This is a genomic window from Micromonospora sp. CPCC 205546 (assembly GCF_036902715.1).
Taxonomy (GTDB): Bacteria; Actinomycetota; Actinomycetes; order Mycobacteriales; family Micromonosporaceae; genus Micromonospora.
Genome location: NZ_JBAKHL010000054.1, coordinates 1 through 44,684 on the forward strand (window position 1 = coordinate 1; position 44,684 = coordinate 44,684).

Below are 44,684 nucleotides of genomic sequence, written 5' to 3' on the forward strand. Positions count from 1 at the left end.
GGGGTGTGCAGCGGGCGGGTGGAACGGCGAGCGCCCCGCACGAGGTGCCGTGCGGGGCGCTCGGGTGGGCGGTCGCCCGGGGTCAGCGAGGGGCGTCGGGGTTGTCGCCGGGGTTGATGTGCTGGGTGCGGTCGGTCTCGTCGGCGGCGGGACGCGGGATCGCCTGGGTGTGACCGGCCGGCTCGGCGGACTGGCGCGGGATGGCCTGGGTGGGGTCGGCCGAGGGCGGCGGACCGAACGGCGGGGCGCTCTGCGGCTGGCCGAACTGCGGCGCGGGGGCTGCCGGGGGCGCCGACTGCGGCTGGCCGAACGGGGGCGCGGACTGCGGGGCCGCGCTGAACGGCGCGCCCGGCGGCGGGCCGCCGGCGAACGGCGCGGACTGCTGACCGTACGGGGCGCCGTAGGGACCCGGCGCCTGCCAGCCACCCTGACCGGGCACCTGCTGGCCCGGGACCTGCTGGCCGGGCACCTGCTGCCCCGGGGCGGGGTAGCCGCCCTGCTGCTGGGGCCACCCGGGCTGCGGCTGGCCGTACACGCCGGGCTGGGGCTTCGGCTTGGACACGTGGTAGAGGGTGCGCCAGACCTTGAACACGACGTACGCGGCGACCGCGAACAGCGCCAGCCAGGCCACGCGGCTGAGCAGGCCCAGGAAGGCGTCGAGGATCTCGCCCTCGGCCAGCCGGTCGACCGTCCAGACGAGGAACGTCAGCCCGCCGAACAGCGCACTGACGGCGTACTCGCCCAGGGCGACCTGGGTGATCAGCTTCGCCTTCGGCACCGGGGGTTTCACGTGCGTGGCGAGCAGCACGGCCAGCAGCGGCAGGAACACCGCCTCCACGCCGATGAAGGCGAAGAAGGCGCTGCCCGCCCGACCGCCGAACGTGCTGTACTCGGTCGGCGTGGCCAGGCGGATCAGGCCGACGAAGAGGAACACGGCGTTCGCGCCGAGCAGCACGAACGCGGCGAGTTCACGCAACGGCTTGGTCAGCTGGCTGGCCTGCGTCGCGTCGGTGGACGCGGGCTCGGCGGGGCTGGTCACGGGATCCCCCTCGGGGCGAATGCGGACGGTTGCCGACGTGAGCCTAGTCTCCCGGCCGACAGGCGGCCCGGAGGCGGCCCGTACGCGAGGATGGTCGGCATGCGCATCGTGGTTCTGACGGGCGGCATCGGAGGCGCTCGTTTCCTGGTCGGCGTACGCGCGTACGCCCGGGAGGTCGGCGCCGAGGTGACCGCCGTGGTCAACGTCGGTGACGATCTGCTCCTGCACGGGCTCAAGGTCTGCCCCGACCTCGACAGCGTGATGTACACGCTCGGTGGCGGCGCCGACCCGGAGCGGGGTTGGGGACGCGTCGGCGAGAGCTGGACGGTCAAGCAGGAACTGGCCGCCTACGGCGCGGAGCCGACCTGGTTCGGGCTCGGCGACAAGGACATCGCCACCCATCTCGTACGGACCACGATGGTGAACGCCGGCTATCCGCTGCACGCGGTCACCGAGGCCCTCGCCGACCGCTGGCAGCCCGGCGTACGCGTGCTGCCGGCGACCGACGACCGGCTGGAGACCCACGTGGTGGTGGAGCTCGACGGCGGCCAGCGGGCGATCCACTTCCAGGAGTGGTGGGTACGCCACCGCGGCGACGTCCCGACCCACCGGTTCGTCTTCGTCGGCGCGGAGAGCGCCCGACCGGCCCCCGGCGTGCTGGAGGCGATCGCCGGGGCCGACGTGGTGCTGATCGCGCCGAGCAACCCGGTGGTGAGCGTCGCCCCGGTCCTGGCCGTGTCCGGGCTGCGCGAGGCGGTCGCCGCCGGCCCCGCCCCGGTGGTCGGCGTGTCGCCGATCATCGGCGGCGCGCCGGTACGCGGCATGGCCGACCGCTGTCTGGCGGTGCTGGGGGTGGAGTGCAGCGCGGCCGGCGTGGGCCGGCTATACGGCGGCCGGTCGGCCGGCGGGCTGCTCGACGGCTGGCTGGTCGCCGAGGAGGACTCGGGCACCGTGGTGCCGGAGGTGACGGTCCGCGCGGCGCCGCTGCGGATGACCGACGAGGCGGCGACGACGGCCATGGTCCGCGCCGCGCTGGAGCTGACGTGAGGCTGGAGATCCTGCCGGTGCCGGGCATCGGCCACGTGTCCGAGGGCGACGACCTGGCGGCCCTGATCGCCGGCGCCGCGCCCTGGCTGCGCGACGGCGACGTGCTGGTGGTCACCAGCAAGATCGTCTCGAAGGCGGAGGGACGTCTCGTCGACGTCCCGGCGGACGGGCCGGAGCGGCTCGCCGCGCGCGACGACGTGCTGGCCGCCGAGACGGCCCGGGTCGTGGCGACCCGGGGCGCGACCCGGATCGTGCAGACCCACCACGGCTTCGTGATGGCCTCGGCCGGCATCGACGCCTCGAACGTCGACAAGACCCGGCTGGTGCTGCTTCCCGAGGACCCGGACGCCTCGGCCCGGGCGCTGCGCGCCGCCCTGCGCGAGCGCCACGGCGTGGACATCGCGGTGATCGTCAGCGACACGATGGGCCGGCCGTGGCGCAACGGGCTCACCGACGTGGCGCTCGGTGTCGCCGGGATGGACGCGATCCGCGACCACCGGGGCGAGGTCGACCCGTACGGCAACGAGCTCCAGCTCACCCAGATGGCGGTGGTGGACGAGCTGGCCGGCGCGGGCGAGCTGATCAAGGGCAAGTGCGACCAGGTGCCGGTCGCGGTGGTGCGCGGCTACCTCACCGCGCCCCGCCCCGACGACGGCGTCGGCGCGTCGACGCTGGTCCGCGACGCGTCGATGGACCTCTTCTCGCTGGGCACCGCCGAGGCGAGGGCCGCCGGGCTGGCCGCCGCCGCCACCCTGCCGGACGCCCCCAACCCGACCCCGCCCGACCCCGAGGCCGTACGCCGGGCGATCGGCACGGTCGCGGACGTGGTCGCGGCCGGCACGGTCTTCAGCCTGGTCGCCGACGAGGAGGCCCGCGCCGGGCTGACCGCCCGGGTGCCCGGCTGGCCGGCGCAGGCGACGACGCTGGTGCTCGGCTCGCCGGCCACCCCGGCGGGCCCGGTCGACCTGGTCCGCTTCGGCGCCGACCTGCAACGCCTCCGCACCGCCCTGGCGGCCGAGGGCGTCGCCTCCCTGCTGCTTCCCCCGCCCCCCGGCACCACCGCCAGCGCCGCCCTGGCCCTGTGAACGACGCCGCCCCCGGCCGCGTGACCGCGCCGCCCCGGCCCTGTGCGCGACGCCGCCCCGGCCGAGGCCGTGCCGGCGCCCGGGCGGGGCTCAGGAGTTGAGCATCGCCCGGCCCAACGGGGTCAGGGTGTGCAGGACGGTGTTGCGGTCGCGCTGGCTGACCAGCAGACCGGCGTTGCGCAGCACGGTGGTGTGCTGGCTCGCGGCGGCGGCCGAGATGTTGAGCCGGCGGGCCACCTCGCCGGTGGTGCAGCCGTCGTCGCTGGCCGCCAGCACGGCGGCCCGGGTCCGGCCGAGCAGCGCGGCCAGCGCCTCCCGCCCGGGATCCGACGCACCGGGACCGCCGCCCTCGCCGGGGGCCGGCAGCAGGCCGCCGAGCCGGTCCACCGGATAGACGAGGACCGGGGGCAGCGCCGGATCGAGCAGGGCGACCGGCGTGGCCGCGCAGAAGAACGACGGCACCAGCAGCAGGCCGCGCCCGCCCAGGTGCAGCTCGCGGCTGTGCGGGTAGTCGCGGATCTCCAGCATGCCGGAATCCCAGCGCATGGCGGGCCGCATGCTGGCCAGCAGCCCCTCCACCCCGCCGTCGAGCAGGGCGCGGGCCCGGCGGGCCCGGTCGGCCTCCACCGCCGCCTGGATCCGCGTCCAGTACGGGTCGATCGCCAGGCCCCGGTAGCGCTCCATCGCGCCGGTCAGACCGCGCAGCGTGTCCGGCTCCCCCCGGGCCAGCGCCCCGGCGCCGACAGGCAGGGCACTGCCGGCGGCGAGCAGCGCCAGGTCGCGCTGCAGCAGGGCGGCCGGGGTGCTGCGTACCGCCTCCATGCCGGCGTCGAACCCCGACACGCTCTCGTACGGGGTGAGGAAGTCGGGGAAGTAGCCGCGCGGCGGGTTGAGCGTCAGCAGGAGGCGCAGCCCCGCCGAGTCGCTGCCCTCGCGCAGCCCGCGCGTGACGCTGCGCCGCCAGCCCGCCAGCAGCGGATCCCGGCCACGGCCGGGCAGCAGGTGCAGGCTGAGAACCAGCTCCCACACCGGATCCGCCGCCGGAGCCACCCGGGTCCGGAGGATGTCCTCGGCGGAAAAGTAGATCTTCAGCATGGACGGCTCCCGCGTCGCCGGGCAGAGGGGATGCCTGGCAACCGTTTGCACTGTACCTGGCCGGCACTTATCTCCGTCTTTAAGCGTGGGCTGAAAGACCTCGACGTTCCCCGGGGCCGTTGGGCATGCTTCCACTGCTCGCACACGGGGGCGGGCGCGTCACCCGACACGCCCAGAGCCAGGCGTCCGGGGGACGGGAAAGGCCCGGCGGCCGGGCGGCACCACGAGGGTCTGCGGCCTTGCTCCGCGGAGGTGTCGTCCGGTCGTCGGTCCACCGCCGGTCAGTCCACCCAGAGCGCCACCCGATGGTCCTCGTCGGTGACGTAGAAGCTCTGCCCGTCGCCCTCGGCCACCCCCTCCACGTGGTGGAACGGCGCCAGGTCGGCCACCAGTTCGCCGGGGACCAGGTGCCCCTCGCCGGGCAGGCGGAACCGGACGTGCCGGGAGGTGACGTCGCCGCCGGCCGGGTGGTCGTCGAGCAGCACCGAGCCCTTGCCCAGCGCGTCGATGGACCCGACGATCGCCGCGTAGCCGCCGTCGTCCGTGGGCGTGACCGCCCGGAAGCCGGCCAGCGCGCCGGGCGGCGTCACCCCCGTCAGGACGTACGCCCCCGTCGCCCGCGGCCAGCTCGGCGCGGGATCGAACATGTCCGGCACACCGGTCAGCTCGACCAGGATCGGCTCACCGTCGACGGTCACCGGGAACCGCAGCCCGAGCAGCACACCGCCGGTCGGCGTGAAGGCCGCCGCCTCGACGTTCAGCGGCAGGTCGTCGGGGACGAGCCGGCTGACCCAGCCCTTCGACCGGGCGGTGCCCCGGGCGACGGTCTCCCCGATGAACCGGGTCCGGACCCGCGCACCCGGCGGAAGCGGGGTGAACGCCGCCTTGAGCAGGGCGTCGTTGACCGCCCGGTGCAGCCGGAACCGGTTGCGGACCACCTGCAGCGGCAGCGTGCCGACCGCCGCGTCGTCCTCGCGGAAGCGGGCCACGAAGGCGCGTCGCGGGCGCAGCGGTCCCGCCTTCGAGCCGAAGTGGGAGCCGAAGACGTACACCCAGCCGTCGTGGTGGGCGAGCGCCTCGCCGTCCTCCGTGCGGCCGTTCTCCGCCCCGGCGTCGGCCGCCACGTGGTGGGCGACCCAGCGGCCGTCGACCAGCTCCAGCAGCAGGGCCAGGCAGTGCTCCACCGGCCCCTCGTCCAGCACGGTCCAGAAGCCGCGGCGGGCACCGTACGCCCGCAGCAGCGGCACGGAGCGCACCGGCAGCAGGTCGCTGGCCTCGTTGCCGGCCACGACGAACTCCAACAGTCGCAGGGTCACCGGGCCAGGGTACGAAGCGTCGGCTCGTACAGTGTCGGCATGGCCGACTCCCCCACCGCCGCCTCCCGACCGTCGCCGGACGCGCCGCCCGCCGGGGCGCACACGGCCCCGCGCGCCGAGGCGGATCAGGCGCGGCACGCCGAGGCGCACGCGGCGCTGCACGCCGACGCCGTCGCGACGCTGAGCCGCTGGGAGCCGACCGGCCCGGCCGCCGCCGAGGCGCGCGACCGCACCCTGGCGCTGCTGGCCGCCGGGCCGGTGGCGATGAGCCGGGCGCACCGACCCGGGCACGTGACGGCGAGCGCGCTGGTGCTCGACGCCACCGGGTCCCGGGTGCTGCTCTGCCTGCACGGCAAGTTCCGGCGGTGGGTGCAGCTCGGCGGGCACTGCGAGCCGGCGGACCGGACCCTCGCCGAGGCCGCCCTGCGGGAGGCGGGCGAGGAGTCCGGCATTCCCGGCCTGCGCATCGACCCCGTACCGATCGACGTCGACATCCACCCGGTGAGCTGCCAGGGCGGCTCGCTGCACCACGACGTGCGCTTCGCCGTGCTCGCCCCGCCCGACGCGGTGGAACGGGTCAGCGAGGAGTCCGAGGCGCTGGGCTGGTTCCCGCCGGACCGGCTGCCGGAGCCGCTGGCCGGCGGGACGGCGCACCTGGTCGCCCCGGCCCTGGCGGCGCTCAGACGAGCCCCTCTTCGCCCCGTTCCTTGAGTTCGTCGACGACCTTCTTGACGTCCTGCGCCCGGTCGCGGGGGCAGACCAGCAACGCGTCCGGGGTGTCGACGATGACCAGGTCGTGCACGCCGACGGTGGCCACCAGCCGCCCGGAGTGAGGCACCACCACCAGTCCGGTGCTGTCGCGCAGCAGCACCGGCGGCTTGGCGTCGACGCCGAGCACCACGTTGCCGTCCGCGTCGGCGGGCAGCACCTCACCGAGGGTGTGGAAGTCGCCGACGTCGTTCCAGCCGAAGTCGCCCGGCACGGTGGCCACCCGGCCGGCGGTCGCCGCGCCCTCCATCACCGCGTAGTCGACGGAGATCTTCGGCAGCGTCGGCCAGACGGTGCCGAGCACGTCGTCCTGCTCCTCGGTGCCCCACGCCTCGGCGATCGCGACGATCCCGGCGTGCAGGTCGGGCTGCTGACGGGCCAGCTCGGCGAGGAACACGTCGACCCGCCAGACGAACATGCTGGCGTTCCAGAGGTGCCGCCCCGAGCGCAGGTACGCCTCGGCCACCTCCGCGCTCGGCTTCTCCTTGAACTCGGCCACCGGCCGCAGCGGGCCCCCGTCGACCGGGTCGCCGGTCTGGAGGTAGCCATAGCCGGTCTCGGCGCGCGTCGGGGTGATGCCGACCGTCATCAGCAGGCCCCGCTCGGCGCCGCGTACCGCCTCCCGGACGACCTCCCGCCAGCGCTGCGCGTCACCGATCAGGTGGTCGGCGGCGAAGGAGCCCATCACCGCCTCCGGGTCCCGGCGCGCGATCACCGCCGCGGCCAGGGCGATCGCCGCGCAGGAGTCCCGGGGCGACGGTTCGACCAGGATGTTCTCCTCCGGCACCCCGGCGAGCTGGCGCGCGACCGCCGCCACGTGCGCGGTCCCGGTGACCACCAGGGTGCGCTCGGCGGTGGTCAACGGGCCCAGCCGGTCCACCGTCGCCTGGAGCAGCGAGGCGGCGGAGCCAGTCAGCGGGTGGAGGAACTTGGGGTGGCCGGCGCGGGACAGCGGCCACAACCTCGTGCCGCTGCCTCCCGCCGGAATGACGGCGTAGATCACCCGCACATCATGCCCGATTCGCCTGAACGGGGACGCATTCTCGCGTCGCCGGTCGTGGCGGTCAGGAACGGGCCCGGCTCCACGCGGCGATGTGCACCTCGGCGCTCGACTCCCAGGTGAACTCCTTGGCCCGGTCGAAACCGGCCTTGGCCAGGGACAACCGCCGCTGCTCGTCGTCGAGCAGCGCGGCCAGGTCGGTGGCGATCTGCTCGGGCGCCTCGCTGGTGTACGCGACGGCGTCGCCACCCACCTCCGGCAGGGACAGCCGGGGCGTGGTGAGCACCGGGGCGGCGCACGCCATCGCCTCCAGGATCGGCAGGCCGAACCCCTCCCCGTAGGACGGGTAGGCGGCCACCAGGGCCCCGCCGAGGAAGCCGGGCAGGTCCGCGTAGCGCAGGTAGCCCGGACGCAGCAGCCGCAGGTGCGACGGGACCTCCGCCACCGCGCGGTCGATGTCGTCGTCGTGCCCCTGGCCGCCGGCGATCACCAGGGCCGGCGGGTCCTCCCGCTCCGCCACGGCTCGGGCCCAGCCACGGATCAGGTTCGGCACGTTCTTGCGCGGCTCCTTGGCGCCCAGGAAGGCCACGTAGTTGGTGCCGCCGAGCCCCAGCCGGGCCCGGACCCGGGCCTTCTCCTCGTCGCTGGGCGCGTGGAAGGCGGCGTGGTCGACGCCGTGGTAGGCGACGTCGATGCGGGTGGGGTCGGCGTCGAGCAGCCGGATCAGCTCGTCCCGGGTGGCCTTGCTGGGCACGATCACCCGGCTGGCGCGGCGCAGGGACGTCTTGATCGCGCTGCGGAAGAAGGTGCGCCGCGACTTGTCGTAGTGCTCCGGCTCGGTGAAGAACGTCGCGTCGTGCACGGTCACCGTGACCGGGCAGCCGGCGCGCAACGGGCAGGTGTAGAACGGCGAGTGCAGCACCTGCGCGCCGACCTGTTGGGCGAGCAGCGGCAGGCCGGTCTGCTCCCAGGCGAGCCGGGCGGGGCGGTGCGCGACGGCGGCCGGGGCCGGGATGATCTCCGCGCCGGGCAGCATCCGGGTGTAGCGCTCCAGGTCGGTGCGGAGGCAGACGACGGCCAGCTCCACCCCCGACCCGCACACCTTGCCGAGGGCGCCGAGCAGGCCGTCGACGTATCGACCGACGCCGCCACGGTCGACGGGGACACTCGTGGCGTCGATGAGCACGCGGGGCGGGCGGCCGGCGGTCACGGGGCAACTCCTTGCACTGACGGATCTGTGGGGAACAACACTCCGGCAAGCCTACGCCGGAGCCCGGCGCCGACGCTGACTGCGACCCGACGGTACGCCGACTTGTCGCCGTCATCGAGTACGGCCACCGGGGGCGTATCGTTCGCGCCGATGGCCGAGAACATTGCCCGGGTCTTCGCCGACGCGATCGCGACCGACCCGACCCGACCGCTGCTGACCTGGTACGACGACGCCACGGGCGAACGCACCGAACTCTCCGGCGCCACGCTGGCGAACTGGGTGGCCAAGACGGCGAACCTGCTCGTCGACGAGGTGGGCGCGGGCCCCGGCGACGTCGCCGGGGTGTTGCTGCCCCCGCACTGGCAGACCGCGGCGGTGCTGCTCGGCTGCTGGTCGGCCGGGTTGACCGTCGCCGACACCCCGGGCGACGTGGACGTGCTCTTCACCGCCGCGACGCGGCTCGACGAGGCGGAATCCTGGTCCGCGGGAGAGCGGTACGTCCTCGCCCTGCACCCGTTCGCCCTGCCGATGCGCCAGGTGCCGCCGGGCTTCGCCGACTACGTCGCCGAGGTACGCGCCCACGGCGACCATTTCAGCCCGTACGCCCCCGGTGGCCCGGGCGAGGCGGCGCTGCTGGGCCGCGCGACCGCCCGCGCGACGGAGCTGGGCATCGACCGCGGCGACCGGGTGCTGATCGACACGGGGGCGTATCCCGACCCGGTCGACTGGCTGCTCGCCCCCCTGACGGCCGCCGCCACCACGGTCCTCTGCGCCAACGCCGACCCGTCCACCCTGCCCACCCGCGCCACCACGGAACGGGTAACCCACCCCCTCCCCTGACCGCCCCCATCCCCACCCCACCCCTCTGCGGAGGGGCGCGGCGGGCGGGGGTGGGGTCAGGGGCGGGGGGTGCGGGTCTGGGCGAGGGTGGCGAAGGCCGTGAGGGACTCCGGGTTGGCCAGGGCGCCCCGGGCCGCCGCCGAGTCCACCGGGGTGCCGGTGAGGATCTTCTTGACCGGCACCTCCAGCTTCTTGGCCGACAGGGTGCGCGGGACCGCCCGCACCTGGTGGATCTCGTCCGGCACGTGCCGGGGCGACAGAGCGGTACGCAGCTCGCGGCAGACCTTCTTCCGCATCGCGTCGTCCAGCTCCAGCCCCTCGGCGAGCACCACGAAGAGCAGCAGCTCACCGGCGCCGCCCTCGTCGTCCTCCAGGTGCACCACCACCGAGTCGACGACCTCGTCGAGCCCCTCGACCACCGAATAGAACTCGGCGGTGCCGAGCCGTACGCCGCCCCGGTTCAGGGTGGCGTCGGAGCGGCCCGTGATCACGCAGCCGCCCCGGTCGTTGATGGTGATCCAGTCACCGTGCCGCCAGACGCCCGGGTAGAGGTCGAAGTACGCCTCCCGGTAGCGGGTGCCGTCCGCGTCGTTCCAGAAGCCCACCGGCATGCTCGGCATCGGCTCGGTGATCACCAGCTCGCCCAGCTCGCCGACGACCGGGGTGCCGTCGGCCGACCGGGCCTCCACCTTGGCGCCGAGCGCCCGGCAGGCGATCTCCCCGGCGTACACGGGCAGCAGCGGCACACCGCCGACGAAGCCGGTGCAGACGTCCGTGCCGCCGGAGAGCGACTGGAGCTGGAGGTCGTCGCCGACCGTCTCGTACACCCAGGTGAAGCCCTCGGCGGGCAGCGGCGCGCCGGTCGAGCCGACCCCGCGCAGCGCGGAGAGGTCGGCGACCTCCTTCGGCACCAGCCCCGCCTTGCGGCAGGCCAGCAGGAACGGCGCGGACGTGCCGAAGTACGTGGTGCCGGTCTCCCCGGCCAGCCGCCACAGCGCGCCCAGGTCGGGGTGGCCCGGGTTGCCGTCGAAGAGCACGATCGTCGCGCCCACGGCCGGCCCGGAGACCAGGAAGTTCCACATCATCCAGCCGGTGGTGGTGAACCAGAAGAACCGGTCCGCCGGGCCCAGGTCGTGGTGCAGGGCCAGCATCTTCAGGTGCTCCAGCAGGATGCCGCCGTGGCCGTGCACGATCGGCTTCGGCAGGCCGGTGGTGCCGGAGGAGTAGAGCACGTAGAGCGGGTGGTCGAAGGCGACCGGGGTGAACGTCAGCGGCTCGTCGGTCTCGGCGGCCAGCTCCGACCAGGCGAGCGCGCCCTCGAACGGGGCCGTCGTCCGGTCCGGAGCGCCGCCCGACGGCGCGGAGCCCGGATCCCCGGCCGGGTCGAGGTAGGCGATGCCGACGGTGTGTTCCAGCGACGGCAGGGCGGCCCGGATCGCGGCCACCTCGGCCCGCCGGTCGACGGGCTTCTCGCCGTAGCGGTAGCCGTCCACCGCCACCAGCACCTTCGGCTCGATCTGCTGCCAGCGGTCGGTGACGCTGCGGGTGCCGAACTCCGGCGCGCAGGACGAGAAGACCGCGCCCAGGCTGCTCGTGGCGAGCAGCAGCACGTACGTCTCGGGGATGTTGGGCGCGTAGGCGGCGACCCGGTCGCCGGCGGTGACGCCGAGCCGGCGCAGCCCGGCGGCCACCCGGCGGACCTGCTCGCGCAGTTCGGCGGCGGTGAGGGTGACCGGCGCCCGGGTCTGGCCGTGCGCGACGACGACCGGGTCGTCGTCGGCGCGGCCCGGCATCCGCAGCACGTTCTCGGCGTAGTTGAGGGTGGCGCCGGGGAACCACCTGGCGCCGGGCATCCCCCGGTCGGTCAGCGTGGCGGTCGGCGGGGTGTGCGCGACCACCTCGAAGTGGTCCCAGACCGACCGCCAGAACGCCTCCAGGTCCGAGACCGACCAGCGCCACAGCTCGTCGTAGTCGGCGAAGTCCAGCCCCCGGTGCTCACGCAGCCAGCGCAGGTAGCTCCCGATCCGGGACCGCTCGCGTACGTCCGCCGGCGGCGTCCACAGCACGTCACCCACTGCTCCACCCTCCCCTGGCCCCGCACGACACTGTGAAATGGGCCGTGGCGCCATCTTGCCCTACCTCAGAGCGCCATTCTCCGCACCCGACCTCCGTCGGCGCACGTGCGGAGCCCACATGCCCCGCCGCCGCCCTGTGTGGGCCGCGCGGGGAGGCCACCCCGCCCCCGGGGCGCCCTCGTGACGGCTCAGCCGGCGCGGTGGGCCTGGATGGCGCGGCGGCGGGCCAGCCGGTGGGCGCGGCGGATCTCCGCCTCCCGGAACCGGCGCTCGTCCTCCGGGCTCTCCGGCAGCACCGGCCGGACCGTCCGGGGCGCGCCGCCGAGGTCGACGCCCACGAACACGAGGTACGCGGTGGCCACCCGCACCGGCTCGTCCTCGGCCGAGTCCCAGCGCTCGGCCACCACCCGGACCCCGACCTCCATCGAGGTCTGCCCCGTCCAGTTCACCTGGGCGTGCGCGTGCAGCAGGTCCCCGACCCGCACCGCCTCGGTGAAGACGATCTCGTCGATGGCCGCGGTGACCGCCGTGCCGCCGCTGTGCCGGGCCGCCGCGGCGCCCGCCACGTCGTCGATGAACTTCATCAGCACCCCGCCGTGCACGGTGCCGTAGAGGTTGACGTCGACCGCGGTCATGATCCGGCTCAGGGTGACCCGGGAGTAGGAGGTCGGTTTGCCGGCCGGCGCGGTGGAGGGGTGCTCGGTCATGTCGGAAACGGTACGGTGCGCGGATGCGACATCTCTGGAGCTTCCTCGCGGGGTTGGTGGTGGCGCCCGTCACGTGGGTGCTGGTCACCCTCGGGCAGGACGGGTCGGCGGACACCGTCGGCCGTTGGGTCGAGATCGGCACCTCGAACTCGGCCAATCTCATCGAGCCCGCCGTCTACCTCGCCGTCGGCGGGGTCCTGCTCGGTCTGCTCGGCACGCTGCGCACCTCGCCGCTGGGCTGCCTCGTGGCCGGGCTGCTGCTCGTCGCCCCGTACGTGGGGATGTTCGTCGCGCCCTTCGAGGTGCGGGACCGCATCCCCGACGGCTGGAAGGTCTTCGGGGACCCCCTGCCGCTGCACGTGCCGGTCGAGAACGGCACGCTCTTCCTGATCGGCCTGCTGCTGGTCGTGGCCACGTTCAGCGGCCAGCGCTGGCGGCGGTGGCCCCGGCCGGTCACCGAGCCGACGCCGGCGCCCGCCGAGGGGCCGGAGCGCAACGACTTCACGCTTACCGACTGGCCGCCGGCCGAGCCGGCCGATCGGGACACCGCCCCGCCGAGCCTCGGCTACCCGGACGAGACGCCGACGGAGCCGCTGCCGCGCCGCACCGGCGGGGGTTCGCCGTGGTCGGCGCCGCCGCGCGCCACCAACCGCCCGGAAGACGAGACGACGACCGAGATCCGGTGACGCCCCGGCCGCACGCGCGCCGGCCTGCGGGCGGCGGGGGACCGGGATCCGGTGGGGATGCGGGCGGGCCGGACGACCGACCCGCCCGCCGACCGGTCAGCCCTTCAGGAGCTGACGGGCCATCACGATGCGCTGCACCTGGTTGGTGCCCTCGTAGATCTGGGTGATCTTGGCGTCCCGCATCATCCGCTCGACCGGGTAGTCGCGGGTGTAGCCGTAGCCGCCGAGCAGCTGCACCGCGTCGGTGGTGATCTCCATGGCCGCGTCCGAGGCGAAGCACTTGGCCGCCGCGCCGAAGTAGGTCAGGTCGGCGTCGCCGCGCTCGGACTTGCCGGCCGCCGCGTACGTCAGCTGCCGGGCCGCCTCCAGCTTCATGCCCATGTCGGCGAGCATGAACTGCACGCCCTGGAACTCGGCGACCGCCTTGCCGAACTGCCTGCGCTCCTGGACGTACCCCTTGGCGTAGTCGAGCGCGCCCTGGGCGATGCCGAGGGCCTGCGCGGCGATGGTGACCCGCGTGTGGTCCAGGGTCCTCATCGCGGTGCCGAAGCCGGTGCCCTCCGCGCCGATGAGGCGGTCGGCGGGGATCCGGACGTTGTCCAGGTAGACCTCGCGCGTCGGTGAGCCCTTGACGCCGAGCTTCTTCTCCGGCGCGCCGAAGCTCACCCCGGCGTCGGACTTCTCGACCACGAAGGCGGAGATGCCCCGGGACCGGGCCGACGGGTCGGTCACCGCGAAGACCGTGTAGAACTCCGAGATCCCGGCGTTGGTGATCCAGCGCTTCACGCCGTTGAGCACCCAGTGATCGCCGTCACGCACCGCGCGGGTGGTCATCGACGCCGCGTCGCTGCCCGCCTCCGGCTCGGAGAGGCAGTACGAGAACATCGCGTCACCCGCCGCCACCGGGGTCAGGTAACGCCGCTTCAGCTCCTCGGAGCCGGCCAGCAGCAGCGGCATGGTGCCGAGCTTGTTGACCGCCGGGATCAGCGAGGACGAGGCACAGGCCCGCGCCACCTCCTCGATCACGATGGCCGTGGCCAGGGCGTCCGCGCCCGCTCCGCCGTATTCGACGGGGATGTGCGGGGCGTGGAAGTCGGCGGCCCGCAGGGCGTCGTAGGACGCCTTCGGGAACTCGCCGGTCTCGTCGGCCTCGGCGGCGTGCGGCGCCACCTTCGCCGCACAGACCTCACGGACCGCCTCCCGGATCGCCTCGTGTTCCTCGGGCAACCGGTAGACGTCGAACGACTGCTCTGCGGCCATGTCGGCCCCTCCCCTTCACCGCTATCATGCGCAGTCTGTAGCGTCTCCTGACCGCCGACGGCGCAGACTGAAGGATAGCGACAGAGTTCAGGTCATGTTACCGCCGCGTAGCCTCGGACGTGGTGGAGCGCCGACGCCGCCCGGCGACGATGGAAACAGGCAGACGTTAAGGTCCCTCCGGTGCCCGCCCAGGCGCCGCAGCAGAACGCGACGCAACGACGCGACGCCAGCGCGAGCGGAGAAGACAGGCGTGACGATCCCGTACCCGAACACCCAGCCGATGCCCGCCATCGCCGCGGTGACGCCCCCCTCCGGCGCGCAACGACCGCGGGTGACCTTCCTGGGCACCGGCTATCTCGGTGCGACCTACGCCATCTGCTACGCGGAACTCGGCTACGAGGTTCTCGGCTTCGACGTCGACGCCGACAAGATCGCGATGCTCAACGCGGGCGAGGTGCCGATCCACGAGCCCGGCCTCGACGAGCTGCTCAAGCGCAACCTGACGGCCGGGCGGCTGCGGTTCAGCACGGACATCGCCGAGGTCGCCGAGTTCGGTGACGTGCACTTCATCTGCGTCGGCACCCCGCAGCGCGCCGACGGCATGGGCGCCGACCTGTCGTACGTCGAGGCCTCGGTCACCAGCCTGGCCCAGCACCTGACCCGCAAGGCGCTGATCGTCGGCAAGTCGACCGTGCCCGTCGGCACCGCCGAGTGGGTGGAGCAGCTCGTCAGCAAGCACACCCCGGCCGACCTCGGTGTCGAGGTGGCCTGGAGCCCGGAGTTCCTCCAGGAGGGCTTCGCCGTCGACGACGTGCTGCGGCCCAACCGGATCGTCGTGGGCGTCAAGAGCGAGTGGGCCAACGGCATGCTCTACGCCGCCCACAAGGGCGTCTTCGACCTGGCCGCCACGGAGGACCGCGAGGTGCCCCTCGTGGTCACCGACTTCGCCACCGCCGAGCTGGTCAAGGTCGCCGCGAACGCCTTCCTCGCCACCAAGATCTCGTTCATCAACGCGATGGCCGAGGTCTGCGAGGCCTCCGGCGGCGACGTCACCCACCTGGCCCGTGCCATCGGCTTCGACCCGCGCATCGGCAACCGGTTCCTGCAGGCCGGGCTCGGCTTCGGCGGTGCCTGCCTGCCCAAGGACATCCGCGCGTTCCAGGCCCGCGCCCAGGAGCTGGGCGCCGGCGAGGCGCTGCGCTTCCTGCACGAGGTCGACCTGATCAACCTGCGCCGCCGGACCCGGGTGGTCCAGCTCGCCGCCGAGCTGCTCGGCCGCCGCTCCGGGCCCGCCGGGCCCGACCTCTCCGGCACGCGCGTGGCCGTGCTCGGCGCGACCTTCAAGCCCAACACCGACGACGTACGCGACGCGCCGGCGCTCTCCGTCGCCTCGCTGCTGCGCAAGGCCGGCGCCGACGTGCACGTCTACGACCCGCAGGGCATGGAGCGGGCACGCGCGGTGGCGCCCGAACTGGTCTACGAGCCCGGCATCAACGAGGCCGTGACCGGCGCCGACCTGGTCTGCGTGCTCACCGAGTGGGCCGACTTCCGCAACGCCGACCCGGTCGCCCTCGGCGAGCTGGCCGCCGGCCGCAAGGTGGTCGACGGCCGCAACTGCCTCGATTCGGCACTGTGGACGCAGGCCGGCTGGGAGTACCGCGGCATGGGTCGCCCCTGACGATCGACGACCGACGGCCGGTCGCGGAGCACGCTCCGCGACCGGCCGTTCGCCGTCCGCGCGGACGATCTTTGCCCCGGACCCGCCGACAACTGTCGAAATCCGCGCCCACATTGGGCATGCTGCCAAAGTGGTAGTCCACAGTGCGGGTGGAGGGGTGTCGTGGCGACCTTTGAGTGCTCCTCGTGCGGCCGGGAGATCAAACCGGCCGCCAGCTGCCCGCACTGCGGCACGCACCAGCCACAGTGGGTCGAGCACCTGGCGGAGATCGAGCGGTCCATCGCGGAGATGAAGGCACGCGAGGCCGCCATCGCCAGCGAGCAACGCCAGATCGCCGCCAAGATGCAGGCCGCGCTCTTCCAGCGCGACATCCTCGCCCACGCGGGTGAGGAACGTCTCAAGCAGGCCACCCGCCCCCGCCGCGTGCTGCGCCGCAGACCGGACCGCCGGCCGCCCACGGCCGCCACCGGCGCCCCGCCCCGGGTGCCCCGGCAGGGCGCCACGGCCGGTCCCGACGACCCACCCCCGCCGTCGAACGCCACCTGGCTCGACGCCGACGACCCGGAGCATCCGCCGGAGGCGTCCTCCCGCGAGGTGCAGAACATCCCCCTGGGGCTCGGCGCGCTCCTGCTCGGCGTCGCCGCCGTGGTCTTCGCCGCCGTGGCCACCAGCTCGATGGACGCGCTGGCCCGGCTGGGCGTCCTGCTGCTGGCGACCGTGCTGATGCTGCTCGCCCCGCCGGTGCTGGCCCGGCGCGGGCTCACCTCGACCGCCGAGACCATCTCCGCGGTCGGCCTGCTCCTGGTGCCGCTCGCCGGCTACGCGCTGTGGGCGGTGGACCGGATCGGCAACGGCGGCGCCTCGGGCGCGGTCTTCGGCGCGGTCGTCTTCGCCGTCACCGCCGGCGTCTCCTTCGGCTACGCGGGCTGGACGGGGCTGCGCGCGCCCCGGTTCGCCACCGTACTGGCCGCCCAGCCGGTGCTGCCGCTGCTGGCCTACGACCGGATCACCGGCCCCGGCGGCTGGGCGCTGGTGCTGACCGCGGTGGCCCTGCTCGACCTCTGGCTGGCGCGCTCCCCCGTCACCGTGGAGCGACCGGTCCGCCGCGACCTGCCCGAGCCCTCCGCGCCCGCCGCGGCCCCCGCCGCACCCCGGCAGCGCCGCGCCGACGGCCGACCGGAGGGGGCGCCCGAGGAGGCCGGCGAGGTGCTCGACGGCAGTCCACCGGGGCAGGACCGGCTCCCGGCCGCCCGCCCGGTGCCCTGGCTGCGCGAGCTGACCTGGGTGCTGCACGGGGTGGCGGTCGCCCTCGCCCTCGCGTACGCCGTCTCCGCCCTGCTGCGCGCGGGCACCGTGCCGGCCGCGACCGGGGCCGGCACGGTGCTGCTGCTGGCCGCCGCGGTGGGGCTGGCCGGGACACTGGTGCTACGTCGGCCGCCGCTGCCCGACCTCGGCGCCGGGATCTTCACCCTCGCCGTGATCGGCGCGCTGAGCCGGATCGCCTCGGTGGCCTTCCCCGGGCGGGCGCTGCTGCTGATCTCGGCGGTCATCGCGGTCACCGGGCTGGCCGTGCGGGCGGTGCCGGAGGCGGCCCGACGCGGCCCCCAGCTCGCCTCGGCGGTGGCGCTCACCGTCAGCGGGGTGGTGGTGGCCGGGGGTGCCCTGCGCGCCGGCGTCGCCCCCGTCCGGGCCGCGCTGCCGGCCTGGGCCGCCGACCTGGACCGCTACCCGGCCGAGCTGTCGGCGGCCGTGGGCCCGGCCGCCTGGCAGCTCGCCGCGAGCGCCTTCCTGCTGACCGTCGCCGCGGTGCTGGCCCTGCCGCACGAGATCCGCCGGGAGTTCGCCGTGGTCGGCGCGGCGCTGACGGCGCTCGCCGTACCCGCGTCGTTCGGTCTCGGGTGGGCGGTGGCGCCCTGGCCGCTGGTGCTGACGGCCGTCGGCATCGGGGTGGTCGGGCTCTCCGCCCGCACCGAACGCGCGGCGCTGGCGCACGCGGCGACCGCCGCCGGCGTCGGCCTGTTCGGCGCTGGCGCGGGACTCGCCCGGCCGGCGCTGACCGCCGCAGTCCTGCTCACCCTGTTCGCGGCCGGGGTCCTGGTGGCCGTGGCGCCCCGGATGCGACTCGCCCCGGCGGCGGCCGACACCGTCTCGGCCTGGGCGGCCGGGGGCGCGGCGTTCGCGCTACCGGGAGCGGTCGCCGCCTTCGTGGCGGCGACCGTGCCGGTCGACCCGACGCCCACCCCCGCCAGCCTGCGCGAGGTCACCGTCCCGGTGCTCGCGGCCAGTTTCCTGGCGGTCTGCGTCACCCTCGGTCATGCCGCCGTCGTGCAGGTCTCCCAGCGACGCATCCCGACGCCCCTGGCGGTCGGCACGGCCCTCGGCGCGGTCACGGTCACCGCCGCCGCGTTCGGCGCACCGGGTGCCACCGCCGCCGACGCCTGGGTCGGTGGCCTGATCCTCGTCGCCGCCGCCATGGTGGTGTTCGCCGGCCCCATCGACGCCGGCCGACGCTCGGACCTCACCCTGGACGGCTCCGACCTGGCCGCCGCGGCGGTGACCGCCGCCCTGATCGCCACCCTGGCCCGGATCGCGGCCGTCCTCGCCCCCGGCGGGCAGCTCGCCGTCGCCGCCGGACTGGTGCTGGTGGTGGCGGTGGCCGCCCGGGCGATGCCGCAGGAGTGGCGACGCGGCCCGATCCTCGGCATCGCCGTCGGCGGCGTACTGATCGGGCTGTTGGCGGGCTGGAGCGCGCTGCGGGGCGGACTGGGCGTGCTCGCCACCCCGGGGCCGATCTGGGACGGGGACCTGACCGGTTGGCCGGCCGGCCCCACCGGCGGGTCGACCTGGCAGGCCCCGGTCGCGCTGGCCCTGCTCGGCATCGCCGCCGCGGTCCTGCTCCCGCCCCCGTGGAAGTACGACGTGTCGGGCGCGGCCGCCGTGCTCGCCACGATCGGCGCGCCGGCCGCGTTCGACCTGCCGTGGTGGTCGCCCGTCCTGGTCGGTGGCATGGTCGCCACCGTCTTCGGGGCCGCCGCCGTGGCCGCGGTCGACCCCCGCGCCGGCCTGTCCCGGGCGGTCGTGGCCGGAGTCGTCGCCCTGCACGCCGCCGGGGCGGGACTGGTCCGGCCGTGGACCACCGCGCTGGCGCTGGGCAGCATCGCGCTGATCGGCGTCGTCGTGGCGGCCCTGGCCCGGTCGCTGGCCGCACCGCTGGTGGAGGACATCGAGACCGAGGGGATGCCCCCGCATCTCGCCCAGATCGGAGGCGCCGCGGCCGGGGCCGCCCTGCTCGCCTTCCCGGGCGCCGTCGCGGCGCTGGCGGCCGAGTTCGGGCGCGCACCGGAGGTGGTGCTCACGGCCGCGTTGGCCGCGTCGAGCCTGGGCCTGGCGGCGGTGGCCGCCGTCCGACGGCGGATCCCGCAGTACCTTCCCTGGGCGAGCGCGGCGGTGGCCGGGGGTGCCACGGTGAGCGCCCTGGCCGCTGTCCCCACCCACCAGCCCGTCGGGGTCTACGCCGCCGCGGCGGCCCTGCTCGGGGTGCTGGCCGAGCTGGTCCGGGGCGCCACCGAGCCGCCGGTCGGCGCGGCCCAGCCGGTACGACGCTGGGCGGTCCTGCTCGACGGCGCACTTCGGCGGCTGCCGGACGACGGGACACAGCGCCGCTGGCGGGTCAGTCCCGCCGCCGGTGCGCTGGCCGCCGCCGCGCTGCCCACGGTCCTGGCACTGGCCTCGATCGCGCCCGCCCTGGTCGTCGCCCTGGTGGACCCGCACCGCAGCCTCGGCCGGGTCTGGCAGGGCCCACCGCCGGAGCTGCTCGCCCCGCCACCCGAGGCGATCGACCCGACCCACGTGCTGACCGCGCTGCTGCTCACCGCGACCGCCGCGCTGGCCGCCACCGGCTTCAGCGGCGGGCGCCGCAGCCGGGCGGTCCCGGTGGTGCTGCCCGGCGCCGCCGTCACCCTGCTGATCACCCCGGCGTCGCTCGGCAACGGCTGGCCGGCGAGCACCCTGGCCGCGCTGTCCGTGTTCACCATCTCGATGCTGGGCCTGGCGCTCACCCCACCCCCGCCCCTGGTCGAGCGGGCCCGGTCGCTGCGCCTGACCCGGGTGCTCGTCTTCGCCATCGGGCTGGCCGCCGGAAGCGCGGGCCTGGTCGGTGGCCTGGCGACGCGGGAGCTGACCCTGTTCACCCTCGGTGGGGCGGTCGGCGTCGGCACCGTGGCCGCGATCTTCGGCACCACCCAGCGGGCACGCATCCTCGGCTGGCTGTTCGCCTCGCTGACGGCGCAGCTCTTCGTGCTCACCGCCGGTCTGGTGGCCGGTCTCGCGGCCGTCTGGTCCGCGTTCGGCGTGCTGGCGGTCGGCGCGGCCCTGCAGGTGTTCGCCGCCACCCTGCCCCGGCTGCGTCGCCCCGAGGCCCAGCGGGAGGCGGCCACCGTCGAGTGGAGCGGGCACGCCGCCGCCCTGATCGCCCTGGCGCTGGCCTTCGACTCGCCCCGGCACATCGCGGCACTGCTGGCCGCCTGGGGCGCGGTCCTCGGCGTGGCGGCCACCCGACCGGGCCGCCGGCCGGTGGAGCGGCGCATCCTGTTCTGGGCGGTGGTGGTCTGCGAGATCACCGCCTGGTGGATCCTGATGCGGGTCGCCGACGTGGCGCTGCCGGAGGCGTACACGCTGCCCTTCGCGGCGCTGGCCCTGCTCGTCGGCGTGCTGGAGCTGCGGCACCGGCCCGACCTGAGCAGTTGGGTCGCCTACGGGCCCGCCCTGGTCGCCGCGTTCGTACCGACCCTGGCAATCGTGCTGGCCACCGATTCCAGCACGCTGCGCCAGGTGCTGCTGTTGCTCGGTGCCGTGGCCGTACTCGTCTTCGGGTCGATGAGTCAGCAACAGGCGCCGGTGATCGTCGGCGCGGCCGTCACCGCGGTCGCGGCGGTGCACGCGTTGTTCAGCCTGGGACCGTGGCTGGCCCTGATCCCCGTCGGCATCCTGCTGCTGGCGCTGGGCGCGAGCAACGAGCGTCGACGCCGGGCCCAGGAACGCCTCCAGACGGCCCTGCGCGGCATGCGCTGAGCGCGGCGGGAACCGCCCGCCGCCGCTGGCACGCAAGGCGTCGGCGGCGCGTCGCCTGTCGGTGGAGATCTTCCCCGACAGGCGGCGACGGCCGGTCGGGGCGGCGCTGCTCCCGCCGCGGGACACGTCCCTTCCTGCCCCGCAGCCGGCCCGCCACGCAGCCGCCCTGCCATGCACCCGTCCTGCCGCGCAGGACCGGGCCGACATAGCGGTCGGGCCGCCGCAAGGCGGGCCGACACGGCGGTCGGGTAGGCGCAGGCGGCCGGGGTGGGCCGCGCCGGAGGTCAGGCGAGGGAGGCGCGCAGGGCGGCGTCCTTCTCGGCGACCAACTGCTCCAGGTCGGCCTGGTAGGCCGACATACGGTCGAGCAGGGTGCGGTCGGCGGCGGCCAGGATGCGAACGGCGAGCAGGCCGGCGTTGCGGGCGTTGCCGATCGACACGGTGGCCACCGGCACGCCGGCCGGCATCTGCACGATCGAGAGCAGCGAATCCATCCCGTCGAGGTGCTTCAGCGGCACCGGGACGCCGATCACGGGCAGCGGGGTGACCGAGGCGACCATTCCCGGCAGCGCGGCGGCACCGCCCGCCCCGGCAATGATGACCTTGAGGCCCCGGTCGGCCGCGGCGCGTCCGTAGTCGATCATCTTGATCGGCGTACGGTGCGCCGAGACGACCTCGACCTCGTACGGCACCTCGAACTCGTCCAGCGCCTCGGCGGCGGCCTTCATCGTCGGCCAGTCCGAGTCGCTGCCCATGATCAGCCCGACGACGCTCACTGCGTTCTGCCTTTCGTTCGCGACTGCGGGGCTCGCAAGCTCACTCCACGCGCTCACTGGTGCCCCTCGTGCAGCCAGCGGGCGGCCCGCGCGGCCCGTGACCGTACGTCGTCCAGATCGTCACCGAGCACCGTGACGTGCCCGATCTTGCGGCCGGGCCGCACCTGCTTGCCGTAGAGGTGCACCTTGGCACCCGGCTCGGCCGCGAAGAGGTGGTGCAGCCGCTCGTCGATCGACATCCCGCCCGACTCGCCGCCGAGCACGTTCGCCATCACCACGACGGGAGCGGTCAGCGAGGTGTCCCCCATCGGGTAGTCGAGCACCGCCCGCAGGTGCTGCTCGAACTGCGACGTGCGGGCGCCCTCGATGGTCCAGTGCCCGGAGTTGTGCGGCCGCATCGCCAACTCGTTCACCACGAGCCGGCTGCCGGCGGGCGCGTTTCCGTCGGCGACCTCGAACAGCTCCACGGCGAGCAGGCCGACCACGCCGAGCGCGGTGGCCAGGTCGATGGCGAGCTGCTGGGCGGCGACCGCCAGCTCCTCCGGCAGGCCCGGCGCGGGGGCGAGCACCTCGACGCAGATGCCGTCGCGCTGCACGGTCTCCACCACCGGGTACGCGGCGACCTGCCCGAACGGCGAGCGCGCCACCTGCACGGCGAGTTCCCGGCGCAACGGCACCCGCTCCTCGACGATCAGCCGGGTGCCGCCGGCCAGCAGGGTCGTCGCCAGCTCGTCGGCCCGCGCGGCGTCGTCGACCAGCCAGACGCCCCGGCCGTCGTACCCGCCGCGGGCCGCCTTGAGGACCACCGGCCAGCCGGTCTCCTCGCCGAACGCCACCAGGTCGGCGGGCTCGGCGACGGGTCGCCACACCGGGTTCGGTGCGCCCAGCTCGCCGAGCCGCTCCCGCATGACCCGCTTGTCCTGGGCGTGCAGCAGCGCGTCGGCCGGTGGGAAGAGCTTCACGCCCTCGGCGGCCAGCGTGCGGATGTGCTCGGTGGGGACGTGCTCGTGGTCGAAGGTGACCACGTCGCAGGCCTTGGCGAAGGTGCGCAGCGCGGCGAGGTCGGTGTGGTCGCCGTACTGGACGTCGGCGGCGACCAGCGCGGCGCCGTCGTCGGGGGCCAGCGCGAGCACGCGCAGCGACTGGCCGAGGGCGATCGCGGACTGGTGGGTCATCCGGGCCAGCTGGCCACCGCCCACCATGCCGACAACGGGCAGACCGGTACGGGAATCCATAGCGGCGCCAGCCTATCCGGGCGGCCGGACGCCACCGCCGCCGGATGCCCGAACGGACACCGCCGCGACCGCGCGCCTCAGCGCCGGGCGAGCTGGGCGACCAGGTCGTCCACCGCCGTCACCGGCCGCTCGCAGACGAAACCCCGGCAGGCGTACGCGGTGGGCCGCCCGTCGACCATCGGCCGGTCGGCGAGCAACGGCACCCCGGGCTGGCCGGCGCGACCGGCGACGATCACCGCGCCGGGCGGGGCGTGCCGGTGTGCCGCCGTGACCAGGGGGTCCCCGGCCGGGTCGTCGGTGACGACCGCGATCTCGTACGGCCCGGAGAGCAGCGCTTCCCCGACGGTGGCCGCGTAGCCGGTGAAGCGGGCGTGTCGGCCGACGATGGGCGCCACGGTCGACAGGGCCGCCTCGGCGGCCTCCCGGTAGCGGGTCTCGCCGGTCAGCGCCGCGTACGCGACCAGCGCCGCGACGATCGCCGAGCGCCCGGACGGGGTGGCGTTGTCGGTCGGGTCCGCCGGCCGGCTCACCAGCCGCTCGGCGTCGTCGGCGGTGTCGTAGAAGGCGCCACCGGGCGCGGCGAACCGCGCCAACGCGACGTCGAGCAGTTCACCGGCCAGGGTCAGCCAGCGGCCCTCCCCGGTCATCTGGTGCAGGGCGCAGAACGCCTCGGCCACGCAGCCGTGGTCCTCCAGCACGGCCGCCGGCTCGCCGACGACCCCGCCACGCGAGACGCGGCGCAGCCGCCCGGCCACGATGTGCCGGTCGGCCAGCACCTCGCCGATCCGGACCGCCGCGGCGGCGGTGACGGGGTCCCCGGTGAGCGCGGCGTGCTCGACCAGCGCGGTGACCGCGAGCCCGTTCCAGGAGGCGACCACCTTGTCGTCGCGGGCCGGTTGGGGCCGGGTGTCGCGGACCTCGCGCAGCCGGGCCCGGATCCGCTCCCATCGGGCGGCCACCTCTCCGGCGACGTCGTCCACGTCCCGGGCCAGCCGCAGGACGCTCGTGCCGTGCTCGAACGTGCCCTCGTCGGTGACCGCGAACAGGTCGGCGGCGAAGCGGCCGTCGTCCTCCCCCAGCGCCTCGACGAGCTGGGCCGGCGTCCAGGAGTAGGTGAGCCCCTCGACGCCATCGGTGTCGGCGTCGAGGGCGGAGGCCAGGCCGCCCTCGGGGGTGCCCAGGTCGTCGATCATGAAGGCGGCGGTCTCGGCGGCGACGCGGGCGGCCAGGGGATCGCCGGTCAGCCGCCAGAGCTGGGTGTACGTCCGCAGCAGCAGCGCGTTGTCGTAGAGCATCTTCTCGAAGTGCGGCACGGTCCAGTGCCCGTCGACGGAGTAGCGGGCGAAGCCGCCGGCGAGCTGGTCGTAGATGCCGCCCCGGGCCATCGCCTCGCAGGTGTGCCGGGCGATCTCCAGGCTGCGCGGCGAGCCGGTGCGCTGGTGGTGCCGGAGCAGGAACAGCAGGTTCATGTGCGGCGGGAACTTCGGCGCGCCGCCGAACCCCCCGTTCGTGGCGTCGTACTCCCTGGCGAGCTGGTCGGCCGCGGCGTCGAGCAGCGCGGCGTCCAGCGGCGCGGTGGGCCCGCCCACGGCCTGCGCGCCGCCGATCGCCTCGACCACGGCGGCGCCCTGCTGCACGACGGCGTCGCGCTGGTCCCGCCAGGCGGCGGCGACCGACTGGAGCAGCCGGACGAAGTTCGGCCGGGGGAAGTAGGTGCCGCAGAAGAACGGGGTGCCGTCGGGCGTCGCGAAGACGGTCATCGGCCACCCGCCCTGCCCGGTCATCGCCTGGGTGGCGGTCATGTAGACGGCGTCGACGTCGGGGCGTTCCTCGCGGTCCACCTTGACGCAGACGAAGTCGTCGTTCATCAGGGCGCCGACCTGCTCGTGCTCGAACGACTCGTGGGCCATGACGTGGCACCAGTGGCAGGCGGCGTAGCCGACCGAGATGAGCACCGGCACGTCCCGCCGCTTCGCCTCGGCGAACGCCTCGTCGCACCACGGCCACCAGTCGACCGGGTTGTCGGCGTGCTGGAGCAGGTACGGGCTCGTGGCGTCAGCGAGTCGGTTCACCCGACGACCATAACCACCCGGTGACGCGCCCGCCCGCGCACCGGCACGGAAGGGACTCCCCCCAAGACACCTTGATGCATTTCAATCTATGTATGTCTTGCCCACGAGGAGGCCCGTCCATGCGCAGACTTCCACTCCTGTCCGCCCTCGCGGCCGGCACGCTCGCCACGGCGCTGCTCGCCCCCGCCCCCGCCCTCGCGGCGGCCGAGCCGTCCGCCCGGGTCTCGGCGACCACCGGTGTCGGCACCCACAACGCGTACGAGAAGGGCACCTACCCCTACCTCGCCCAGGCGCTCGACGCCCGGCCGGGGCTGGTCGAGCTCGACGTCTGGCCGGACGTCATCGCCCGGCAGTGGCGGGTCAGCCACTCCAACCCGTTCGGCAACGACAACAACTGCGTCGCCGCCACCAGCGCCGCCCAGCTCTACACCGGCACCCGCAACAAGAACCTCGAACACTGCCTGGACGACATCCGGCTCTGGCTGACCGCCCACCCCGACGCCGGGCCGCTGATCCTCAAGCTGGAGCTGAAGACGGGCTTCAGCAGTCGTACGGGCCAGGGGCCGGCACAGCTCGACGCGCTCCTCGCGGCCCGGCTCGGCGACCGCGTCTTCACCCCCGCGCACCTGCGCGGGTCGCACCCCACGCTGGACGCCGCGGCCCGCGCCGACGCCTGGCCGACGCGTCGGCAGCTCGCCGGGAAGGTGATCGTCGAGCTGATCCCCGGCACCGTCGAGGAGGGCAACCCGACCGACACTCTGTGGACCGACGTCGAGTACGCCCGCCACCTCACCGCGCTGGCCGCCGCCGGCACCCTCGCCCGCGCCCAGGCGTTCCCCGCCGTGCACCGGGCCCAGGCCGGCGATCCCCGCTCCCGGTACGCCGACCCCGCCCTGCGTCCCTGGTTCGTGGTCTTCGACGGCGACGCGACGGCGTACGTCACCGGCGGCATCGACACCGCCTGGTACGCCACCCACCACTACCTGCTGGTGATGACCGACGCGCAGAACGTGCCGCCCGCGGTCGGCACCGACCCGGACGCCGCGCACGCCAGGGTGGCCGAGCTGGCCGCCCGCCACGCCAGCATCGCCTCCGCCGACTGGGCCGCCCTCCCGACCGTCGTGGGCACCGTCCTTCCGCGCGCCTGACCCCACCCGTCCGCCCCCGCCTCGTCGGTCGAGGGTTCGCGTCGGTGCGGCGCTCCCGCCTGACGCGAATCCCTCGACCGAGGCGGGGGCGGACGGGTCAGGAGGCGCCGTCGGCGCGCAGCGGGAAGACGTTGGGGCGGGCCCCGTCGAGCAGGGTGCCCAGCACCGCGCCGATCTTGTCGGCGGGCATCGGCTTGAAGAAGTGGTAGCCCTGGGCGGAGGTGCAGCCCAGCTCGGCCAGGGCGAGGCGCTGCTCGGCGGTCTCCACGCCCTCGGCGACCACCCGCAGCCCCAGCTCCTGGGCGAGGCCGACGGTGGTGCGCACGATCGCCGCCGCCTCCGGCGAGTCGGCCATCCGGATCACGAAGGAACGGTCCACCTTGAGTTCGTCCACCGCGATCCGGGTGAGGAACGTCAGCGAGGAGAAGCCCGTGCCGAAGTCGTCGACGGCGAGCTGCACGCCCATCGACCGCAGGGTGGCGAGCACCTCGTCGATGACCTCCAGCTCGCTCATCACCACCGTCTCGGTGATCTCCAGGACCAGCCGGTCCGGCCGCACCTGGTGCCGACGCAGGGCCTCGGCGATCTCGGTGGGCAGGCGGGGGTCGAGCAGGCTACGCGCCGACAGGTTGACCGAGATCGGCACGTCGAGGCCGTCCCGGGCCCAGCCGGCGGCGACGGCCAGCGCCTTGTCCAGCACGTAGCGGGTGAAGGTGCCGAGCTGCTCGCTGTTCTCGACGGGGCGGATGAAGTCGTGCGGCCCGAGCCAGCCCCGGCGCGGGTGCCGCCAGCGGATCAGCGCCTCCACCCCCGTCGGGGCGCCGGTGGTCAGGTCGACCGCCGGCTGCAACGCCAGCACGAGCTGGTCGTCGGTCTTCAGCGCCTCGCGCAGCTCGGCCAGCAGGGCCAGCTGGTCGGTGCTCGCGGCGTCCCGGGTGGAGTCGTACGCGGCGACGCTGCCGCCGCCCTCCTTGGCCTGGTACATGGCGATGTCGGCCCGGCGCAGCAGCTCGGTCAGGTCGGCGGTGCCGGCGTCGGCGACCACCACCCCGACGGAGACCTCGACGGACATCCGCACCCCGGCGACCTCGGTCGGCGCGGCGAGCCGCTCGGCGATCTCGCGGGCCTGCCGCAGCGCGTACGCCATCGGGGCGGCCCGGTCGCCGATCACCGGGACCGACGTCAGCAGCAGGGCGAACTCGTCGCCGCCGAGGCGGGCGAGCAGGTCCCCGGGGCGGGCGAGGGTGCCCAGCCGGTTGGCTGTCAACCGCAGCAACTGGTCGCCGGCGGCGTGCCCGAGGGTGTCGTTGACCTCCTTGAACTGGTCGATGTCGAGCAGCAGCAGCGCGACCGGGTGGTCGTGGGCGAGCTGACGCAGCGCCTGGTCGCCCTTGCTGAGCATCGCCGACCGGTTCACCAGCCCGGTGAGCTGGTCGTGCACCGCCTCGTACGACGAGCGGGCGGTGACCAGTCGCAGCTCCCGGTGGGTCGCGGCGTCGTGCAGGGCGGCGGCGAGTGCGTCGCCGAACGCGGCCACGGCGTCGCGTTCCCGGGCGCTCGGCGGCGCGCAGCGCGGGAACCGGACCCGCAGCTCGCCCACCCGGGCGACCCCGACCGTGAGGGTGCGCACCAGCTCGTGCCGCTCCGACTCGGTCCGGCCGGGCGGCGCGACTTCCCGGTCGACCAGTTGTCCGCCCGGATCGCCCCGGTAGCGCCGCCACCGCCCGTCGCCGCGGGCCACGTCGACGTCGACGAGTTCGGCGTTGAACAGGCTCAGCGCGCCCGTCACGGCGGCGGCGGCGACGCCCCGCTCGTCGAGCTGGTTGAGGGCGGCGGTGGCCTCGGCGAAGGCCCGCCAGGTGCGGCGTTCCTCCTCGGCGCGCAGCCGGTGGCGGTAGGTCTGCTGGAGCAGCCAGAGCGGCGGTGGGAGCAGCAGCAACCAGCGCGCGTCGAGTTCCAGCAGGGCCACCACGACCAGGCCGACGGCCACGTTTCCGACGAACATCAGCAGCTTGCCCCGCAGCGCGGCGAGCAGCGGGGGCCCGAGGGGGACGCCGTGACGCAGCGCCAGGCTGGCACCGCCGAGCCAGGCGGTGGCGAGCAGGTAGGTGACCGAGCCCGCGAGGACGGCCAGGGCCAACGCCGGGGTCGGCGTGGCCAGCAGCGGCTCGCCGAGCACGGCGGTGACCGAGACGGCCAGGGCGGTGGCGGCGGTCAGCGAGGCCGTGATCCGGACGACCTCCAGCACCGGCCGTCGGTCGCCGAGCAGCGACATGGCCGACCAGGCGACGGCGGCGCCGAGGAGCGCGGCGGAGGGGAGCCAGCCGGTCGGCGCCAGGTAGAGGCAGATGATCAGCGCCGCCTCGCCCCAGGTGATGCTCACCATCCCGGCGGCGGTGCGGAACCGCAGCCGGGCCAGCTGGGCGACGGCGAACACGGCGACGGCGAGGCCGAACCGGGCCGGCCCGCCGAGCGGGTCGTCGGCGGGAAGGCGGATCGGCGCGGTCCACCCGAGCCCGGCGGTGACGAGCGCGGTGAGCGCGACGGCGGCGGTGAGCAGGAGCAGCCGCGCGGGGGTGCCGCGGGCTCCGATCCGGTCGGTCGACTCGCCGGCACTGCCGGAGGTCACCGGGCCGCCCCGCCCGCGGGCCGCTCGCCGGTACGACGGGCTGCCGTAGGTGTGGTGGTCATCGGCGCCCCCTCCCGCGCACGGCTCGGGAACTCTTGGTCCCCCGGCGAGAGGCTAAGGCAAACCCGGTGGCCGCAACAGGGGGCGCTGGCCGGGTTCGACGTGAATCACCGGCGGACTAGCCGTTGCGACGCTGCTGACGCCCGGTCGGGACGGCGGTGGATGAATCATGCGCCCGCGCGCCTTCTGTCGGATCGACGACTGCCGCGTCCGCCTGGTCGGGGGTCGCCTGCTGGCCCTGCTCGGAGAACCGGTCGGGCAGTCGGCGCAGCCGGGAGTTCATGTTGCGGATCAGCAGGACGGTGGCGGTGGCCAGAACGAGGATGAGGAAGAGGCCCATCGGCCCGGCCAGGCCACCCGTGCGGGTGTCCCCGAAGTTGTTCTGGGCCAGCACCTGTGCGGCGGTCAGCATGGCGTTCCTCCGTTGTGCGGTAGGTGACCAGGGTAGCCCCGCCCCGGATCAGCGGACATGGGCCGTCTCGCGCACCCCGGCGAAGAGGTCGGACTCGGGCAGCGGGCTGTCGACCAGCGAGCGCACCAGCTCGAAGTCCTCCGTCGGCCACGCGCGCCTCTGCAGGTCCATCGGCACCTGGAACCAGAAGCCGTCCGGGTCGATCTGCGTGGCGTGGGCGCGCAGCGCGTCGTCGCGGACCGGGAAGTAGTCGGCGCACTCGACCCGGGTGGTGATCCGGGGGCCCTTGTCGGGGCGGTCCTCCCAGCGCTTGATCCACTCTTCGTAGGGCGACTTCAGGCCGGCGGCGAGCAGCGTCTCGTGCAGCGCCATGATCTTGCCCTTGGAGAAGCCGATGTCGTAGTAGAGCTTGAGCGGCTGCCACGGCTCGCCCAGCTCCGGGTGGCGCCCCGGATCGCCGGCGGCCTCGAACGCGGCCACGCTGACCTTGTGGGTCATGATGTGGTCCGGGTGCGGGTAGCCGCCCTCCTCGTCGTAGGTCGTGACGACGTGCGGGCGGAACTGGCGCATCAGCCGCACCAGCGGGCCGGCCGCCACCTCGACGTCCTGGAGGGCGAAGCAGCCCTCCGGCAGCGGCGGGAGCGGGTCGCCCTCGGGCAGGCCGGAGTCGACGAAGCCGAGCCACGCCTGCTCGACGCCCAGGATCGCCCGCGCGGCGTCCATCTCGGCCCGGCGGACGTCGGCGATGTTGGCCCAGACGTCCGGGCGGTCCATCTTCGGGTTGAGCACGCTGCCGCGCTCGCCGCCGGTGCACGTGACCACCAGGACGTCCACGCCCTCGGCGACGTACTTCGCCATGGTGGCGGCACCCTTGCTCGACTCGTCGTCAGGGTGTGCGTGGACGGCCATCAGTCGCAGTCGCTCTGCCAACGTCGGCGCTCCTCGTCTCTGCCCGCCGGCGGACCCCCCGCAGGACCGCCCGGCTGACCTGCCGGAATCCTCCCCCGCGCCGGGACCTGCCGGTGCCGACCTGTCATATTTGACGGGACGGGCTGGGAGGATGGAACCCTGCCATTCTTGCCGATGCCCCCGACAACGACGCCAGGAGATCCGCCGCGGTGACCGAGACGCACGCCACACTTCCGCCGGGCGCGCCCGCCTTCCCGCCGGGCCGCTACGGCCGTCGCCGGGAGCCGGGGCGGCGCCGGCCGCTGCTGGTGGCGCTGCTGGCGGTCGTCATGGTCGCGGTCATGATCCTGGTCGCGGTGCGGCTCTACCGGCAGTACGGCGACCCGAACTACGACGCCGAGGTGATCACCTACACCGGGATCACCGACCGCCAGGTGCTGGTCGACTTCCGGGTCACCGTGCCGGAGGGCGGATCGGCGGTCTGCCTGCTGCGCGCCCGGGACCGCGACGGCGCCGAGGTGGCCCGGGAAGAGGTGACGGTGACCGCCCCGCCCGGCCAGCGGCAGGTGGCCACGCAGCACCGGCTGGTTACCACCGCCCGGCCCTTCATCGGCGAGGTGCTGCGCTGCCGGCCCCTGGCCTGAGCAGCCTCGACGCGTTCGGACGGGCCGGCACGGACGCCCTCGCCGGCCTCACGGGCCGGCGGCGGCCCCGGTCCTCGAGCGCACCCTGTGTCGTGCCGCACTGGTAACTTGGAAGTTCACCTGTCAGCCAGCACGCACGAACGAGGAGACCGCCTGTGTCCACTGGCAACGAGGCGCCCGCCACCTGGCTGTCCCAGGACGCGTTCGACCGGCTCCAGGGCGAGCTCGACGAGCTGATCGCCAACCGGCCGGTCATCGCCGCCGAGATCAACGCCCGGCGCGAGGAGGGCGACCTGCGGGAGAACGGTGGCTACCACGCCGCCCGCGAGGAGCAGGGCAAGGCCGAAGGGCGCATCCTCTATCTCAAGGAGCTGCTCCGCACCGCCAAGGTGGGCGGCGCGCAGGCCGCCGACGTGGTGTCGCCCGGCATGGTCGTGACGATCTACTTCGACGACGACAAGGACGACACCGAGACCTTCCTGCTCGGCTCCCGGGAGATCGCGTCGACCACCGACCTGACGGTCTACAGCCCGGAGTCGGCGCTGGGCCAGGCGATCCTGGGCGGCCGGGCCGGCCAGACCTGCACCTACACCGCCCCCAGCGGAGCCGACATCAAGGTGACCGTGGTCAGCTTCGAGCCGTTCTCGGGCTGAGCCCGGCCGCCGCCCAGGACCACGCGGGCGGCACGGTCGCACCGCGACCGGACCCGGGCCAGCGGGCGGCACGGCCGCGCCGGCACCCGCCCGGCAGACGGCGACGCCGGATCCGCCCGGTGAGCGGCGACGCCGGCACCCGCCCCGCAGCGGCGGCGCCCGCAGCACCCGCCCCGCAGGGGGCGACGACGAGCGACGCGGCGAGGCGTGGCACCGGGACCGGTGTCACGCCTCGCCGGCGAAGACCACCTGGTAACCGCTGGCCCGCAACGCGCTGATCAGCGTGTCGGAGTGCTCGACACCCCGGGTCTCCACCGACAGGGCCACCTCCACCTCGCCCAGGCGCAGGTGCGGATTGGCCCGCTGGTGCTCCACGTCCACCACGTTCGCCCGGTGCTCGGCGATCTCCCCGAGCAGCGACGCGAGCTGGCCCGGGCGGTCGGAGCAGCGCACGGTCACCCGCAGGTAGCGCCCGGCGGCGGCGAGCCCGTGCTCGATCACCCGCAGCATCAGCAGCGGGTCGATGTTGCCCCCCGAGAGCACCGCCACCACCGGCGCCTGCACCTCGACGACGCCCGCCAGCAGGGCCGCCACACCGACCGCGCCGGCCGGCTCGACCACCTGCTTGCCCCGCTCCAGCAGCATCAGCAGCGCGCGGGAGATGTCCTCCTCGGAGACCGTGACGATCTCGTCCACCAACTTGCGCACGTGGGTGAACGTGAGTTCCCCCGGCCGGCCGACCGCGATGCCGTCCGCGATGGTGCCGAACGCCGGGAGGCGTACCGGCTCGCCGGCCGCCAGGCTGGGCGGGAAGGCCGCGGCACCGGCCGCCTGCACCCCGATGATCCGCACGTCGGGCCGCAGCGCCTTGGCCACCACCGCGATGCCGGAGACCAGCCCGCCGCCGCCCACCCCCGTGATGATCGTCCTGACCTCGGGGCACTGTTCGAGGATCTCCAGGGCCACGGTGCCCTGACCGGCGATCACGTCCCGGTGGTCGAACGGGTGGATCAGCGTCGCCCCGGTGCGCTCGGCGTGGTTCTGCGCCGCGACCAGGGACTCGTCGACGGTGTTGCCGACCAGCTCGACCTGGGCGCCGTACCCCTTGGTGGCGGCCACCTTCGGCAGCGGCGCGTTCACCGGCATGAAGACCGTGGCGTGCGTACCGACGAGGCCGGCGGCTAGCGCCACCCCCTGGGCGTGGTTGCCGGCGCTCGCCGCGACCACGCCGTCGGCCCGCTCCGCCTCCGACAGCCGGGAGATCCGCACGTACGCGCCGCGCACCTTGTACGAGCCGGCGCGTTGCAGGTTCTCGCACTTGAGCCACGTCGGCCCGCCCAGCGCCGCGCTGAGCGGACGGGAGGGCTCGAGCGGGGTGGTGCGCACGACGTCGGCGAGCAGTTCCCGCGCGGCCCGTACGTCGGCGAGACCGACCAGTTCCGTCATGCCCTGATCGTGCCACCCTCCCCCCGCGCCGACGCGCGCACGCCACCTCTCAGACGGGGGCGGGGATGCGGGGGTAGCCGGGGGCGTGGCGCGGCCAGGGGGCCTGCATCTCGAACTGCCCGGCGACGCCGAGGAGCAGCAGCTCGCTGCCGGGCGGACCGATCAGCTGCACGGCGACCGGCAGCCCGTCGGGGCGGCGGCCGACCGGCACCACGAGCGCGGGCAGGCCGGCGATGTTCCACGGCGCGGCGAACGGGGCGTAGCGGATGTTGGCCAGCATGTTGGCCCGCCAGGCCCGGCCGGACCAGGCCGTGGCCTCCGGCGGCGCGGTCGCCAGGGCGGGGGTGAGCAGCAGGTCGATCGAGTGGTCGGCGAAGAAGCCGATCGAACGCTCGCGCCAGGCGGCCCGGTCGGCCTCCCGTACGTATCCGCGCCGCTGCGCCCACTCGCCGAGGGCGACGTGCCGGCGGCTGCGCCGCTGGAGGCCGCGCCGGTCGAGCCCGGCGGCGCGGACGTCGGCGGCCGCCGCGGCGAACCAGGTGGCGATGCCCTGCAGGCCCAGCGCCGTCGGGTAGACCGGGTCGGCCGGCACGGTGTCGTGGCCCGCTCCCGCGAGCAGCCGGCCGGCGGCGGCGACCGCGTCGCGGTTGGGCGCGTCGGCGTGCACGCCCCGCACCGGCGAGCGGAGCGAGACGCCCACCCGCAGCCGCTGCGGCGGCACCAGCTTGTCCGGGCGGCGGCCGGCCAGCACCGAGAAGCCCACGGCCGCGTCGGCGACCGTGCTGGTCAGCATGCCGTGCTCGGTGAGGCCCAGCCAGTCGTCCGCGCCGAGCTGGCACGGGACCACGCCCCGGCCCGGCTTGAGCCCGACCAGGCCGCAGCAGGCGGCCGGGATGCGGATCGAGCCGAGGCCGTCGTTGCCGTGGGCGATCGGCACCAGGCCGGCCGCGACGGCGGCGGCCGCCCCGCCGGAGGAGCCGCCGGGCGTACGCCGGGTGTCCCAGGGGTTGCGGGTCACGGCGGTCTCGTCGTCGGTGACGGCCCACAGGCCGAGCTCCGGCATCCGGGTCACCCCGAGGATCACCGCGCCGGCGCCGCGCAGCCGGCGGACCACCTCGTGGTCGGCCTCGGCCACCGGCGTACGCACCGCGGCCGACCCGTTCCAGGTGGGCAGCCCGGCGACGGCGGTGTTCTCCTTGACCGCCACCGGCACCCCGGCCAACGGGAGGTTGGCCAGGTCCTCCTGCTCGTCGACCTTCTCCGCCTCGGTGATCGCCTCCCCGCCGCGTACCGCACGGAACGCGGCGAGGTCGGCGTCGACCCGGGCGATGTGGTCCAGGTGGTCGGCGACGACCTGGGTGGCCGTGACGTCACCCCTGCGCACGCCCCGGGCGATCTGCTTGGCGGTCGCCCCCACCCAGGTCGGCATGATGTCCTGCACGGCCACCCTCCCTCACCAGCGGTCAGCCCAGCGCCTGCTCCAGATCGGCGAGCAGGTCGTCGACCGTCTCGATGCCGACAGACAGTCGCACGAGATCGCCGGGAACTTCAAGCGGCGAGCCGGCAGCACTTGCGTGTGTCATCCGGCCGGGGTGCTCGATCAGGGATTCCACGCCGCCGAGCGACTCGGCGAGGATGAAGAGCCGCGTGCGGTTGCAGATCTCGACGGCGTGTTCCTCGCCGCCGGCGGCCCGGAACGAGATCATGCCGCCGAAGCGGCGCATCTGCTTCGCGGCCACCTCGTGGCCCGGGTGCGCGGGCAGCCCCGGGTAGATGACCTGGCCGACCTTGGCGTGCCCGTCCAGGTAGGCCGCGATCCGCTCGGCGTTGTCGCAGTGCCGGTCCATGCGTACGCCCAGGGTCTTGATGCCGCGCAGGGTGAGCCACGCGTCGAAGGGGCCGTTGATCGCGCCCATGGCGTTCTGGTGGTAGCGCAGTTCCTCGCCGAGCCCGGCGTCGGCCGCGACCAGCGCGCCGCCGACCACGTCGGAGTGGCCGCCGATGTACTTGGTGGTGGAGTGCACCACCACGTCGGCGCCGTGCGCGATGGGCTGCTGGAGGTACGGCGAGGCGAACGTGTTGTCGACGACCAGCAGGGCGCCCGCGTCGTGTGCGATGCCGGCCAGCGCGGCGATGTCGGCGATGCCGAGCAGCGGGTTGGTGGGCGTCTCCACCCAGACGATCCGGGTCCGGCCCGGCTCGACGGCGGCCCGGATCGCGTCGGGGTCGGAGACCTTCGCCGGGGTGAAGTCCAGCCCCCAGCGCTCGGCCACCCGGGCGAAGAGCCGGTACGTGCCGCCGTACGCGTCGTCGGGGATCACCACGTGGTCGCCCGGCTTGCAGACGGTACGCAGCAGGGTGTCCTCGGCGGCGAGGCCGCTGGCGAAGGCGAGACCGACGGGACCGCCCTCCAGCGCGGCGAGGCACTCCTGCAGGGCGTCGCGGGTCGGGTTGCCGGAGCGGCTGTACTCGTAGCCCAGCCGGGGCGCGCCGACGGCGTCCTGGGCGTAGGTGCTGGTCTGGTAGATCGGTGGGATCACCGCGCCGGTGCGGGCCTCGGGGTCCTGGCCGGCGTGGATGGCGAGCGTGTCGAAGCCGTGACTCATCCCGTGAGGCTAATGCCCCGTCCCGAAGGCTGAAACGCAACGGTCGTGTACGGGCCCACGCCCGACGTGTCGGATCCGTGGCCCGAACGGGCGGCCTGCCCCGCGCCGGGCTGCCGGCATGGCCTGGACGGGCGATCTCCCCCGCGCCGGGCTGCCGGCATAGCCTGGACGGATGAGCGGCTGCGTGTTCTGCGGGATCGTCACGGGCGACGTCCCCGCCTTCCGGGTCGCCGACGAGCCGGACGGGGTGGCGTTCCTGGACACCCGGCCGGTCTTCAAGGGGCACGTGCTGGTGGTGCCGCGCACGCATCTGGTCACCCTGGCCGACCTGCCGGCCGAGGCGCTGCCCGGCTACTTCGGCCTGGTGCGGCGGCTCGCGGTCGCCGTGGAGACCGGCCTGGGGGCCGGCGGGACGTTCGTGGCGATGAACAACAGGGTGTCCCAGTCCGTCGCGCACCTGCACACCCACGTGGTGCCACGGACGAAGGGCGACGGCCTGCGCGGCTTCTTCTGGCCGCGCACCCGCTACGCCGACGACGCCGAGGCCGAGGCCCACGCCGCCCGGATCACCGCAGCCCTGTGACCCGCCCACCGCCCCGCCACCTGATACGCCGGTTGACGGTGCGACCCCCGCGCCCGTTCCTCCCGCACGAGCGTGCCGCCCGGCGGCGGGGGCCACGCACGTGCCAACGGTGATCAGGACGCCATGGACGTTACGCCGGCAACGCTGCATCTCACGCTCCGTCCACCCGCGTCCGTCTGAGCGCGGGTGGAGCGGGTAAGGAAGACGGGTCCGGCGGTGTTGCACGCTGGGAGAGGTACGAGAGGAGTCCCACCGTGTTCCTGCGCCGCATGAAGGCCGAACTGCCCACCTCCGACCAGGCCCTGCCCGGTCGCCTGATCGCGATGCCGATCGCGGACCGACACGAGGTGCTGGGCACCCCGCTGAAGGGTCCCTTCCCGGAGGGCTCACAGGTGGCCGTGTTCGGCATGGGCTGCTTCTGGGGCGCCGAGCGGCTGTTCTGGACCCTGCCCGGGGTGATCACCACGTCCGCCGGCTACGCGGGAGGCATCACGCCCAACCCGACCTACGACGAGGTGTGCTCGGGGATGACGGGGCACGCCGAGGTGGTCCAGGTGGTCTACGACCCCGCCACGATCAGCTACGAGGACCTGCTGAAGGTCTTCTGGGAGAACCACGACCCGACGCAGGGCATGCGCCAGGGCAACGACGTGGGCACCCAGTACCGGTCGACGATCTACGTGACCACGGACGAGCAGCTCGCCACCGCGCAGGCGTCCCGGGACGCGTTCGCGCCCGTCGTGGCGCGGGCCGGCAAGGGCGAGATCACCACGGAGATCGAGCGGCTCGGCGCCTACTACTTCGCCGAGGACCACCACCAGCAGTACCTGGCCCCGACGAAGAATCCTAACGGATGGTGTGGTATTGGCCCGAACGGTATGACGTGCCCCGTGGGGGTTGCCCGCATGGGCGACTGAGCAGCGAAAACACACCCCCGGCCGCCGCTGCAGAGAGCGGGCGGCCGGGGGCTATTCGGACACGTAGACGCCGGACCCCGGCACCCCGACGACCAGGCCACGAGCCTTGAGCGCGTCCACCGCACGGGCGACGGTCCGGCGGGCGCTGCCATATTCCTCGGCCAACCCGTCATACGTCGGCAGGCGCGAGCCGGGCCGGAACTCTCCGGCCCCGATCCGACGGGTTAGGTCGGCCTCGATCTCTCGGGCGGTATGAGGGATCGGCACACGCACAGGGTCGCGCGTTCCCATGCATGCCCTACTTACACCCCTGGCACTACTTGCTCTGGTCGCACTGCTGGCACTAGGTTGCCAGGTGAAGGCGCGATCAGCGGTAGCCGTGACGGCGGCGCGGGTCGCTGCACGCACGAGGGGCGTCCCGTCGCCTGGCAAGCGGCGGGGCGTCCCGTTCCGTTTCTGGAGGGGTGCCGATGCTGTCCGAAGAGAAACCGCTACGAGTGCCGGTCGACATCAACGGGTGGCGGTGGCCGCTGTGGGTCGGGCGGGTGGAGTGCGGCGAGTGCGGCGAGGCGGTCGCGGCAGAGCGATGTACGGCGCTCTCCGAACTGACCGAGGCGATCGAGCTGCACGCGTCGAGGTGCCAGCGGGCCTGAAACGACGAAACCCCCGGTACCCATGTAGGCACCGGGGGTTTCGTTGTGTCTGTGGTCAAGCGGGCGGGAGAAGGTATAGCGCGAGGGCGGCGGAGTCCTGTGTCGGCTCGGCAGTGTCGCGGCGGCCGGGCCTCGTGACGGCGGTGCTCATGATCTCGTTCTTTCCTGGTCCGCAGGTCATTGGAGCTTTTCGTGGCCCCATGTGCGGAGGCGACGGGGGCTTCCTCAATACCCGCCAACTGCGCACATGGGTACGCCGGTCGCCTGCCGTGGTCTACGACCGTCACCCTCGCGTCTCGGCCGTGCCGGTCGCTAGCGGGGGCCAAGCGGGGCGAGCCATCGCGGCGAGCGAGGCGGGCGGGCCGACGGGGCAGCGCGCTCAACTCCGCCATGAGCGCGCATCGCAGCAGAAGAGTGCATTCGCCAAGCAAAGGCTCGGGAGGTGGTCGTAGGGTGCGCCGATGTCTGCGGCGTCTCGCCCGTGAACTTGACATTGCCACTGTGACAGGGTTTTGACTGGGCTGTCGGAGGTGGTGCCCCATGAACTCGGCACACAGGTATTCACAGGACACGCGGCCGCTCGACGCATTGACCGGTGGGAACTCGTCGACGCGGCTGAAGGCGGCGCTGGCAATCGGTACGCATCCCGAGCCCGGTTTCGTCGATGTGCTCGTGGCGCGGTGCGCGATCGAGCCGGACTTTTTCGTGCGCGACATGCTCACGTGGGCGCTGACCCGTCTCCCGTCGGAGATCACGGTTCCGAAGCTACGCGCGGAGCTGCGGTCCGGACGCGCACAGGCCCGCAGCCAGGCGTTGCATACCCTGTCCAAGATCGGGGACAGCAGCGCGTGGCCCGCGATCACGCGATCATTGCTGCACGACGCCGACGACGAGGTCGCGCGGACTGCGTGGCGCGCTGCCGTCGTTCTCGTGCCCGACGAGGAAAAGGAGGCGCTGGCTGCGGAACTGGCCAGGCAGTTTGGTCGCGGCGACCGGGAGGTACGGCTGAGCCTGAGCCGTACCCTCGTGGCGCTCGGCGACGTGGTCGAGCCGGTCCTGCAGACGGCGATGATCCATCACGACCCGGCGGTACGTGCGCATGCAAGCGCGACGGAGCGGCTTCTGCGCGACCCGGATGCCGCGTTCGACCTCGCCGTCGATGAAGCGAGACGGGTCGTTGCGCTCGGTCCGGGCCGGGAGGAGACGACTGCGTGCTGATCGGTGAGGTGGCGCGCCGCTCGGGGGTGAGCGCCCGGATGCTCAGGCACTACGACTCCCTCGGGCTGGTGCGGCCGACCGGCCGTACCGTGGGTGGCTACCGGGAGTACACCCCCGAAGACCTCCGGCGGATCTTTTATGTGGAGGGTCTGCGGTCTCTGGGACTGTCGCTGCGTCAGATCGCACGCGCTCTCGACGATCCCGGATTCACACCGTCCGCGCTGGTCGGCGACCTCATCCGAGAGACCGAGGAACGACTGAACCGGGAGCACGAGCTCCTCGAACGGCTGCGAACGGTCGATGCGGCCGAGCCCGCCGGCTGGCAGGACGTCGCGCGCATCGTCGAGCTCCTGAAAGGACTGGGTTCCCAGAGTGCCGCGCGGCGACAGCAGGCCGTCCTGGCCCCGGCCGAGCACGCGTCGGTTCCCGTCGAGGTGCTGACCGAGGCGGTCCTCGCCGAATCCGATCCGAACGTTGCTGGGGCCCTGCGGTGGGCCCTCGCGCTGGCCGGCGGTGACCGTGTGGCGAGCCTGGCATCCGGCATGGCCTCCGACGGCGTTGATGTCCGACGGCGTGCGGTCCTGGCGCTCGCCGAGCTACCCGACGACGAGGCGACCGCGACGCTCACGGACGCGCTCGGGGACACGGACACGACGATCCGCAGACATGCTGCTCTCGCACTTGGTGCACGGGGCGTGACCCGAGCCGTGCCGACGCTCCTCGGCATAGTGGTCGAGGGCCCGAACGATGTCGAGGCGGCCGAGTTGCTGGGAACGTTGGCGCGGGACGCGAAGTGGGCAGACCGGATCATGGGTGCGCTGGTCGACGAACTCGCCGCACACACCGCGGACTCGGCGGTGCGGATGCGACTGGCTCAGGCACTCGCCGAGATGCCGGGGACCATTGCGCTGAACGTCCTGCGGCACCTGGCCCACGACGATGATCGGCCTGTGGCCCTCACCGCTTCGGCCCTCGTGAAGGTGCTCGAAGAACGGTCGATCGACGAGAACAAGACGCCGCAGATTAGTAAACGTCGAATCGGTCCACCGCGTCCCCACGCAGACCGGCCCGCCGATCCGGACACGACATGAGTGCTTCCTACCGTGCCGCCGCCTCGTCTCCGAGACCAGAGCGACCCGCAAGATACTCGCTCATCGGCAGATGAGTGCGTGGTCCGTCGGGCCTAATTAGCAGACCGGCGGTGGTCCGGCCTCGGCACGCGGCAGAATGCACAGTGCCCGGCGTCGTCGGGGTCGACCGCGCCACCCTCGCACGCGCATGCGCCAGCGGTGTACGTCTCCACGACCCGGGGCAGCTCGGTGGCCGGCAGCGCGCGAATGGCGGTCATCATCTCGGTCACGATGGCGGGGCGCGGCGGTGCGCGCGGGACGGCGGGACGGCGTGACGACGGGACGGTCGACGGATTCCGTTGACCGTGCGGGGCGGGTCGGCGGGCGCCTCCCTAGCTCGGCCGGGCGCCGCCGTGCCGGATGCGGGCTTGCCGGGCGGGCAGCCGGCGGCATGTCTTGCATGAGCGGTGCCATCCGTCCGCCGTGCGTCCGTCGCGGCCGAACGCGGCCGGCGGCAGCGTCCGATCACAGCCGGGGCAGTGCCGGGCGGCCGGCGCAGGGGCGGTCACTTGACCGGTCCGATCGGGCCGGGCCGGTCTCTGGACGGGATCGTCCGGGCGGCTCATGCGGCGCGGTCCCGGCGGCTCAGGTTGCGCTGGGTGGTGGTGTGGATGCGCCGATTCTCCGCACGGCACGACCGGCACAGCCGGCGGAAGCCGTCGAGGGTGCGCCGGTCGGTGCCGAACGCCGACAGCGAGCGGGCGGTGTTGCACTGTGGGCAGTGCCTAGTGTCCACGCAGGGCCTCCCGTCGGTTGGCGCGGCGCATCTCCACGGCTCGGGCAAAAGTGGATGCTTTGTACGACGCTTGCCAGGCGACCGACCGGACGGTCATTTCCTCACGTAGCTCGCGCTCGGCAATCGCGGCCAATTTCTCGGGATCGTCGTCATAAGCGGCCGGCCGGGCATAATCAAACGATGCGGACGGATTGCCATATGGACGATGTCCCTGAGGCTGCCAATCTCAGCGCGCTCGGTGCCCCATTCCATAGCGACCGCGGTGCCGGTTAGCTCCTTTATGTCTAGCGTGAAAAGGTCCGCGTTATCGCTGGGCCACTGCCCAATTCGACAACATTGTTGGCCGGCGCCGGTGATGTGGCGCATGATCAATCGGGAGCGACGGCCGGCGAGCTGGGCGAGTCGAGTAGCGGTTGCGGGGTCGATATGGCCAGGCTCGGCGCCTCCACCGTGGTTCGCATTCATGCCCATTTCCTTTCTATGGAATGGTTTTTGGGTTTTTGGTAATGCCAAACAGATTCGGGCCGACAGTAACGCGCCATGCCTACCGGGAGGGCTTTGGTGGGGGTGGAGGGAAGGCGGCCCCCACCCCTGCGCGACTGCTCGCGCAGCGCGGCGAACGCACACGCACATCTCCATAAAGGAACGATGTGATGCGTTCGCTTGCACGTTTACCATTAGCTAATTAGCTCAACTGCAATTCATACCAGCAAACAGCACACATTAGCTCGCCTGCAAGAATGGTGCGGCGTCGACAGCGTGGGCAAAGGCGTATCGATGTGTGCGCCTTGCCGATAAGCAACAAGGCACACACACCAACCACATTACTCACGCATTCTCGTCGCTACCCTGCTCAATCGGGGGCAGGCCGGCAAGTCGCCGGGCCAATTCCTCCGGCGTGCCTGCCGCTACTTCGGCACGGTAATACTCCCCGTCGGTCATGCCGGCCCGGCGGACGGTACGGGACCGGCCGGACCTCTCCACGGCATAGAAGAAATTCGCCATGGCGTAATCCAGATTCATCGCGTTCACCTCCCCAGGGCGGTCGGAATGGCGGGGGCCGGGTTGTTCACTTGCTGCCCAGCAGGGTCCGATGCGGGCGGTCACGCATCGACCCCTGCGCGGGCGGCGCACTCGGGCGGTCGGCGGCGCGGCAGGCGTTGGAGCAGTAGCGCCACCGGCCCTCCCCCTGCACCGGGAACGGCTCGCCGCAGTGGCGGCACGCCCGCGTGGGGGTTACCGACTGCGGCTCAGGCTCGGGGGCCCGCTGCGGCTCCTCGGCCACCAGGACGCCAGCGGCGCGGGCACGCTCGCGGATGTGGAACTCTTCGTCCCACTCGGCGGCCAGCGTCGCTGTCTCCACACGGGCCAGCAGGACAGCCGCACGAGCGGCCTTGGCTGCCTTGCGTCGCTCGGCGGCGGCGCGGCCTCAGGTCGGCGCACCCTCGCGGTTGGCCTTCTTCCAACCGATGTCGTGGCGTTGCTTGCTCATCAGAACGGCCCCCGAATCTGCTTGACGATCTCTGCGATGTGGTCGGGCGTTCCGCTCTCATAGCCTCGGATCTGGCGGGCCATCCGGCGGATGTCCTCGGCGGACCGCGCAAGCTCGGGCTGCTCGGCGGCCTCCTGCTCGGCCCGGATGGCGGCGGCGGTCGCGGCCACCTCGGCATCCCAGGCGGCGGCCTCGGCTTCGGTCATCGGGTGGCCGGCGGCGTCGTATCGCTGGTTCATCAGGAACCACTCGCAATCACACGCAGCGCGCGCAGGAGGTCATCCACGCTGCCCAGACGCCGGAAGCCGTCAACGACGTTGGTGTGCGCGTTGTACTTGGTCGACCGGAGGATCAGCACGGCCAGCCGGTCGGCCATCTTGCGGATCTCGTCCCGGTCGCGCTCCTTGCGCTCCTCGACGTACGGGGTCACCACCTCGACCAGCGCAAACTGAGCGTTCACAGCCGGCGGCATCAGGGCGCGGTGCGCGGCGATGATCTCATCGCGGCGGGCCTCCCAGAACACGTCCGGCTTGGGCTGCCTCACCTTGCCGGCCAGCGCGGCGGCCTTCACCTCGGCCTTGTCGTCGGCGTACTCGTCGGCCAGGTCGTCCATCTTGTCGGCGGACGCCTCCAGTGCCTCAACGGCGGCGGTCAGCTTGTCGAGCGCGGCGGCCACCTCGGGCACCTCGGCGGCGATCTCGTCAACGAACGGCGGCAGGTGCGGCGCGCGGCGGCCAGGCTTGGCGAGGTGCTCGGTGCCTTGGCTGGTCTGCGTGACGGCGGTGTCGAGGTTGGGGAACTGGACGTTAGACACGGGGGAACTCTTCCGTTGCTCGGGCGTCTCCGCGTTTCCGAGCGAGGGGTAGCCGGTGACCGACCGGCGGCGGTGGTGGATCAGTTGGCGAACGGGTCGTGGTCGCGGGTGGCCTCTTCACAGACGAGGCAGCCGGGGACCGGCCACAGCGAGACGTGCGCGCGGTGGCGCTGCCACTCGTCGCGGTTGCGGGCGGCGTGGCGGACGTTGCGGGGGTCGGCTGCGCGGGCGTCGCGGGCGGCCATCAGGGCTGCGAACTCGGCGGCCCGGCGGCGGTCACGGTTGTTCATCCGGCCACCCCGAGGGTGGCGCGGGGCGGGGTGGCGCAGACGCCGCACGCCGTGCCGATCTCGCCGGTCGAGAGGATCGCTACGTACGCGGCCCGGTGGCCGCATCCGTTGGCCTCACAGCGGAAGTCGGATGCCATCATCAGCTCGTGCCGGCGCTCGGGCGAGACGTGAATGGCGGTCAGCGGGTTAGGCATCGGGGAGACTCCAAGCGGGTGTAGAGCGGCGCTCAACGGGGGCCCTCCAGGTCTGCGGCGTCAGGCGGCCGAGCGGCGACGGTGCCAGGCACGCAGCGGCCAGGCGGGCGAGCGTGTGCATGAGCTGCCGCATCACAGCCGCTCCCACAGCGGACGATCGCCGGGCCGGGTGTACGTGCGGTCGCGCATGATCAGGCGCTCGCGGCGGGTGCGGTCGGTGTAGATCGGGGCACCCCGCCAGAGATGCATGCCCATCCATCCGCGCTTCCCGTGGACTACGGCGCTCATGAGGTATTCGCGTGCGACGGCGGCGAACGTCTTGCGGCCGGCGGGCATGATCTCGCCAACGGCCGGGCCGCGCTTGACGGCCACGCGAGCGCCGATCATCTGCGTGTCGGCGAACATGCCACCGGGGGCACCGGTCATCAGCACCGGGTCAGCGTCGTAGTTGAGCGTTTCCAGGGTGGAGAGGTACGCCTCGAAGAGCGCCGGGCCTTCCGTGAACCGGCCGATCAGCCAGCGGAACGTTTCCAGGTCGGTTAGCCAGGTCTCGATGGCCCAGGCTGCGGAGCGGGCGGCCGGCGTCATCTCGTCGCCGTATCGGTATGCGTCCACGGGGTCACCTCTAATCGGTTGCAGGGCAACGAAAACCGCCCCGGTCGTTGTGGGAGATGCGACCTCCCACAACGCCCGGGGCGTTGGCTTTTCGGTGTTGCTGGCCGCGCCGTGTGTGTCGCATACACGCGGTGCGGGGGGCTGCCCTATCGGGACAGGCGGGCGGCGCGGTGCGCCAGGTAGTCGGCCACGTTCGCGCGGAACGCGGTGGTGGCTTCGTCAGTCAGTGGCCGGGGCCGGGTCGCGGTGGTGCGGCGGGTGATCGTCGGGGCGGTCATGGTTCCTCCACTCTGGGCAGTGGTAGACGGCGAGACCGCCCGGACATGGGTGGGCCGATCTCCTGGCGGCAACCAAGATCGGCTCACTCATGACCGGGCGGGTCGGGGTGCGCGCGGACGGGTTGCCGGTCGTCGCGGTGCGCGGGGTCCGCCCGTCTCGGGCGGTGGTCGTGCGGGGGGCTTGTACTGAGCCTTTTTCATCCTGACCTTGCAGGTCAGGGGCGGTGTGCGTAGCCCGGGGATCGATGAGGGCGAGGCTCCAGGTAAGACAGCAAATCGACCAAAACCCGATGCCCCG

Annotated in this window: 41 protein-coding genes and 1 pseudogene; 15 read left to right on the forward strand and 27 right to left on the reverse strand. The window is 73.8% G+C overall.

Features of this window, described 5'->3' with window-relative positions:
- Positions 1-82: 82 nt before the first annotated feature.
- Positions 83-1,039: a hypothetical protein gene (locus tag V6U77_RS22505; RefSeq protein WP_334608580.1), complete on the reverse strand. Its 957-nt coding sequence runs from the start codon at positions 1,037-1,039 to the stop codon at positions 83-85.
- A 99-nt stretch (positions 1,040-1,138) separates the two neighbouring features.
- Between V6U77_RS22505 and cofD the strand changes: the two genes are divergently transcribed.
- Both cofD and V6U77_RS22515 read left to right on the forward strand, forming a co-directional pair.
- On the forward strand, positions 1,139-2,086 hold the full coding sequence (gene cofD / locus V6U77_RS22510) for a 2-phospho-L-lactate transferase (protein ID WP_334608581.1): 948 nt from the start codon (positions 1,139-1,141) through the stop codon (positions 2,084-2,086).
- Positions 2,083-3,171, forward strand: coding sequence for a coenzyme F420-0:L-glutamate ligase (locus V6U77_RS22515; protein WP_334608583.1), 1,089 nt, complete (start codon positions 2,083-2,085; stop codon positions 3,169-3,171). The genes cofD and V6U77_RS22515 overlap by 4 nt, the downstream gene beginning before the upstream one ends.
- A gap of 90 nt (positions 3,172-3,261) precedes the next feature.
- On the opposite strand, the gene V6U77_RS22520 is transcribed toward V6U77_RS22515, so the two are convergent.
- Both V6U77_RS22520 and V6U77_RS22525 read right to left on the reverse strand, forming a co-directional pair.
- Positions 3,262-4,266 carry an ArsR/SmtB family transcription factor gene (locus V6U77_RS22520; protein ID WP_334608585.1) on the reverse strand — a complete coding sequence of 335 codons (1,005 nt, stop codon included), beginning with the start codon at positions 4,264-4,266 and terminating at the stop codon, positions 3,262-3,264.
- A 281-nt stretch (positions 4,267-4,547) separates the two neighbouring features.
- Positions 4,548-5,582 carry a hypothetical protein gene (locus V6U77_RS22525; protein ID WP_334608586.1) on the reverse strand — a complete coding sequence of 345 codons (1,035 nt, stop codon included), beginning with the start codon at positions 5,580-5,582 and terminating at the stop codon, positions 4,548-4,550.
- A gap of 156 nt (positions 5,583-5,738) precedes the next feature.
- On the opposite strand from V6U77_RS22525, the gene V6U77_RS22530 reads away from it, so the two are divergent.
- The gene (locus V6U77_RS22530; protein WP_334608629.1) at positions 5,739-6,293 is read left to right on the forward strand and encodes an NUDIX hydrolase; all 555 of its coding nucleotides are present in this window, start codon (positions 5,739-5,741) and stop codon (positions 6,291-6,293) included.
- Here the strand turns inward: V6U77_RS22530 and V6U77_RS22535 are convergent.
- A complete protein-coding gene (locus tag V6U77_RS22535) occupies positions 6,262-7,353 on the reverse strand; it encodes a mannose-1-phosphate guanylyltransferase (protein WP_334608587.1) in 1,092 nt (363 codons plus the stop codon). The two genes, V6U77_RS22530 and V6U77_RS22535, sit on opposite strands and share 32 nt — an antisense overlap.
- Positions 7,354-7,414: 61 nt before the next feature.
- On the reverse strand, positions 7,415-8,560 hold the full coding sequence (locus V6U77_RS22540; RefSeq protein WP_334608589.1) for a glycosyltransferase family 4 protein: 1,146 nt from the start codon (positions 8,558-8,560) through the stop codon (positions 7,415-7,417).
- Between the two features lie 150 nt (positions 8,561-8,710).
- On the opposite strand from V6U77_RS22540, the gene V6U77_RS22545 reads away from it, so the two are divergent.
- Positions 8,711-9,400: a TIGR03089 family protein gene (locus V6U77_RS22545; RefSeq protein ID WP_334608591.1), complete on the forward strand. Its 690-nt coding sequence runs from the start codon at positions 8,711-8,713 to the stop codon at positions 9,398-9,400.
- 56 nt (positions 9,401-9,456) lie between these two features.
- On the opposite strand, the gene V6U77_RS22550 is transcribed toward V6U77_RS22545, so the two are convergent.
- Positions 9,457-11,475 carry an acetoacetate--CoA ligase gene (locus V6U77_RS22550; RefSeq protein WP_334608592.1) on the reverse strand — a complete coding sequence of 673 codons (2,019 nt, stop codon included), beginning with the start codon at positions 11,473-11,475 and terminating at the stop codon, positions 9,457-9,459.
- A gap of 188 nt (positions 11,476-11,663) precedes the next feature.
- On the reverse strand, positions 11,664-12,182 hold the full coding sequence (locus V6U77_RS22555) for an acyl-CoA thioesterase (protein ID WP_334608594.1): 519 nt from the start codon (positions 12,180-12,182) through the stop codon (positions 11,664-11,666).
- 23 nt (positions 12,183-12,205) lie between these two features.
- Here V6U77_RS22555 and V6U77_RS22560 point away from each other — a divergent pair, with 23 nt between their 5' ends.
- Positions 12,206-12,868, forward strand: coding sequence for a hypothetical protein (locus tag V6U77_RS22560; protein ID WP_334608596.1), 663 nt, complete (start codon positions 12,206-12,208; stop codon positions 12,866-12,868).
- Positions 12,869-12,964: 96 nt separating this feature from the next.
- Here the strand turns inward: V6U77_RS22560 and V6U77_RS22565 are convergent, their stop codons facing one another.
- Positions 12,965-14,128 carry an acyl-CoA dehydrogenase family protein gene (locus tag V6U77_RS22565; RefSeq protein WP_334608598.1) on the reverse strand — a complete coding sequence of 388 codons (1,164 nt, stop codon included), beginning with the start codon at positions 14,126-14,128 and terminating at the stop codon, positions 12,965-12,967.
- A 250-nt stretch (positions 14,129-14,378) separates the two neighbouring features.
- On the opposite strand from V6U77_RS22565, the gene V6U77_RS22570 reads away from it, so the two are divergent.
- Complete coding sequence (locus V6U77_RS22570) at positions 14,379-15,806, forward strand: UDP-glucose dehydrogenase family protein (protein WP_334608599.1); 1,428 nt, start codon at positions 14,379-14,381, stop codon at positions 15,804-15,806.
- A 162-nt stretch (positions 15,807-15,968) separates the two neighbouring features.
- Positions 15,969-20,876, forward strand: coding sequence for an SCO7613 C-terminal domain-containing membrane protein (locus V6U77_RS22575; protein WP_334608600.1), 4,908 nt, complete (start codon positions 15,969-15,971; stop codon positions 20,874-20,876).
- 284 nt (positions 20,877-21,160) lie between these two features.
- Here the strand turns inward: V6U77_RS22575 and purE are convergent, their stop codons facing one another.
- The 3 genes from purE to V6U77_RS22590 all read right to left on the reverse strand — a co-directional run bounded on the left by purE (position 21,161) and on the right by V6U77_RS22590 (position 24,959).
- Positions 21,161-21,652, reverse strand: a complete 492-nt coding sequence (gene purE / locus V6U77_RS22580; protein ID WP_334608601.1) for a 5-(carboxyamino)imidazole ribonucleotide mutase — start codon at positions 21,650-21,652, stop codon at positions 21,161-21,163.
- Positions 21,653-21,705: 53 nt separating this feature from the next.
- Entirely contained in the window at positions 21,706-22,887 is a 1,182-nt protein-coding gene (locus V6U77_RS22585; RefSeq protein ID WP_334608602.1) for a 5-(carboxyamino)imidazole ribonucleotide synthase, read from the reverse strand.
- 77 nt (positions 22,888-22,964) lie between these two features.
- Positions 22,965-24,959 carry a thioredoxin domain-containing protein gene (locus V6U77_RS22590; protein WP_334608603.1) on the reverse strand — a complete coding sequence of 665 codons (1,995 nt, stop codon included), beginning with the start codon at positions 24,957-24,959 and terminating at the stop codon, positions 22,965-22,967.
- Positions 24,960-25,078: 119 nt separating this feature from the next.
- Here V6U77_RS22590 and V6U77_RS22595 point away from each other — a divergent pair, with 119 nt between their 5' ends.
- Positions 25,079-26,107, forward strand: coding sequence for a phosphatidylinositol-specific phospholipase C domain-containing protein (locus V6U77_RS22595; RefSeq protein WP_334608604.1), 1,029 nt, complete (start codon positions 25,079-25,081; stop codon positions 26,105-26,107).
- A gap of 97 nt (positions 26,108-26,204) precedes the next feature.
- Here V6U77_RS22595 and V6U77_RS22600 read toward each other — a convergent pair whose 3' ends face one another.
- From V6U77_RS22600 to mca, 3 genes are all read right to left on the reverse strand, one after another.
- Positions 26,205-28,700, reverse strand: a complete 2,496-nt coding sequence (locus tag V6U77_RS22600; RefSeq protein WP_334608630.1) for a putative bifunctional diguanylate cyclase/phosphodiesterase — start codon at positions 28,698-28,700, stop codon at positions 26,205-26,207.
- 214 nt (positions 28,701-28,914) lie between these two features.
- Positions 28,915-29,208 (reverse strand): hypothetical protein, encoded by a 294-nt coding sequence (locus V6U77_RS22605; RefSeq protein WP_334608605.1) that lies wholly within the window; start codon positions 29,206-29,208, stop codon positions 28,915-28,917.
- A 48-nt stretch (positions 29,209-29,256) separates the two neighbouring features.
- A complete protein-coding gene (mca, locus tag V6U77_RS22610) occupies positions 29,257-30,138 on the reverse strand; it encodes a mycothiol conjugate amidase Mca (protein ID WP_334608606.1) in 882 nt (293 codons plus the stop codon).
- Positions 30,139-30,326: 188 nt separating this feature from the next.
- On the opposite strand from mca, the gene V6U77_RS22615 reads away from it, so the two are divergent.
- Positions 30,327-30,761, forward strand: a complete 435-nt coding sequence (locus V6U77_RS22615) for a DUF4307 domain-containing protein (protein ID WP_334608607.1) — start codon at positions 30,327-30,329, stop codon at positions 30,759-30,761.
- 155 nt (positions 30,762-30,916) lie between these two features.
- A complete protein-coding gene (gene greA, locus V6U77_RS22620) occupies positions 30,917-31,414 on the forward strand; it encodes a transcription elongation factor GreA (protein WP_334608608.1) in 498 nt (165 codons plus the stop codon).
- Between the two features lie 225 nt (positions 31,415-31,639).
- On the opposite strand, the gene ilvA is transcribed toward greA, so the two are convergent.
- Genes ilvA through V6U77_RS22635 form a run of 3 tightly spaced genes read right to left on the reverse strand, consistent with a single transcriptional unit; the run spans position 31,640 to position 35,466 of the window.
- Positions 31,640-32,860, reverse strand: coding sequence for a threonine ammonia-lyase (ilvA, locus tag V6U77_RS22625; protein WP_334608609.1), 1,221 nt, complete (start codon positions 32,858-32,860; stop codon positions 31,640-31,642).
- Positions 32,861-32,909: 49 nt separating this feature from the next.
- On the reverse strand, positions 32,910-34,307 hold the full coding sequence (locus V6U77_RS22630) for an amidase (RefSeq protein ID WP_334608610.1): 1,398 nt from the start codon (positions 34,305-34,307) through the stop codon (positions 32,910-32,912).
- A gap of 16 nt (positions 34,308-34,323) precedes the next feature.
- Positions 34,324-35,466 (reverse strand): cystathionine gamma-synthase, encoded by a 1,143-nt coding sequence (locus tag V6U77_RS22635; RefSeq protein WP_334608611.1) that lies wholly within the window; start codon positions 35,464-35,466, stop codon positions 34,324-34,326.
- 172 nt (positions 35,467-35,638) lie between these two features.
- On the opposite strand from V6U77_RS22635, the gene V6U77_RS22640 reads away from it, so the two are divergent.
- Positions 35,639-36,049, forward strand: a complete 411-nt coding sequence (locus V6U77_RS22640; protein WP_334608613.1) for an HIT family protein — start codon at positions 35,639-35,641, stop codon at positions 36,047-36,049.
- Between the two features lie 254 nt (positions 36,050-36,303).
- On the forward strand, positions 36,304-36,966 hold the full coding sequence (msrA, locus tag V6U77_RS22645; RefSeq protein ID WP_334608614.1) for a peptide-methionine (S)-S-oxide reductase MsrA: 663 nt from the start codon (positions 36,304-36,306) through the stop codon (positions 36,964-36,966).
- Positions 36,967-37,017: 51 nt separating this feature from the next.
- Here the strand turns inward: msrA and V6U77_RS22650 are convergent, their stop codons facing one another.
- Entirely contained in the window at positions 37,018-37,257 is a 240-nt protein-coding gene (locus tag V6U77_RS22650; protein WP_334608615.1) for a winged helix-turn-helix domain-containing protein, read from the reverse strand.
- Between the two features lie 179 nt (positions 37,258-37,436).
- Here V6U77_RS22650 and V6U77_RS22655 point away from each other — a divergent pair, with 179 nt between their 5' ends.
- The 3 genes and pseudogenes from V6U77_RS22655 to V6U77_RS22665 all read left to right on the forward strand — a co-directional run.
- Complete coding sequence (locus tag V6U77_RS22655; RefSeq protein ID WP_334608617.1) at positions 37,437-37,619, forward strand: hypothetical protein; 183 nt, start codon at positions 37,437-37,439, stop codon at positions 37,617-37,619.
- 540 nt (positions 37,620-38,159) lie between these two features.
- Positions 38,160-38,837 carry a HEAT repeat domain-containing protein gene (locus tag V6U77_RS22660; RefSeq protein ID WP_334608618.1) on the forward strand — a complete coding sequence of 226 codons (678 nt, stop codon included), beginning with the start codon at positions 38,160-38,162 and terminating at the stop codon, positions 38,835-38,837.
- Positions 38,831-39,808, forward strand: a pseudogene (locus V6U77_RS22665) (HEAT repeat domain-containing protein); the annotation flags it as partial. The gene V6U77_RS22660 and the pseudogene V6U77_RS22665, both read left to right, overlap by 7 nt.
- A 721-nt stretch (positions 39,809-40,529) precedes the next feature.
- Here the strand turns inward: V6U77_RS22665 and V6U77_RS22670 are convergent.
- The 9 genes from V6U77_RS22670 to V6U77_RS22710 all read right to left on the reverse strand — a co-directional run bounded on the left by V6U77_RS22670 (position 40,530) and on the right by V6U77_RS22710 (position 44,386).
- Positions 40,530-40,703 carry a hypothetical protein gene (locus V6U77_RS22670; protein WP_334608619.1) on the reverse strand — a complete coding sequence of 58 codons (174 nt, stop codon included), beginning with the start codon at positions 40,701-40,703 and terminating at the stop codon, positions 40,530-40,532.
- Positions 40,704-41,531: 828 nt separating this feature from the next.
- Positions 41,532-41,726, reverse strand: a complete 195-nt coding sequence (locus V6U77_RS22675) for a hypothetical protein (protein ID WP_334608620.1) — start codon at positions 41,724-41,726, stop codon at positions 41,532-41,534.
- Between the two features lie 46 nt (positions 41,727-41,772).
- Positions 41,773-42,066, reverse strand: a complete 294-nt coding sequence (locus V6U77_RS22680; protein ID WP_334608622.1) for a hypothetical protein — start codon at positions 42,064-42,066, stop codon at positions 41,773-41,775.
- Between the two features lie 128 nt (positions 42,067-42,194).
- A complete protein-coding gene (locus tag V6U77_RS22685) occupies positions 42,195-42,434 on the reverse strand; it encodes a hypothetical protein (protein ID WP_334608624.1) in 240 nt (79 codons plus the stop codon).
- Entirely contained in the window at positions 42,434-43,009 is a 576-nt protein-coding gene (locus V6U77_RS22690) for a hypothetical protein (protein ID WP_334608625.1), read from the reverse strand. Before V6U77_RS22690 ends, V6U77_RS22685 begins: the two co-directional genes overlap by 1 nt.
- 80 nt (positions 43,010-43,089) lie before the next feature.
- Positions 43,090-43,299, reverse strand: coding sequence for a hypothetical protein (locus V6U77_RS22695; protein WP_334608626.1), 210 nt, complete (start codon positions 43,297-43,299; stop codon positions 43,090-43,092).
- Positions 43,296-43,493 (reverse strand): hypothetical protein, encoded by a 198-nt coding sequence (locus V6U77_RS22700; RefSeq protein ID WP_334608627.1) that lies wholly within the window; start codon positions 43,491-43,493, stop codon positions 43,296-43,298. The genes V6U77_RS22695 and V6U77_RS22700 overlap by 4 nt, the downstream gene beginning before the upstream one ends.
- A gap of 132 nt (positions 43,494-43,625) precedes the next feature.
- Positions 43,626-44,108, reverse strand: coding sequence for a hypothetical protein (locus tag V6U77_RS22705; protein WP_334608628.1), 483 nt, complete (start codon positions 44,106-44,108; stop codon positions 43,626-43,628).
- Between the two features lie 146 nt (positions 44,109-44,254).
- The gene (locus V6U77_RS22710; RefSeq protein ID WP_269458982.1) at positions 44,255-44,386 is read right to left on the reverse strand and encodes a hypothetical protein; all 132 of its coding nucleotides are present in this window, start codon (positions 44,384-44,386) and stop codon (positions 44,255-44,257) included.
- Positions 44,387-44,684: the final 298 nt, after the last annotated feature.

Coding starts and splice junctions, on each gene's coding strand:
- V6U77_RS22655 (WP_334608617.1), top strand. CDS start 37,437: ATGCTGTCCGAAGAGAAACCGCTACGAGTGCCGGTCGACATCAACGGG.
- V6U77_RS22675 (WP_334608620.1), bottom strand. CDS start 41,726: ATGAATCTGGATTACGCCATGGCGAATTTCTTCTATGCCGTGGAGAGG.
- V6U77_RS22635 (WP_334608611.1), bottom strand. CDS start 35,466: ATGAGTCACGGCTTCGACACGCTCGCCATCCACGCCGGCCAGGACCCC.
- V6U77_RS22605 (WP_334608605.1), bottom strand. CDS start 29,208: ATGCTGACCGCCGCACAGGTGCTGGCCCAGAACAACTTCGGGGACACC.
- ilvA (WP_334608609.1), bottom strand. CDS start 32,860: ATGACGGAACTGGTCGGTCTCGCCGACGTACGGGCCGCGCGGGAACTG.
- V6U77_RS22710 (WP_269458982.1), bottom strand. CDS start 44,386: ATGACCGCCCCGACGATCACCCGCCGCACCACCGCGACCCGGCCCCGG.
- V6U77_RS22560 (WP_334608596.1), top strand. CDS start 12,206: ATGCGACATCTCTGGAGCTTCCTCGCGGGGTTGGTGGTGGCGCCCGTC.
- V6U77_RS22660 (WP_334608618.1), top strand. CDS start 38,160: ATGAACTCGGCACACAGGTATTCACAGGACACGCGGCCGCTCGACGCA.
- V6U77_RS22650 (WP_334608615.1), bottom strand. CDS start 37,257: ATGGGAACGCGCGACCCTGTGCGTGTGCCGATCCCTCATACCGCCCGA.
- V6U77_RS22545 (WP_334608591.1), top strand. CDS start 8,711: ATGGCCGAGAACATTGCCCGGGTCTTCGCCGACGCGATCGCGACCGAC.
- V6U77_RS22640 (WP_334608613.1), top strand. CDS start 35,639: ATGAGCGGCTGCGTGTTCTGCGGGATCGTCACGGGCGACGTCCCCGCC.
- V6U77_RS22700 (WP_334608627.1), bottom strand. CDS start 43,493: ATGCCTAACCCGCTGACCGCCATTCACGTCTCGCCCGAGCGCCGGCAC.
- V6U77_RS22695 (WP_334608626.1), bottom strand. CDS start 43,299: ATGAACAACCGTGACCGCCGCCGGGCCGCCGAGTTCGCAGCCCTGATG.
- V6U77_RS22585 (WP_334608602.1), bottom strand. CDS start 22,887: ATGGATTCCCGTACCGGTCTGCCCGTTGTCGGCATGGTGGGCGGTGGC.
- V6U77_RS22520 (WP_334608585.1), bottom strand. CDS start 4,266: ATGCTGAAGATCTACTTTTCCGCCGAGGACATCCTCCGGACCCGGGTG.
- V6U77_RS22685 (WP_334608624.1), bottom strand. CDS start 42,434: ATGAACCAGCGATACGACGCCGCCGGCCACCCGATGACCGAAGCCGAG.
- V6U77_RS22555 (WP_334608594.1), bottom strand. CDS start 12,182: ATGACCGAGCACCCCTCCACCGCGCCGGCCGGCAAACCGACCTCCTAC.
- cofD (WP_334608581.1), top strand. CDS start 1,139: ATGCGCATCGTGGTTCTGACGGGCGGCATCGGAGGCGCTCGTTTCCTG.
- V6U77_RS22595 (WP_334608604.1), top strand. CDS start 25,079: ATGCGCAGACTTCCACTCCTGTCCGCCCTCGCGGCCGGCACGCTCGCC.
- V6U77_RS22565 (WP_334608598.1), bottom strand. CDS start 14,128: ATGGCCGCAGAGCAGTCGTTCGACGTCTACCGGTTGCCCGAGGAACAC.